This window comes from Paraburkholderia silvatlantica (assembly GCF_003096715.1).
Taxonomy (GTDB): Bacteria; Pseudomonadota; Gammaproteobacteria; order Burkholderiales; family Burkholderiaceae; genus Paraburkholderia; species Paraburkholderia silvatlantica.
In genome coordinates, this window is sequence record NZ_QEOL01000033.1 from 1 (window position 1) to 55,987 (window position 55,987).

Below are 55,987 nucleotides of genomic sequence, written 5' to 3' on the forward strand. Positions count from 1 at the left end.
GTGTCTTCGTTCTCGCTGCCCTGTCCAACTGCTGCACCGCCGACGTGCTGGCGTAACGCTGATGGCAAGCGCGCCGAATTGTTCAGGACGGACTACGAACGGTCTGTTTGCGCTGGGCAACCTCTGGATGGCGCGCAAGGCTTTAAGCAAAGCGTGAAACGCCCGGGGCATCAGGCCGTGAGTCTCGGCAAACGACGGTCATCATGCTTCAAAAGTCGGACGACCTACCTGATAGCAGGCGCTGCAGCCAATGCGCCCGACGTGAAAAAATCTCAACGAGGCCAAAATTTCGCTTCCAGGAGCACTCCCAATAAGTCGAAATTTTGCCCGTGCAAGTTAGACGAAAATCAAACAAACGATATCGAACTCGCAGATTGAAACTGGAACAGTACTGGGCGGGAGACGGCAACATCAGTCATCCGAACGGCCAACGGAACGCCGCAAACCGGAAATGAAAAAGCCCGGTCGCCGATAGTCGGCGACCGGGCCATGCAGGCCTGTCAGTGATTTCTGATTCTCTATCGGCGAAGCCGATCGAAACGCCGCGTATAAAGAATATCGGCGCCGTTGAAGGTGCCGCCGTACACCACGAGCGACCAGTAACGCGAGAGATTGATCGTGGCCTTCACCGCGTTCGACGCCGACTGCAGGCCCTGTTCGTAGCCGATCACGAGACGCTGGTTGATGGCCTTCGCGATCATCACGACCTCGGGGTCGGTCAGGCCCACCTCGCTGCGCCCGATCGAAAATTCGTCGAGGCCGATGCTCTGCGCAATGCGCTTGCCTTGCGCGCTGCCGAGCAGGGCCAGCGCCGTCGTCATCGCGCTCTGCTGGCCGAGGTTGTTGCCCTGATCGGTGCCGTGCCCGAACAGCAGCCATGAGAGCTTTTCGTTGTCGGGCACGTTGGGCTCGGAAACGAGGCGCACCGTCGGCGCCTGCACGGTGCCGGTGACCTGCACGCCCGCCTCGACCTGCTGGTTGCGCCGCATGGCGAGAATGTTGATGCCCGGATTGCCCACCGGCCCGTTGAACGTGAAGTAGCCGTTTTCGATATTGAGCCGGGTGCCGAACGCCGTGTATGTGGAGCCTTCGGTCACGCGCACGTTGCCAACCGCGCGCAGCGGTACGTCCGGCGCGCTGTTGACCGAAATCATGCCCGCAAGGCCCAGATCCGCGCCCTGGCCGCGGAAGCGGAAGTCGTGGCCGAGATCGATGTCGACGTTCGCGCGCGGCGCGAAGCGCGGCGCGGGCCTCGTCGACGCCGTTTCTTCGATGGGCGGCCGGCCGCCTACCGTCGTGCCGTCGGGGCGCACGATCACGACGTCGTCGCCGAGCGAGGGCGCGGGCAACTCGGGCATGTCGAAGAGCGCGTGATCGACGGTGAACTTGCCGTCGATCTGCATGCCGCCCAGATGCCCGCCGTTGGCGATGCTCGCGCTGCCCGAAAGCGACAGCTTGCGGTCGGGCGATGCGAACAGCTCGAGCTTGTCCGCGACGATGCTCGCGGTGAGATCGGGCTCCGCGTTGTCGAGGCGCACCTGGCCCTTCGCGCGCAGCGTACCGCTCGTCGCGCCCTGGAACTCCACCTGCTGGAAGTCGACGAGGTTATGCGAGAGCGCGATGCGGATCACGCCGTCCTTCAGCTCCACGCCCTGGTCGACCATCGTGGCCGAAATGCCGTCGCCGACCAGCGAGCCCGTGAGATCCGGCTTCCCGACTGTGCCGCCCAGCGCGAGTTGCAGCGCGAGATGGCCGTCGAGCAGGTAAGTCGGCCCGAGCATGCCGCCCGTGTTCCTGAGCGAGGGCACGTTCGCCTTGATGGAGCCGCCGATCGGCGCCTCGTCTGCGACGGTGAGGATGCCGTCGCGCGGCACGAGCGTCGTGTAGGCATCGATGTCGAGCACGCCCACGCGGCTCGCCTGGGCATGCGCCGTGAACGTGAGGCGGTTGCCGCCGCTGAAGGCCGCGCGCACGTTGAGGTCGCCCACGCCGAGCGAGGCAAAGCCACGGCCGACCTCGGTCGTGATGTCGCCCAAGCGGCGTTTGATCTGCACATAGCCGGTGGCCGTCGGGCCGACGGAGAAGTCCCAGTCGCCGTCGAAGATCAGATCGGTCCTGAGCGTGGACGGCACGCCCGTGAACTGCTGCCGGATTTGCATGATGCGCGCGAGCGACACGTTGGTGAGCGTGCCCGCCGAGCGGATGCGGCCATGGTCGAAATCGAACGATTTCAGCTCGAGTGAGGCGCCTTCTCCCGTGATACGCGTCGCGCCGAGCGTGACCTTGCCGGGGCCCGCGCTCACCGTCAGCGGCGACTGGAGCTTCACGCCGGGCACGCCACGGTTCTCGAGTTGCGTCACCGTGCCGTTCCAGCGCGCGCCTTCGCGCGTGTCCTGCAGGCCGCCGTTCGCGGCCACCGCGACGTCGATAGGCTGGCCCTGCACTTTGCCCTTCGCGCTCGCGGTGAGCGTGTGCTTCGCGCGCGTGCCGTCGAGGTGCGCGGCGAGCGTCGCGATATCGACGCCCGCCACGGCAATGTCGCTCGCGTCGGTGCTGAAGGCGAGCGCGCCGTTCGCGCCGTCGCGCGCGAGCGCCCGGCCTTCGGCATGGCCGACGCGGTTATCGCCGAACACCACGTGGTCGGCCTTGTAGTCGAGCGAGACGTCGGGGTGTGCGAAGGTGCCGGTCAGATCGCCGTTCGCCGCGAGCTGGCCCGCTATGCCAAAACCGAGCCGGTCGAGCTGCGGCGCATCCACGCGAAAGCGCAGGCGATCGCCACGCGCACCGAAGCTGCCTTGCAGATCCACGGTATTGCCCGCAATCGAGAGGTTCGCGCGGCTTGGCAGAATACGCGAGCCCGCCAGCTGGATGAGGCCCTGGCCCGTGAGCGGCAGGTCGTCGTAGACGCTCGGGCCGAGCCTGAATTCGGCCCGCGTCGTGAAGGCGGGCGCGAGCGTGCCGCTCGCGTTGAGCGTGCCGTTCACGCGCGCCTCGATGCGCCGGCCCGCGGGACGCATGGCTGGCCGCGGCTTCGCTGTGGGCTCGGCAGCCCCGCCCGGCCTGCTCTCTCTCGCGTTCTCCACGCGCTTTTGCCCGGCGGCCTGCTCGCCCGATTGCGCGGGATTGAGCGACGGGTTCAGCGCCGGATTGAGCGCCAGATTGTGTCGCGGGTTGAGGTCATTGGCGGCGCTCTGAGGCGCGGGCCGCGGCCGGGCGGCCGGCGCGGGCGGCTTCGCTGCCGCACGCGCCGGGGTTTGCGACGTGAGCGACAGCGGATCGAAATTGGTCAGCACCGCCTTGAGTTGATACGTGGAGCTGGCGTCGTGCTTGAGCGCACCCGACAGGTCGATGCGTCCCGCCCCCGAAGTCAGGCGCACGTCGTTGAGCGACAGGCGCGCGGGGTCCTGCGTGATCTTGCCCTGCACGCGCAGCGCAGCCCTGGGATCGGCGAGATCGAGCGTGACGCTCTGCACGTCGCCGTTCAGCCGCACGCCGATTGGCCCCGCGAACTGCGTGGCGCGCACGCTCGACTGGATCGCGTTGAGGTCGAGCCCGGCCACCTTCAGGTCGAAGCGCCCGTCGCGCCCGCTGATCGTGCCGCCGCCGGCGATCGTCGCGTTCTTCACGAGACGCACGGCGAGCTTCGGGATGCGCTGCGTCTTCGCATCGAGCACGACGTCGGCGTGAGCATCGATGAGCGGCAGCAGCTTTTCGTCGAGGGCGCCCGGCTTCGCGTTCACGATCGAGACCGCACCCGCCACCGTGAAGCCCGCCGCGTTGCTGCGCGCGCGAGCCGCGCCGGCCGCGCCCGCTGCTGCAGAGGCCGCCGCGGCATCGGGCTTCGCACCGCCCGCCGGCGCCGATGGCGGCGCCGGCACGGAAGCCGGCGTCACTTCCGGCACCGCGGCCGCGCCCGAAGCCACCGCCGCAAGCGCCGCCGGCACGCCCGCCGCGCCGCCCGGCACCGGCTGCAACTGCGCACGCACCGCGAGGTCGGCGAACGGCGCGCCCGGCGCGAACGCCTGCGGATTGACATGATCGAACGCGAGCGTAACGCGCTGCAGCGGCACGGAAGCGAACGGCGTGGCCTCCACATGCGCGCGGCCGGTGAGCTTCATGCCGCTCGCGTCGACGTCAGCCGTGAGCGCCTCGAGCGAGCCGGCGAGGTTGGCGCTGACCTGCACGTCTTCGCCGTTCACCTTGCCGGAGTAGCCCAGCTCGCCCGTGAGCGCGAACGGCCGCACGCCATCGAGCCACGCCCGCGCGCTCACTGCGCCAAAGGGCGTGTCGAGGCGCTCGATGGCGGCCTCGTGATGGCGGCCGTCGCTGCGTCCGTGGAACTGGAAGTGCGAGAACTCGCTGGTCGAGGTGCCTTCGTGAACCGTGAGCCTGTCAACCTGCAGGTCGCGGATCTCGAGCCCGAGCGGCAGCTGCAGGTTTTCCGGCAGCCTCAGGGGCGAGGAAGGCTCGTGCGACGGCACGATGCGCATTTCGATGTCGCCCGCGTGCAGATAATCCACGACGAAGCGCCAGGGTTTCTGGCCGAAGCCCTGCAGCTCCCATTGGCCTGCGATGCGGTCGACCTTGATCGTGGTGCCGTCGGTGCCGCGCCAGCTCACGTTGGAAAAGCGCACGCCGCTCGCGAGCGTGCCGCCTTCGAGCCTGCCCGCGAGCTTGCCGTCGAGCACCCTGAGCGCCGCGCGCCACGCGTAGGCCGTGCCGCGCTCGGTCGTCAGCACGCCATAGAGCAAGCCGGCGACGAGCCCGACAAGCAGCACCGGCACGACGATCGCCCAGGCAATCGCCTTCCAGAGCCGCGGCCCGCGGCGCCGCGGCGGCGCGCTGTTGCTGCCACCCGCGCCTCCATTGCCTCCATTGCCTCCATTGCCTCCCTTGCCGCCGGGTTCGCCGCGCGCATCGTCGCCGGGGCTGCGGGCAGCCTCCCCCGGCGGCACCGCGAACGTGGCCGGCAGCCGTGCCGCCGCAGCGAAACGGCGCGCGCTCATGCGGCCTCCTCGCCGTGCGGCGCAGGGGTCGTAGAAAAGCGGAGCAGCGAGCGCGTCGTCATCAGAAGGCGATCCCGAGTGTCAGGTAAGGCCGCACGCTGCGAGTGCGAAAACCATAGGCGAGATCGAGGTTGACCGGCCCGACGGGGCTGCGCCAGCGCGCGCCGATACCCGCGCCCGGATCGAATTCCTTTTCGCCCCAGGTATCGGTGGCGGTGCCGACGTCGAAGAACGCCGCACCGCCCCAGTCGTGACTGAACCAGTGCTGGTATTCCGCTGAGCCGGTGACGAGATACTTGGTCGGCAGGATCGAGCCCGACTGGTCGTTACCGATGCTCTGGAACGAGTAGCCGCGCACCGAGTTCGAACCGCCCGCGCGGAACAGCAGCGACGCGGGGATGCCGCTCGACGGGCCGCTCGTGAACACGCCGCCCAGTTCCGCGCGGAACACCATGATGTCGCTGCGGCCGATCGGCAGGTATTGCTGGCCGCGCATGTAGGCGCGCAGGAAGCTTTGCTCGGCGCCCACGTTCTTGAGCGCGAGGCCCGCCTCCATGCGAATGATGTTGCCCGAGCGCGGAAAGAGCGGGTCGTCGACGTTGCGGCGCGTCCAGCCCCAGGTCGGCACGAGCGCATAGGCCCGCGAGGACGGCCCGACGTTCTGCGTGAGGCGGTCGTCATAGAACATCAGCGCGTACGCGTAGTCGATGTTCTGCGAGGTGCGCGTGCGCTGCACCCCGACGCGCGCGCTATAGATGTTCGTGTCCGAAACGTCGGTGGTCGTGTAGGACGCGACGAGGCTGTTGGTCCAGGCGCGCGGGCCCGGCGGCATCGAAAGCTGGACCTGACCGAACTTCTGGATCTGGTCGAGCCGGCCCTGCACCTGGAACGGCCACGCCGCCCCGAACGTGTTCAGGTAGGTGTAGGAGCCCTGGACGTGCGCGCCGGTGTCGGTCGAATAACCCACGCCGCCGCGGAAGTTGTTGTACGGGAACTCGCTCACCTTCACGTGCACGGGCGTTTCGAGCGGCTTTTGCGTGTTCGCGTCGACGTCGATCGCCACGCTCGCGTAATACGGCGTGTTCTGCACCTGGCGCTGCAGTTCGGCCACCCGCTTCAGGTCGTAGATTTCGCCCGGCGAAAGCGGATTCACGTTGTCGATGATGTAGGCCGGATAGCGCCGCGGGCCCGAAACATCGAGCTTGCCCAGCGTGAAGGTCGGCCCGCTGTCGAACGTTACGGAAAGTTGGGCGTCGTGCCTGAGCGGATCGACCCGCGCCTCGGAAAACGCGATCTTGGCGCCGAGATAGCGGCGCGCCTGCAACGCCTTGAGCGAGGCGTTCTTGGCATCGTCCCAGCCCGACTGCGTGAAGGCGTCGCCCTCGTGCAGCGAGAACGCAAAGCGCGCGGTGTTCTCCTGCGCCGGGTCTTCCGTGAGGACCGGGCCGCGAAACACGAGCTTCACCGACGAAATCGTCGTGCGCGGCCCCGGGTCGACGCTCACCCGCACGTGCCGCCTGCCGTCGATCGTACGAACGTCGGTGCGCACGACCGGCGTGAAATAGCCCGCCGTCGAGGCGAGGTCGCGCACCTGCTGCGGCGTCGCGGTCACGAGGAACGCGAACTGGTCCTCGTTCACGTCGGCGCGCGTGGCAAAGCGCGCAATGTCGAGGTGCGTCTCGAGCAGCTTGCGCAGCTCGCGCGGGGTGGCCGCGATATCGACGTCGTAGTAGGTGCGCGGTCGCATCCACGGCAGCAGGGTGGTCAGGATGTCGGCCCGGGCGGGCGGCGCCACGGCGCAGAACCCGGCGAGGCACACGATCAGGCACGTGGCGAGCCGTGGCCGCGCCGCCCGCGAGGGGCGCCGCCGTGCGCACAATGCTTCGATCACCCATCCCGCCAAACGCCACCTCCGGCCGTCGTATAACTGGTTGCGGCCAGTTGCGCCGCTCGCGCGCAGGGCACGGGAAGCGGCAACGGGCGCAAACGCGTTATTTCACCACATCGGCGCGCGAAAACCCCAGGAGGCGGTCCAAAGCGTGCCATAACGGCGGACGCAGCCGCGCGTATGGCGCGCGCGCCGGCCCCGGGGAGGGTCGGCACGCGCTGCGCCGGGGCGGATGTTCCGCGGCGTTGGCTTGCGGTAAAATTGCCGCCGACAGAACAAGCGGCGCGGCGCAATCAGGCGCCCCGCCTTACTGGACGGACGTCAGCCATGTATCAGTCGGACATCACGCAGTTCATCAACCAGCTCAAGCAGCAAAAGCCGCAGCTCGAAGAACAGCAACGCAAGGGCCGCGCGCTCCTGTGGGACAAGCAACCGATCGACCTCGACGAGCGCGAGCGCCAGCAGGCTTCGCGCGTCAAGCAAACGTCTTACGTTTACTACCAGAACTTCTGATGGCCGAGGCCGACGGGGCCGGCGCGCCGCCAGCAGGCGAGCACGCGGCCAGTCACGCGGGCCAGGCTGCCGGGCCAACGCCCGGTGAGGCGCTGACCACGCCCGCGACCGACTCGACGCCCGACACGGTCGACGGCGTCGCGTTCGCACGCCTTTACGGCGAGCCGCTCTTCAAGCTCCCGCAGGACCTCTATATCCCGCCGGACGCGCTCGAAGTCTTCCTCGAGACCTTCGAAGGCCCGCTCGACCTGCTGCTGTACCTCATCCGCAAGCAGAACTTCAACGTCCTCGACATCCCGATGGCGGAGGTCACGACCCAGTACCTCGGCTATGTCGAGCAGCTGCGCAAGACCAACCTCGAACTCGCGGCCGAATATCTGCTGATGGCGGCCATGCTCATCGAGATCAAGTCGCGCATGCTGCTGCCGGTCAAGAAGGCCGACACCGGCGAAGAAGCCGAGGACCCGCGCGCCGAACTCGTGCGGCGCCTGCTCGAATACGAGCAGATGAAGCTCGCCGCCCAGCGCCTGGACCAGCTGCCGCAGCTCGGCCGCGACTTCCTGCGCGCCGAGGTCTATATCGAGCAGAGCATCACGCCGCGCTTTCCCGACGTGGACAGCAACGACCTGCGCGCCGCATGGGCCGACGTCATCAAGCGCGCGAAGCTCGTCCAGCATCACAAGATCTCGCGCGAGGAGCTCTCGGTGCGCGAGCACATGAGCATCATCCTGCGCCGGCTCCAAGGCGAGCGCTTCATGGAGTTCTCCGAGCTGTTCGACACCACGCGCGGCGTGCCCGTCGTAGTCGTGAACTTCATCGCCATGCTGGAGCTGTCGCGCGAATCGCTCATCGAGATCACCCAGGCCGAGCCGTTCGCGCCGATTTACGTGCGGCTCGCGTATTTGCCTGCCTGATCCTTGCCAGGCCCTGCCCGGGCCCGTCCGCCGACGGCTCGATAAAGAGGACCACATCGCACGGGAACCCTCAGCGGGCCGCACAGCGCAGCGCCAGGACAACCCCCTATCCGAGGCGGGTGCGCCGCCTTCACAAATCCACTACAATCGCCCGCGCCTGCCCGGTCTCGTCCCATATATGGGGCATCGCGCCTCTCGCGCGGACCGGGCGCGCGACGTCCGCTCGCGGCCCTTCGTCCGGGCCTCCGGCTTGCGGCCGTGCAACCCAGTCTTGCCCCGCGCAAGGCATAAAGCCTCCGATCATGAAAGTCATCAGCTCGATTCAGGAATTGCGCGACCAGTTGCGCGGCCAAAACCGCACGGCGTTCGTGCCGACCATGGGCAACCTGCACGAAGGCCATCTCTCGCTGATGCGCCTCGCGCGCCAGCACGGCGACCCGGTCGTGGCGAGCATCTTCGTCAACCGGCTGCAGTTCGGCCCGAACGAGGACTTCGACAAGTATCCGCGCACGCTCCAGGACGACATCGAGAAGCTGCAGAAGGAAAACGTCTACGTGCTGTTCGCGCCCACTGAGCGCGACATGTATCCGCAGCCGCAGGAATACCGCGTGCGCCCGCCGCACGATCTCGGCGACATTCTGGAAGGCGAATTCCGCCCTGGCTTCTTCGAGGGCGTGTGCACGGTCGTCATGAAGCTGATGTCGTGCGTGCAGCCGCGCGTGGCCGTGTTCGGCAAGAAGGACTACCAGCAGCTCATGATCGTGCGCGCCATGTGCAACCAGTTCGCGCTGCCGACCGAAGTGGTCGCCGCCGAAACGGTGCGCGACACCGACGGCCTCGCGCTCAGCTCGCGCAACCGCTACCTGAGCGAAGGCGAGCGCGCCGAAGCGCCGCAGCTGGCGGGCGTGCTACGCGCGATCCGCGAGTCGGTGCTGTCGGGCCGCCGCGACTTCCAGCAGCTCGAACTCGACGCCATGGCGACGCTCGCCGCGCGCGGCTGGAAGCCCGACTACATCGCGATCCGCAAGCGCGCGAACCTGCTGCCGCCGGCGCCGGGCGTGGCCGGCGACGCCGAGGCGCCGCTCGTCGTGCTGGCCGCCGCCAGACTCGGCGCGACGCGCCTGATCGACAACCTCGAGATCTGAGGGCCGCGGGCGGCCGCGCCGTCCCGCTTTCACCCGATCCCCCCAGATTCCGCTTACCCGCGGCGGGCCGCGCGCCCGCTCGCCTGAGGAGACCCTCCATGCAACGCCATATGCTCAAGTCGAAGATCCACCGCGCCGCGGTCACGCACTGCGAGCTGCACTACGAAGGCTCGTGCGCCATCGACGAAAATCTGCTCGAAGCGGCCAATATCGTCGAAAACGAGCGCATCGACATCTGGAACATCAACAACGGCGAACGCTTCACGACCTACGCGATCAAGGGCGAGCGCGGCAGCGGCATGATCTCGCTGAACGGCTCGGCCGCGCGCCGCGCGCAACTGGGCGACCTCGTGATCATCGCGGCCTTCGCGAACGTGGAAGAGGAAGAGCTCAAGGCCGGCTGGAAGCCGGACCTCGTGTTCGTGGACGAGAACAACCGCATCAAGGGCAGCCGCGACCACGTGCCCACGCAAAGCTGGAGCTAAAACGCGAGGCTGGCCGGCGCGGCGCATCGGGTCCGCGCCGCCGTACCTGCGCGCTTCTTTGCGGCTTGTTTGCCGCTTGTTTGCCGCTTATTTGCCGTCCACCCAGCCGATAATCGACTGCCACTGGTCGAGGTCCTTCTCCACCCGGCTCTTCGCGACGTCCCATAGCGTGAGGCCGTGCGCTGCAAGCTGCACGTAGTTCTGTGTGTCGCGCAGATACCCCAGCACCGGCAGATCGAGTCCCTCGACGAAGCGCTGCAGCTGCTCGGCCGAGCGCGTGCGCGCATCCACCCGCATGCCCACCACGCCCACCTGGATCGCCCCCTTGCGCACGGACTTTTCCCTGGCGAGGCGGTTCAGGAAGTCCTGGGTGGCGAGAATGTCGAACATCGAGGGCTGCAGCGGCACGATCACCTTGTCCGCCAGCTCGATGATCGCCGCGAGCCGGTTGCCGTGCAGGCCGGCGGGCGTGTCGATGACTGCGTGCTCGAGTCCCTTGGGCGGCTTCGCCGGGTTGTCCAGATCGACCTGCCAGCTCTCGATGGCCGGCAGCGTCGCGGGCCGCAGATCGAGCCAGGCATGCGAGGACTGCTGCCGGTCGAGGTCCGCGAGCGCCACCCACTCGCCTTGTGCGGCGAAATAGCCGGCCAGGTTGGTGGACAGCGTGCTCTTTCCCACGCCGCCCTTGGGATTCGCCACCACGATTACCGTCATGAATGCTCCCGTCAGGATGGCTGGCGCATGGCCAGCCGGATTGCCGTGATTTTTGCGCGATGCGTCGTTCGATGCGTTCTTCGATACCTGGCGAGGCGCCTTGCAGACGAGCCGGCGCCCCGAATCAACCGTCCGATAATATCGGCAAATTGCGCGCCGCCGAAGCCCCCCACGAGCGCGCACCCGCAATGTTCATATCAAATCAGGGAGACTGACCGACCATGAGCACGCTACGCCACGACATCACGATCGAATCCCTGCTCGCGAGGCAGCGCGGCCGCCTGCCCGATTGGCTGGGCTTTCGCCCGCTGGTCCTCGAGCAGGGCCTGCTGCGCGCCGAGCTCGACGTGCGCAGCGACCTGCTCGCTCCCAACGGCTTCCTGCACGCCGCCACGGTAATCGGCCTCGCCGACACGGCCTGCGGCTACGCCTGCCTCGCTCACCTGCCGCCCAATGCAAAGAACTTCACCACCATCGAGATCAAGAGCAATCATCTCGGCACCGCGCGCGAAGGCACGATCTCGGCCGTCGCGAAGGGGGTGCACCTCGGGCGCAGCACCCAGGTCTGGGACGCCACCGTGAGCGGCCCGGACGGCAAGACCATCGCCCTCTTCCGCTGCACGCAGATGGTGCTTTACTGAGTCGTTCAGCCGCGCATCCAGTTGCGCATTTAGCTGCGCATTCAGCCGATTACGCCGAACATCTTCTCCAGATCGAGGCTCGCCGCGAGCGTGTCCGCCAGCCGCTCCAGCGACGCCTCGCGCAACGCCGGATAATCCACCGCGCGCGCCTGTGCGAGCCCGGCCCAGCGCAGGAGCGCCGCGCACGCGTGCGGCGTGTCGAAGAGCCCGTGCACATAGGTCGCGAGAATCTGGCCATCCGCCGAGCGCGCGCCATCCGGGCGCATCGCCCCCTCCCGGCTGTCTTCGCCCGCCGCAGCGAGCCATACCGCGGGCGATTCGAGCGAGCGCCCGCGCGTCTCGCCCATGTGAATTTCGTAGCCCGCCACGCGCGCCGGGGCTGCGTCAGCATGCCCGTGCACGCCTTCCAGCGCGAGCGCGCCCGTCACGTTCTGCAAGGTCTTTTCGCGCGTGAGCACCGTTTCGTAGTCGAGCCAGCCGAAGCCCTCGACCTCGCCCGGTTCGCCCTCCACGCCGTGCGGATCGGCAATCGCGCGCCCGAGCATCTGCATGCCGCCGCAAATGCCGATCACGCGCCCGCCATAGCGCAGATGCCGCGCGAGTGCCGTCTCCCAGCCCTGGGCGCGCAGCCACGCGAGGTCGTCGCGCACGTTCTTCGAGCCCGGCAGGATCACGAGGTCGGCGGCGGGCGGCGCCTCGCCCGTGCGCACATAGGTGAAATCGACCTGCGCATGGGCGCGCAACGCGTCGAAGTCGGTGTGGTTGCTGATGTGCGGCAGCGCGGGCACCACCACGCGCAGCGTCTCGCCGCCGGCCTGCGCGCCGCTATGGGCCGCGCCCGGCAGCATGTCCTCGGCGTCGAGCGTGAGGCCATGCAGATACGGCACGACGCCCAGCACCGGCTTGCCCGTCTGCTGCTCGAGCCAGGCGAGGCCGGGTTCCAGCAGCGTGCGGTCGCCGCGAAAGCGGTTGATGACGAAACCTTTGACGCGCGCACGCTCGCTTTCCGAAAGACAGGCCAGCGTGCCGATCAGGTGCGCGAACACGCCGCCCCGGTCGATGTCGGCCACGAGCACGACCGGGCAGTCGACCGCCTCGGCAAAGCCCATGTTCGCGATGTCGTTGGCGCGCAGGTTGACTTCGGCGGGACTGCCCGCGCCTTCCACGAACACGGTGTCGTAGCGCGCGCACAGACGCGCATAGGACGCGAGCACGGCCTCGCGCGCGAGGGGCTTGTAGTCCTGGTACGCGCGCGCGTTCAGGTTCATGCGCGCCTTGCCGTGGATGATGACCTGCGAGCCGAGATCGCTATTGGGCTTGAGCAGCACCGGATTGAGGTCGGTGTGCGCCTCGATGCCGGCGGCGACAGCCTGCAGCGCCTGGGCGCGGCCGATCTCGCCGCCATCCACGGTCACGGCGCTGTTGAGCGCCATGTTCTGCGGCTTGAACGGCGCGACGCGCGCACCCGCGCGGCGCGCGAGACGGCACAGGCCGGCGACGAGCGTGCTCTTGCCGGCGTCGGACGTCGTGCCCTGGATCATCAGCGTGCCGGTGGGTACACGGGGCACGGCGGGTAGCGTGGCGGTCATGAAGCGGCGATGGCAGTGGGCCGGACAGGCAAGGGAAGGCGAACGCGCATTATCCCATCGCCGCGCCGCACCCGGCAGGACCCCGGCGCGAGGTTGGCCGAACGGATGACGGTGCGCCTGAGCGCAGCCGTTACAATCACGCGATGAATTCGCGCGACCTCACCTTCATCGTCGGCGGCGCGCGCTCGGGCAAGAGCGCGCACGCCGAACGCCTCGCCGCCGCGAGCGGCCTGCCGGTCACCTATATCGCCACCGCGCGCATGACGGACGACCTCGAATTCGCTGAGCGCATCGGCCACCATCGCGCGCGCCGGCCCGCGCACTGGGCGCTCGCCGAAGCGCCGCTCGATCTCGCTCCCGCACTCGAGGCAGCGGCGGCGCCCGGCCAGTGCGTGCTGATCGACTGCCTCACGCTGTGGCTCGCGAACCTGCTTTGCCCCGCCGGCTCCGACTCGCCGCTGCCCGACTGGCGCGAGCGCCTCGACGCCTTCGCCGCCGCCTGCGAGCGCGCGCAAGGCACGGTGCTCGTGGTGAGCAACGAGATCGGCATGGGCGTCGTGCCGATGGGCGCGGCCACGCGCCTCTACGTGGACGAACTTGGCCGCCTCAATCAGCGCGTCGCGGCGCTCGCCGACCGCGCCATGCTCGTCGCCGCGGGCCTGCCTCTGGTGCTCAAGGCGCCGCGCGGGACCTCATGATGCTCTCGCTGCCCGTCACCGCCGCGCTCGCCGTGGCCGGCGTCGCCGTGGACCGCTGGCTCGGCGAGCCGCGCCGCGCGCATCCGCTCGTCGCCTTCGGCCAGTACGCGAGCCGCATCGAAGCGCGCCTGAACACGGGCCGCCGCGGCCGTCCGCTCGGCCTGCTCGCATGGCTCGCCGCCGTTGCGCCGCCCGTCATCGGCGCCGCGCTGCTGTGCGCGCTGCTGCCCTGGCCGCTCGCCTGGGGGCTGCACGTCGCGCTGCTGTGGTTCGCACTCGGCGCGCGCAGTCTTGCCGAGCACATCGCGCCGATCGGCGCCGCGCTCGCCCGGCGCGACCTCGCAGCCGCGCGCGAGTTGACCGGCCGCATCGTCTCGCGCGACACAGCCCAGGCGGACGCCACCGCGCTCGCGCGCGCGGCCGTCGAATCGGCACTCGAAAACGGCAACGACGCGATCTTCGGCGCACTGTTCTGGTTCGCGATCGCGGGCGGCCCAGGCGCCCTCGCGTTCCGTCTCGCCAACACGCTCGATGCCATGTGGGGCTACCGCACGCCGCGCTTCCTGCGCTTTGGCTGGGCAGCCGCGCGCATCGACGACGTCCTCAACTGGATTCCCGCGCGCCTCACGGCCGCGAGCTACGCGCTGCTCGGCGACACGCGCATGGCGCTGCGCTGCTGGCGCGAACAGGCGCATCGCTGGGACAGCCCGAACGCGGGCCCGGTCATGGCCTCCGGCGCGGGCAGCCTGAACGTGCTGCTGGGCGGCGCGGCCGTCTATCACGGCATGCTGGAAGAGCGCCCGGCGCTCGGCACAGGCTCGCCGCCGCGCGCACAGCACGTGGATGCGGTCGTGCGGCTGGTCGAGCGCACCACCATTTTGTGGCTCGCGGCGCTGCTCGCACTGGCCTTCGTGAGCGTGGCGACCCATGTCTGAGCACACCGCCGCACTCGTCGCGCACGGGGGCAATCTGCACGAAGCCGCGCAGCGTTACGGCATCGCCTGGGACGCCTGGATCGATCTCTCCACCGGCATCAATCCGCATGGCTATCCCGTGCCGCCGGTGCCGTCCGCGGCATGGCGGCGCCTGCCCGACGACGGCGACGGCTTCGCTGCGTGCGCCGCGCGCTACTACGGCGCGCCGGACGCCCGTCACGTGTTGCCGGTGGCGGGCAGTCAGGCCGCGATCCGCGCGCTGCCGGCCTTGTTGCCACGCGCGAGTGTCGCGATTGCGCCGCTCACCTATGGCGAGTACGCGCCGGCGTTCGCGCGCGCGGGTCATGAGACCGTGCCGCTCGACTTCACGCAGGACACGCTGCCCGATACCGTCACGCATGCTGTCGTGGTGAATCCGAACAATCCGACGGCCACGCATCTTGCTGCCGAGCGTCTGCTTTTTTGGCATGCGCAACTCGCCGCGCGCGGCGGCACGCTGATCGTCGACGAAGCCTTTGCCGATGCGTTCGGCCACGAGCGATCCGCAACGCTTGCGCACGCAACCACCCGCGAAGGACTCGTCGTGCTGCGCTCGCCCGGCAAGTTCTTCGGGCTCGCGGGCGCGCGCTGCGGATTCGCGCTCGGCGCCCCCGCCCTGCTAGCCGGGTTGCGCGCGCATCTGGGTGCGTGGACCGTGAGCGGGCCGGCGCGCCACGCGGTCACCCATGCGTTCGAAGACTTCACGTGGCAAAGCGAAATGCGCGTGCGCCTCGCCGCCGAAAGCGCGCGCCTCGTCGCGCTGTTGCGCGTTCACGGCTTCACGCCGCGCGCCACCCCGCTCTTCGCGTGGATCGCGGACCCGCGCACGCCGGCGCTGCAGGATGCGCTCGCGCGCCACGCCGTGTGGACGCGCCGCTTCGACGCGCCGGCCAGCCTGCGTTTTGGCCTGCCTGCGTCCGAAGACGAATGGCAGCGCTTCGAAAACGCACTCGGGCAAGCCATGCGGGCGATCGGCTGATGCGCGCAGCCGCTATTGCATTGACGCTGCTGGCCGCGATCCTTCCGTGCGCCGCGCATGCGAGCGTCACCGCCATCGACGACGCGGGCACCACCGTCACCCTCCCCGCGCCTGCGCGGCGCGTAGTGAGCCTCGCGCCACACGTCACCGAGCTGCTCTATGCCGCGGGCGGCGGCGCGAAAGTCGTCGGCGCCGTGGCCTACAGCGACTATCCGCCCGACGCGCAAAAGGTGCCGCGCGTGGGCGACAACCGCGCGCTCGACCTCGAGCGCATCGCCGCGCTCAAGCCCGACCTCATCGTGGTCTGGCGTCACGGCAACGCACAGCAACAGCTCGATCGTCTGCGCGCGCTGCACATCCCCCTCTTTTTCAGCGAGCCGCACAGGCTCGACGACGTCGCGACCTCGCTCACGCGCCTCGGTGAGCTGCTCGGCACGCAAGACGCCGCGCAGGCCGCCGCGAATGCCTACCGCCGCGACATCGCGCAGCTGCGCGCACGCTATGCGCAGCGCGCGCCCGTGAGCGTGTTCTATGAGGTCTGGGATCAGCCGCTGATGACCCTCAACGGCTCGCACATGATCAGCGACGTGATCGCGCTCTGCGGCGGCCGCAACGTGTTCGCGGCGCTCGAGCCGCTCGTGCCGACGGTTTCCACGGAAGCCGTCCTCGCCGCCAATCCCGATGCGATCGTCGCCGCGTCACAAGGCGCCACGCCGCCGGACCGCCCGCTGCCGGGCCTCGAGCGCTGGCGCGCCTGGCCGGCGCTCGCCGCCGTCGCCCATGGCAATCTCTTCGCCATCGACGGTGACTTGCTGACGCGCCCCGCGCCGCGCATCGCCCAGGGCGCGGCACAGCTGTGCAGGGATCTCGATCTCGCCCGCTCGCGCGACGCCGCGGCGCATTGATTCGGCATCCGAATCGACTTGCTATGCGTTCCAGCGCGCGAGCAGCCACTGTGCGCCAAGGGCGTCGTAGTGCAGGCACACAATGGCGCCCATCTCCAGCGGCCAGCGCACGCAATGCGCGAGCGGCACACCGAGCGCACGTGCCGTGACGGTGCGCATCACACCCGCATGGGTGACAGCCCAAACGGTGGACTTCTCGTGCGCGTCGAGCGTGCCGAACCACCCGTTCACGCGCGCGTCGAACTGCGCAACGCTCTCGCCGCCGTGCTCGCGCGCGTGCTCGAAATTCGCGGCCCACGCGTCGATCTGCGCGCGTTCGATCGCGTCCCAGCGCTGCATCTCCCAGGCGCCGAAATCCATCTCTGCGAGGCGTGCCTCTGCTCGCGGTACCTGTCCGTGCACACCGGCAAGCGCCGCGGCAACGCTCGCGCAGCGCGTGAGCGGGCTCGTTTCGATCCGCTGCGGTTCGCGCGCGCCGAGCGCCGCGAGCCGCCCGGCGAGCCATGCGGCCTGCTGTGTGGCGTCGCCCGCGAGCGCCACGTCGCTCGCGCCGTAGCACACGCCTGCATCCACGGCCACGGCAGGATGGCGGATCAGAACGAGATCCACGCGAGCCCCACGAGGTAGATGGCGATCTCGAACACCTGCTGCGCGAAGCCGAGACAATCGCCCGTATAGCCGCCGATGCGGCGCACGAAGTAACGGCCCAGTCCATAGCGCAACACGGCGAGCACGACGAGGATCGCTGCGCCCGCGCGCCAGCCGGGCACGCCGGACCCCACCGGCCAGAACAGCCACGGCAAACCGAACACGCACGCGCACAGCCACGCGCTCACGCTCATGCGCCGCGCGACGGGCCTGGCCTTGCCCTCCTGCCGCACGTAGTCCAGCGAAACGAGATAGCTGATCGCACACGCACGGCTCGCGGCGTGACCGGCGATCATCAGCATCGCGGCGCGCGCCGGCGGCAGCGCGGCGAGCGTCTGCCACTTCAGCACGAGCGCCACCACGAGACCAATCGCGCCGAACGCGCCAATGCGCGAATCGTGCATGATGCGCAGCACGTCCTCACGGGTGTACGCGCCGCCGAATGCGTCGAGGCAGTCGGCGAGACCGTCTTCGTGAAAGGCGCCCGTCGCGAGGAGCGTGACCGCCATCGACAGCAGCACGGCTACGCTCGCCGGAAACGCGCGCAGGGCAGCGAGATAGACGAGCGCCCCGAGCGCGCCGATCAACGCGCCGACGAGCGGAAAGTAGCGCGCCGCCGCATTGAGCCACGCAGGCTCGAAGCCGACCCAGCGCGGCACCGGCACGCGCGTGAAATAGCCCAGTGCCGTGAAGAAGTAGCGCAGCTCCGCGAGCGGATTCATCGCACGGCGCTCAGGCGTGGCGATCACGGCGATTGTCGACGCCGGCCGACTCGAAGCTCGCCATGTCGTTCAGGAACGCGACCGCCGCGCGCAGCAGCGGCACCGCGAGCGCGGCGCCCGTGCCCTCGCCCAGACGCAGATCGAGCGAGAGCAGTTCGCGCGCGCCGAAGTGATCGAGCATGCGGCGGTGCCCCGCTTCGTTCGATGCGTGCGCAAACACGCAGTAGTCGCGCACGTTCGGCGCGAGCGCGTCGGCCACGAGCAGCGCCGAGGTGGCGATGAAGCCGTCCACGAGAATCGCCATGCGCGAGCGTGCGGCCTCGAGGTACGCGCCCGCCATCATCGCGATCTCGAAGCCGCCGAACGCGGCGAGCACGTCGAGCGGCTCGCGCGCGTCGGCATGATGCGCGAGCGCCGCCGCGAGCACATTGCGCTTTTTCGCGAGGCCCGCATTGTCGAGGCCCGTGCCGCGCCCCACGCATTCGTCGATCGGCACACCGCACAGGCGGCTCATCAGGCATGCGGCCGACGACGTGTTGGCAATGCCCATTTCGCCAAAGCCGATCACGTTCGTGCCGAGCGCCGCGTGGTGGCGCACGCGCTGTGCGCCCGCCGCGAGCGCGGCGAGGGCTTCGTCGCGCGTCATGGCGCGCTCGCGCGCGAAGTTGCGCGTGCCGCGCGCGACGGGCAGATCGACGAGCGTGGGCGACGGCGGCAGCGGCGTCGCCACGCCCGCGTTGACGACTTCGAGCGTGAGTCCCGCCACGCCGCTGAAGACGTTGATGGCCGCGCCCCCTGCGACGAAGTTCGCGACCATCTGCGCAGTCACGGCCTGCGGATATGGGCTCACGCCTTCGGCAGCAATGCCGTGGTCGCCCGCGAACACGATCATCACGGGACGCTCGACGCCCGGGTGCGTCGTGCCCTGGATCATGCCGAGCTGGCGCGCCAGTGTTTCGAGCCGGCCGAGACTGCCGGGCGGTTTGGTCTTCATGTCGATGAGGCGTTGCAGCGCGTCGCGCAAGGAGAGGTCGAGCGGTTCGACGGCGAGCAGTTCGGTAAGCGATGACGTCATGGTGTATTTCGTTTCGAAGTGATGCGGGCGACTGCGGCGCACTAACGCTAATGCACGCCGTTCGATCCCGGCGAATGCGGTGATGAAGAGGTCGCGCCGAGTGCAGGGACGAGCGCCTCGTGCCCGTCCTCGCGTATCAGCACGAGCGGATGACCGAATGCGGCGCTCGCGCGCTGCGGCGTGAGCACGTCGCGCACGGGGCCCGCGTGAAAGCCGCCGTGGCCGTCGAGCAGGAGCGCATGCGTGGCGAAGCGCCGCGCAAGATTGAGATCGTGGCACGAAAACAGCACCGTTCGCGCTTCGCTCTTCACCCAGCCCGAGAGCGCTTCGAGACACGCGATCTGATGATGCAGGTCCAGATGCGCGAGCGGCTCGTCGAGCAGCAGGAGCGGCGCACTTTGGCACAGCGCGGCGGCAAGCGCGACACGCTGGCGCTCGCCGCCCGAGAGCGACAGCACATCGCGCGCAGCGAAAGCTTCGAGGCCGAGCGTGGCGAGCGCGGCGAGCGCGGCCGCGCGATCGGCGGCGCCTTCCCAGCCCCAGCCGGAAAGATGCGGATAGCGATTGAGCAGCACGGTGTCGATCACGCTCGCGCTGAATGCGTCACGCTGGTCCTGCGCCATCAACGCACGGCGCTGCGCGAGGCGCACCGGCGGCCACTGTGCGAGCGCGATGCCCTCGACTTCCACGTGTCCCGCCGAGGGCTCGCTCAGGCCCGCGAGCGCGCCGATCAGCGTCGTCTTGCCCGCGCCGTTCGCGCCCGCCAGGCACCAGATTTCGCCGGCGGCAAACTTTTGCGTGAGCGATTCCACGAGCGTGCGCGCGCCCACACGCAACGTGAGCGCCTGGACCGCGAGCAGGGGCGGATACGTTTCGCTCATCGTCCGCGCCTCGCGAGGAGCATCCACAGGAATACGGGCACGCCGGCGAGCGCAGTCACGACGCCCACCGGCAACTGCGCGGGCGCCGCCACCGTACGCGCGACGAGGTCCGCGCCCATCACGGCCACGCCGCCCGCGAGCGCCGCGGCGGGCACGAGCATGCGCTGGTCGTTGCCGAACGCGAGGCGCAGCATGTGGGGCACGACGAGGCCGACAAAGCCGATGGTGCCGCCCGTCGTCACGGCAGCGGCCGCCGCGAGCGACGCGGCAAGATAAATGCCCATGCGCAGACGCAGCACCGGCACACCGAGCGCCTGCGCAGCGGCGTCGCCGCGCAGCAGCACGTTGAGCATCGGCGCGGCGGGCACGATGCATGCGAGGACCAAACCAAGCGTCGCGAGCGCGGGCCATGGCGTGCCCGCGCCATTGAGGTCGCCCGTGAGCCAGAACAGCATGCCGCGCAGGCGCGTGTCGGGCGCGAGCGTGAGCAGCAGTGTGATCAATGCGCCCCAGCCTGCCGCCGTCACCGCGCCCGTCAGGAGCAGCCGCGGCGAGCTGTCTTGCGGCTCGCCGCGCCACAACTCGCGGCGCGCGAGGCCGAGCACGAGCAGGATCGAAACGAACGCACCCGCGCATGCGCTCGCCTGCACGCCCCACCACGCCACGCCCGCGATCATCGCCACGAGTGCGAACGCGGCCGCGCCGCCCGACACGCCGAGCACGTAGGGCTCCGCAAGCGGATTGCGCAGCAGCACCTGCAGCAGCGCGCCCGCCAACGCAAGCAAACCGCCACATGCAAACCCCGCCAGCGCGCGCGGCAAGCGCAGTGTGCGCACAATTTCGGTCGCCATGTCCGGCGCGCCGTGCGCGGGAGCGAGCGCCGCCAGCGCCTGCACAAACGTCACACTTACGCTGCCGGTTGCGAGCGATGCAGCGAACACCACGAGCGCCACTACGGCGAGCGCGACCCAGATCATGCACGCGCGGCGCGCGCTCATCGAGCGGCGCGGCAGCGCGTGCATCGGCGGCACAGCATGGGACTCATCGCGGCTCATGGAACGCATCGGGAAACTCGGCGGCGGATTTCAATCAAGCTCACATAGAAAGACAGCAGGGGTATACGCAGGCCACAACAGAGCGCAGTATTTTGGTCGCCAGGAATTCTGCATGACGCGCGGCAGAAACGAAACGCCGTTCGCGAAAGCACTGGCAAAAGACCATGAATCCGTGATGTTATAACGCGCAGATCACGATCGAGACGATGCGCTACGCGCGCGGCCTTGGCAAATTATGTTCCCGCCCGGTCTATGCAGCACACGTAGCGAGGGTTTCGGGCCTGATTCGGGTAAGAAGCCGGGTTGTTACGTCTGGAAACGACACAATTATCAAAATACGCGTTGATCCGCGCTAGAATGCCTGTCTTTAGAGGACGCAGCACATGCTCAACGAACTCGAAACACTCTCACAAAACATCGGGCGGCTGATCGAGATTAATCAGCGCCAACACGAAGCACGCCTCGCACTCGAAGAGCAACTCGCGCAGCTGCGTGCGCAATGCGACGAAACACGCACCGAACTCGAACAGGTCCGCGAGGAGCGCGCCGCGCTGCAGGCAGAGCGCGACGCACTCTCGGCCAAGATCGACGATGCGCAGGTGCGTCTGAACGCGATCCTCGAAAAGCTGCCACGCGCGCGCGCAGGTAACGAGCGCGACAACCAGCTCGATCTGCTCGAGCCGTCGCAGAGCAGCGACGACGACAGCAACGCGGCCCGCCACGGAGAAAATGCATGACCACCAAGCAGATCGAAGCGACGATACTCGGCCAGACCTATCGCCTCGTCTGTTCGCCGGAAACAGAACAGGCGCTGCTCGAAGCCGTTGCGCGCGTGGACGCCGAAATGTCGAAGATCCGCAATCACAGCAACGTGCGCGGCACCGATCGCATCGCCGTCATGGCGGCGCTCTCGCTCGCCTCTGAACTGCTGCGCCTGCAAACGAGCGTGCGTCACGGGGAAGCATTCCCAGCCGAAGAAATCCGTCGTACAATGCGCCAAATGAACGAACAACTCGGCGCTGTCATTCACCAGTACGGTGTGCAATAAGCGCTGATGTATGCTGCGGGTAAGCCGCAATCTTACGCAGCAACGTGCGGTATGATGTCGTTCAAAGGCAGCGTTGATTTGTTTAGAAACGCGCGGTTCCAAACGCGCTGCCAACCAGTTTAGTCAGCTTCCCTGCCTGGTTCGCCAAGGTCATATATTCCTTGAACCAATGCCATGTGCACGGTTGCGGAAATTTGTAGCACGGGCGTGCGCGTCACACAGTCTGATGTACCCGAAGTGCTGCTAACTGCGACCAATTCTGAACCCTCGGTTCAGGATGCCGGCCTAGCGGCTATGGCGGGGACCTATTCAAACGGCATCGGACCACAGTCCGATGCCGTTTTCCATTGCAGGTTCCACTGCGTTTCCATTGTGCGGCCGGCCTTGGCGCGACTCGCGGCATGCACGCTCACTCCCCTTTCGACGTGAACTTCGACTCATGCGCTACTGGCTGATGAAGTCCGAACCCGACGAAGCAAGCATCGACGACCTCGCAAACGCGCCGCAGCGCACGCTGCCCTGGACTGGCGTACGAAACTACCAGGCGCGCAATTTCATGCGCGACACCATGCAGCAAGGCGACGGCGTGCTGTTCTATCACTCGAGCTGCCCCGAGCCCGGTATCGCGGGCATCGCGCAGGTGTCGTCCACGGCCTACCCCGACCCCACGCAGTTCGATCCGAAAAGCCCTTACTACGACGCGAAATCGACGCAAGAAAATCCGCGCTGGATGCTCGTCGACGTCGTGTTCAAGAAGAAGTGCCCGCTGATTCCTCTGGCCGCCTTGCGCGGGCACGAAGAACTCGCGGACATGCGCGTGCTCGCCAGGGGCAATCGCCTTTCGATCACGCCGGTCACGACGGCTGAGTGGAACTTCATCACGAAACATCTGATGTGATGCGGTTCGGTTCTGCCGCGATGCACGCGGCCGGGCACGCACACAGCGTCCGTGCGCGACTTCAAGCACAATCGCGCACAGTCGCGCGCCGTTACGCCGCTGTTATGGGTATGTCGCGCGCGACGCCAGTTCTGCAAGGAGCCTCAATGAACCGAAAAACCGCCGTCACGCTCGCCGCCGCATTGGCTGCCGCCCTCCCCCTCGCCACGACGCTCGCGCCGCGCGCCGCGTTCGCGCAGAGCGACGCGCGCTTCCAGCAGCCCTCGGGCGTGCTTTCGCTGTCCGCGCAGGCAAGCGCCGAAGTGCCTCAGGACGTCGTCAACATTACGCTGTTCTACGAGCAGGAAGCGAACGATCCCGCCTCGCTGACCGCGACGCTCAATCAGCGCGCCGACAGCGCGCTCCAACGCGCAAGGGGCGTCGCGGGCGTGAGCGCGCACTCGGGCCAGTTCTCGATCTTCCCTTCGACGGATCGCGATGGGCGCATCTCCGCCTGGCGCGGCCGCACGGAAGTCGTGCTCGAGTCGCATGATTTCGCGGCGGCGTCGAAGCTCGCCGGCGATCTCGCGTCGATCATGCAGGTGGGCAACGTGCAGTTCTCGCTGTCGCCCGAGGCGCAGCGCGCTGCCGAGCAAAAGCTTTCGAGCCAGGCCATCGCCTCGTTCCGCGACCAGGCGCTCTCGGCCACGCGCGCGTTCGGCTACAGCAGCTACACGATTCGCGACGTGAACGTGGGGCACTCGGGCGTCATGCCGCGCCCCATGATGATGATGAGCGCGCGCGCCGCGTCGGCTGACGCGAAGATGTCGGCACCCGTGCCGCTCGAAGGCGGCACGTCCACGGTGACGGTCAACGTCTCCGGCTCGGTGCAGATGAAGTGAGACGCGCCATAAAAGCCCGGCAGGCGCGCAAGTCAACATGCCACGGTCAAAGCCGTGGCATGTTTCATGGGCTAAAACGCGTAGTGCGTCGCGCGCATGTCAGCTCTTCGCGCCCGCTACCTGCGCGCCGCCGTTGCCACGCCTGGCACGGCGATACGCCCACGCCATCAGGCCAATACCCGCGATGATCATCGGCAGCGAGAGCCACTGCCCCATCGAAAGGCCGAGCGCCAGCAGGCCGAGGAAGTCGTCGGGTTCACGCGCGAACTCGACGGTGAAGCGCGCGAGACCATAGCCGATCAGGAACATGGCCGAAATCGCGCCGACGGGGCGCGGCTTGCGCGCGAACAGAATCAGCACGATGAACAGCGCGATGCCTTCCAGCGCGATTTCATACAGTTCCGACGGATGGCGCGGCAGCAGATGGTACTGCGCGAACACTTCGTTCAGGTGCCACTGCGCGGCCAGTTGCGGATGCGCGGCCAGCCACGCGGCGTCGTCGTTCGCGGCGCCCGGAAACAGCATGGCCCACGGCGAATCGGGCGAGGTCACGCGGCCCCACAGCTCGCCGTTGATGAAGTTCCCGAGACGGCCAAAGGCGAGCCCCGTGGGCACCATCGGCGCGACGAAGTCCGTGACCTGCAGCCAGGTGCGGCCGCGTTGCCACGCGAACAGGACCATCGCGAAGGTCACGCCGAGGAAGCCGCCGTGAAAGGACATGCCGCCCTCCCACACCTTGAAGATGTCGAGCGGATGCGCGAAATACCAGCTCGCCTTGTAGAACAGCACGTAGCCCAGGCGCCCGCCGAGTATCGTGCCGAGCACGCCGTAGAACAGCATGTCGTCGATGTCTTTTGCGGTCCAGCCCTGTGCTGCCACGTACGGCAGACGCAGGCGCAGACGGCCGATCACGATCGCCAGAATGAAGCCGACGAGATACATGAGGCCGTACCAGCGCACGGCGAGCGGCCCCAGGTGAATGGCGACGGGGTCGAAGTTCGGGTGGATGAGCATCGTGGATGAAGTCTTGTCGGCGATATCGATTGAAACCGGGTTGTAAGCACTACCGCGCCGTTCACTGAAACAGGCAAGGCGGCGGGCAAAGCGCGTTGGACGTTTGCAAAGCGGCGAGGTTCGCCGCCGGCGCGTCACGCCGCGACATTATCGCCGACGCGAGGGGGCACGAACCAGAATGCACGTTTGGCGACGCGCGGTGAGTGTAACGGTGACGGATGACATCCGCGGTCGGCCTGGATTGCGGCTAGCCCTCGCGCGCCGGCCAGCCCACCGTCGCCGCGTGCGCGCGCACGATCTCGATGAACGCCGCGAGCACTGGACTCACCTCGGCCGAGCGCCAGACGAGTCCCGTTTCGATGGCCGGCACGGAACCCGCGAGCGGCCGGTACACGACGCCCGTGCGCCGCAGATGGCGCAGCGACTGCGGCACGAGCGCCACGCCCATGCCGGCCGAGACGAGGCTCACGATCGTCTGCATCTGGATCGCTTCCTGGCCGATCAGGGGCGCAAGGCCCGCTGCGCCGTAACAATCCATGATGGTGTCGTAGAAGCCGGGGGCCAGATGGCGCGGGAAGACGACGAGCGGCGCATCGGCGAGATCGCGCAGGCTCACGGGCTCGTCGTGCCAGTCGTCGGCGGCCGGACCGCCAAGGCGCGCCGAAAGCGCCGAGGGCATGGCGACCACGAGCGGCTCGCGCGCGATCGGCTGGTAAGCGAGCTGGGCCGCGTGGCGCGGCGGCACGGGTGCGATCACGAGGCCGGCGTCGATGCGGCCCGCCACCAGCTCCTCCACCTGCACGTCGCTCGTGGCTTCGGCGAGCTGCAAGCGCACGCGCGGATAGCGCGCGCCGAAATCGCGCAGCAAAAGCGGCAGCAAACCGTAGTCGGCGGTCGAGACGAAGGCAAGCGCGAGTACGCCCGCCTCGCCGCGCGCGAGGCTCTGCGCGAGCGGTCGCAGCGCTTCCGCGCTCGCCAGAAGGCGCCGCACCTCCGGCAGCAGGTCGGCGCCCACGGCCGTCAATTCGACCGAACGGCGCGTGCGCGCGAACAGCGCCACGCCCAGCGTCTCCTCCAGCGCGCGGATGGCCTGCGAGAGCGGCGGCTGCGTCATCGACAGGCGCGCCGCCGCGCGGCCGAAATGCTGCTCCTCGGCCACGGCGACGAAATAGCGCAGCTGGCGCAGATCGGGGATAGCCGGATTCATCGGCGTCGGTCTCGCGTTGTCATCTTGCTGATATGTTTTTCGACTCAATAGACCACGAATAATATATTGGACAGCGTCCTCGCAAAATCGCATGCTTCGACAGACGTGCCGGCACTCCCCCAAACCAGAACACACACCCGGCATCCGAGACAAATCCACCGGAGGTCCCCCATGCCCTATAACCGTCGTTCGAAGCACATCACGCAAGGCGTCGCCCGTTCGCCCAACCGTTCGATGTACTACGCGCTCGGCTACGAGAAGGCCGACTTCGACAAGCCGATGATCGGCGTCGCCAACGGCCATTCGACCATCACGCCGTGCAACGCCGGCCTGCAGCGCCTGACCGACGCGGCCGTGGACGCCATCAGGCGCGCCGACGCGAACCCGCAGACCTTCGGCACGCCCACGATCTCGGACGGCATGTCGATGGGCACCGAAGGCATGAAGTACTCGCTCGTCTCGCGCGAAGTCATCGCGGACTGCATCGAGACCTGCGTGCAAGGCCAGTGGATGGACGGCGTGGTCGTGATCGGCGGCTGCGACAAGAACATGCCCGGCGGCATGATCGCGCTCGCGCGCATCAACGTGCCCGGCATTTACGTGTATGGCGGCACGATCCGCCCGGGTAACTGGAAGGGCCGGGCGCTCACCATCGTCTCGGCGTTCGAGGCCGTGGGCGAATTCACCGCGGGGCGCATGACCGAAGAGGATTTCGAAGGCGTCGAGAAAAACGCCTGTCCGTCCACGGGCTCGTGCGGCGGCATGTACACCGCGAACACGATGAGTTCGTCGTTCGAGGCGCTCGGCATGTCGCTCATGTATTCGTCGACGATGGCCAACCCCGACGCGGAGAAAGTCGACTCGGCGGCGGAATCGGCGCGCGTGCTGGTCGAGGCCGTCAAGCGGGACCTCAGGCCACGCGACATCATCACGAAGCAGTCGATCGAGAACGCCGTGGCACTCATCATGGCAACGGGCGGCTCGACCAACGCCGTGTTGCACTATCTCGCCATCGCGCATGCCGCGGAAATCGAATGGACCATCGACGACTTCGAGCGCATGCGCAAAAAGGTGCCGGTGATCTGCGACCTGAAGCCTTCGGGCCAGTACGTCGCGACCGACCTGCACGAGGCCGGCGGCATCCCGCAGGTGCTCAGGATCCTGCTCGATGCGGGCCTCCTGCATGGCGACTGCATCACCATCACGGGCAAGACCATCGCGGAAGAACTCAGGGACGTGCCGTCCACGCCGCGCGCGGATCAGAAAGTCATCTTCCCCATCAGCCAGGCGCTGTACAAGGAAGGCCATCTGGCCATCCTCAAGGGCAACCTCGCGACGCACGGCGCGGTCGCCAAGATCACCGGCCTGAAGAATCCGGTCATCACGGGCCCCGCGCGCGTGTTCGACGATGAGCAGAGCGCGATGGAAGCCATCCTCGCAGACCGGATCCAGGCGGGCGACGTCGTCGTGCTGCGCTATCTCGGCCCGAAGGGCGGCCCGGGCATGCCGGAAATGCTCGCGCCGACTTCGGCGATCATCGGCAAGGGGCTTGGGGAGTCGGTGGGGCTCATCACCGATGGCCGCTTCTCGGGGGGCACCTGGGGCATGGTGGTGGGCCACGTCGCGCCGGAAGCGTTCGACGGCGGCACCATCGCGCTCGTGCAGGAAGGCGACTCGATCACCATCGACGCTCACAGGCTCCTGCTGCAACTGAACGTGGACGACGCCGAACTCGCGCGCCGGCGCGCGGCCTGGAAGCAGCCCGCGCCGCGCTACACACGCGGGGTCATGGCGAAGTACGCAGCGCTCGCGCGCCCGGCGAACCAGGGCGCGGTGACGGGCTAAGCAGGGCTAAGCCAGGCGAGGGGCCCCCTCGAATCCTGACCTGCAGTCAGGCAAAGGGCGCACGTCCGGAACGTGCGCCCTTTGCTTTTATAATGCGACGACACAGCCGGCGCACACGCTGGCGGAGACCAGTATGAAACGGAAGTCGCAAGCGAAGAACAAGACAGCGACGCTCGCCGCCGCGCTTGCCATCGGCATTGCCGGCGCACTCGGGGCCATCCCGGCCCGCGCGCAGCATGGACCCGCCGGCCTCGCGCTCGCCCAGCAGCAGAACTGCATGAGCTGCCATTCGGTGACCCGCAATTTCATGGGTCCCGCCCTGCGCGATGTCGCCGCGAAGTACGCGGGCAAGCCCGACGCGCAGACCTATCTCACACACAAGATTCTGGAAGGCAGCACCGGCGTGTGGGGCACCGTGCCCATGCCGGCCAACACGCAGCTGAACCCCGCTCAGGCGGCCCAGCTCGCGAACTGGATCCTCACGCTCAAGTGAGGTGAACGGCGCGCTGGCGCGGGCGGCCGGTGACGGCTCGCCGCCGCACGCTCAAGTGCATCAGGCCGAAGGCGCCCGCCCCGCGCGCGCCGCCAACTCTTCGCGCACGGCGGCCTTCACCCAGTTCGTGAGTTCCGTTTCGAGCGCGAGACCGATTTCGCGCGACACCTGGCCCACGAGCCAGTTCGTATGCTCCTGCATCGCGGCGCTGCAGCGCGCCTCGATCACGGCGCGGCCTTCGCCGGTGAGCCAGGTCAGGCAGCGGCCGCGCAGGCGCTCGACGAGCGCGTCGGCGTCGTGCGCGAACAGGCCCTCCTCGCGCTCGGCCACGGCGGCCTGGACGGCAGCGGCCGTCGCGCTCTTCGCCTCCTCGACGTTGTGCGCGCGCAGCGGATTGCCGGCCACCATCACCTCGTTCAGGAGCGGAATCGCAGCCTCTTCCGAATCATTCATGCCGGACATGTTTACCTCCATCGATCGGGGCAGTCGGCCTTGCGCCGGTACGCCTCGCGCGTCCGGCCTTAGCCGCCCTGCCTGTAGTTGTTGAGCGCGTAACCGCGGTCGCGGTAGAAACGATAGCGCTCGCGGCCCGACGCGAGTTCGTCGGGCGCATCGCCAATCACTTCGAGCAGGCGCTCGAAGCGTGCGAACTGTGGCGGGACCTGGGCGCCGAGATTGAGCAGCACACGATGATGCGGCGCACGCTCGAGATCCGTTGCCAGCACGATGGGCGATTCGCCCGCGTGCGGGCTGCCGGCCATGCAGTGCGGCACGAAGTCGAGCGGCGAAAAGGTCCACAACATTTCGTCGAACGCGCGCAGGCGCGCGGGCTCGGCCAGCACCACCGCCTGCTGGCCCGCCTGATACGCCTTGCGCACGAGGCGGCACGCATACAGCAGCGAGTCGCCGACGTTCGTGTGGAAATCGATGCGCGTCATGCCCACACCACGTTACACACCGTCAGGTGGGCAGCAATCGCCATACCTGCCTTCATTGCCCGGCGCGATCGATCAGGAACTGGGCGAGCAGGGGCACCGGACGGCCCGTTGCCCCCTTGGCCGCGCCGCTCTTCCACGCGGTGCCCGCGATGTCGAGGTGCGCCCACGGGTAGTTTTCGGTGAAACGCGAGAGGAAGCACGCCGCCGTCACGCTGCCCGCCGGACGCCCGCCGATGTTGGCGAGATCGGCGAAGTTCGACTTGAGCTGGTCCTGATACTCGTCGTCGAGCGGCAGGCGCCAGGCCGGATCGTTCGCTTCGCGCGAGGCGTCGAGCAGCTCGCCTGCGAGTGCGTCGTCCTTCGAGAAGAGGCCGCTGTTGTGATGGCCGAGCGCGATGATGCAGGCGCCCGTGAGCGTGGCGATGTCGACCACCGCGGCCGGCTTGAAGCGCTCGGCGTAGGTGAGCGCGTCGCACAGGATCAGGCGGCCTTCTGCGTCGGTGTTGAGCACTTCGACCGTGAGGCCCGCCATCGTCGTGACGATGTCGCCTGGCTTCGTGGCGTTGCCCGCGGGCATGTTCTCGCAAGTCGGAATGATGCCGATCACGTTGAGCTTGAGCCCCATTTCGGCGACCGCGCGGATCGTGCCGAGCACCGAGCCCGCACCGCACATGTCGTACTTCATCTCGTCCATGCCCTCGCCCGGCTTGAGCGAAATGCCGCCGGTGTCGAACGTGATGCCCTTGCCGACCAGCACGATGGGCGCGGCCTTGGCGCTTGCGCCCTGATAGTGCAGCACGATGAACTGCGGCGGCTCGACCGAACCCTTCGTGACCGACAGAAACGAACCCATCTTGAGCGTCTCGATCTGACGCTGGCCGAGTACCTCGACCTTGAGCTTCCAGTCGCGCGCGAGCTTCTTGGCCGTGGCCGCGAGATAGGTCGGCGTGCAGACGTTGCCCGGCAGGTTGCCGAGGTCGCGCGTGAGGTCCATGCCGTTGGCGAGCGCGACAGCCTGCCTGGCAGCAAGCTTGGCGCCCTTCTCGTCGGCGGCGTCGATACTGAAGACCACGCGCTTCAAGGCCCGCTGCGAGACGTCGGGCTTGCTCTTCATCTGCGTGAAGCGATAGGTCTCGTTGCGCAGCGCGAGAATGGCGGTGCGCACGCCCCAGTCGCCCGTGCGCTCCTTCACCGGCAATTGCGCGAGCGTGAAGGTGGCCTGTGCGATTTTCGTGCCGATGATCGCGCGCCAGGCGGCCTTGACCGCGTCGCCGTAAGCCTTCTGGCCGAACGCGTCCTGCTTGCCGAGACCCACGAGCAGCACGCGCGAGGCGCCGATGCCGCTCACTTCCGGCAGGAACAGCGTGGAGCCGGCCTTGCCGTCGATGTCGCCGGCCTTGACGACGCGCGCGATCGCGCCGCCAATGGCGCTGTCGATTGCGAACGCCGGGCCCGAGAGCGTTTGCGCCTCGAACACGCCGACCACGACACAATCCGACTTGCCGCTCAGGAAGGTGCCTTCCCCGCCTTTGCTCCAGTCACAGGCTTTTATGCTAAAGTCCATCGCGCTTGTCCTCGGATAAAATCAGGGCTTAGGATGAAAGCCGCAATTATCCGCTATTTTTCCCGCGGCGGCTCCTGGGCGGTTGCGCGAGCTGCGCGCCTCCCGGCACGGGCCGCCCGCCCTGCCCATCAAGAATGATCTTCGAACGTTCCCTGCAGCGCGAACTCGCGTACACGGCCGGCGCCGTGTTCATGGTTCTGCTCACGATCATGCTGACGACGATGATGATCCGCATCGTCGGCTTCGCCGCGTCCGGTCAGATCGACCCGCGCGACGTGCTGGTTCTGATCGGACTCACCGTGATCGGCTACATGGCCGTCATGCTCATCGTCACGCTGTTCGTGTCGATCCTGTTCGTGCTTACGCGCTGGTACAGGGATTCAGAAATGGTCGTGTGGCTCTCCTCCGGGGTGAGCCTCGCGCGCCTGATCAAGCCGGTCGCGACCTTTGCCGCGCCGATCATCCTGCTCATCGTGTTCTTCGCGTTCATCGGCTGGCCGTGGTCGAATGCGCAAAGCAAGCTCATTCGCGCGCGCTTCCAGCAGCGCGATGAAGTCTCGCTGCTCGCGCCTGGCCAGTTCCGCGAATCGCCCACCACGCACCGCGTGTTCTTCATCGAGAGCATGAGCCCCGACCAGGCCCGCGTGGAGAACGTGTTCGTCACGAGCACGGAAAACGGCAAGGTGAGCGTGATCGTCTCGAAGACGGGCCACACCGAAACCATGCAGAGCGGCGAGCGCTTCGTCGTGCTCGAAAACGGCCGCCGCTACGACGGCGAGCCCGGCCATCCGGACTTTCGCATCAGCGAGTTCCAGCGTTATGGCGTGAAGATCACGAGCCAGCCGCTGGTGAACACGCCCTCGGCGAGCACCACGTCCACGCCGGGCCTGCTGCGCCACCCGACGAACGACAACCTGGGCGAACTCGCCTGGCGCGCCGGCCTGCCGCTCATCGCGATCAACCTGATGCTGCTCGGCATTCCGCTTGCCTACCAGAACCCGCGCCGCAGCCGCACGATCAATCTGGTGATGGCGGTGCTGATCTACCTCACCTATTCGAACCTGCTCAACGTCGTGCAGTCGCAGATCGAGCAAGGCAAGATGCCCTTCGGTGTCGGCCTCGTTCTGCTGCATGCCGTGGTGCTCGCGCTCGTCGTGTTCATCTTCTGGATACGCGTGCGCAACCGGCCGCTCTTCACACGTGCGATGTTCCGGCGCGCCTCTCCTGGAAACTGAGAGGGAAACTGACCGATGCGCATCTACGAAAAATACTTCGCCCGCCAGGTCTACCTGACGTTCATCTTCATCCTGTTCGCCTTCTCCGGCCTGTTCTTTTTCTTCGACCTCATCAACGAACTGAACTCGGTCGGCCACGGCAACTACAAATTCCAGTACGCGGTGCTGCGCGTGGCGCTCCAGGCGCCCTCGCGGCTCTACGAGATCATCCCGGTGGCGGCGCTCATCGCCGCGATCTACGTGTTCGCGCAAATGGCCGCGAACTCCGAGTACACGATCTTTCGCGTGTCGGGCCTCGCCACCAACCAGGCGCTGCGCTCGCTGCTCAAGATCGGCGTGCCGCTCGTGCTGCTGACCTACCTGATCGGGGAAGTGGTCGGCCCTTACACTGACCAGCTCTCCGAGCGCGTGCGTCTCGAGGCGTTGGGCTCGGCCGTGTCGAGCAACTTCCAGTCGGGCGTGTGGGTGAAGGACACGCTCACCGCGCGCGCCGACGGCGAGCAGGTCACGCGCTTCGTGAACGTCGGCGAACTGCTGCCCGACGCGACCATCACGAACGTGCGCATCTACGAATTCGATTCGCAGTTCCGGCTCTCCAACGTGCGCCTCGCGAAGAGCGGCACGTTCCAGCCGCCGGGGCACTGGCTGCTCAAGGACGTGACCGATACGCAACTGATCAGCGTGCCGCCGCCGCAGAACCAGCCGGTCGATGCGCTCAGTCCGGTCTATCGTGCCCAGCAATCGTCGGCGCCCGAATACTCGCTGCGCTCGGAGCTCACGCCGAACATCCTCTCGGTGCTGCTCGTTTCGCCCGACCGGATGTCGATGTTCAACCTGTTCCGCTACATCCAGCATCTGACCGAAAACCATCAGGACGCTCAGCGCTACCAGATCGCGTTCTGGCGCAAGCTGCTCTACCCGTTCGCCGTGTTCGTGATGCTCGTGCTCTCGCTGCCGTTCGCGTATCTGCATACGCGCGCGGGCGTGGTGGGTATGAAGGTGTTCGGCGGGATCATGCTCGGCATGAGCTTCCAGCTCGTCAACACGCTGTTCTCGCACGTGGGTACACTGAACACCTGGCCCGCGCCGCTCACGGCGGCGACACCCGGGCTCATCTATCTCGCGGTTGGGCTCATCGGGCTCAAATGGGTCGACCGGCATTGATGTCGCAGGCGTTCGGCTGCTAATTCGCACAACAGGCTCGCAAGCATGGGCATGCACGGCATGATTCTTTTCGGCCACGGCGCGCGCGACGCGCGCTGGCAAGAGCCGTTTCAGCGCCTGGCCACGAGGCTCGCCGCCGCGCGCGGCGATGCGGGGCCCGTTGGCCTCGCCTTTCTCGAACTCATGACGCCGAGCCTGCCCGACGCCATCGCCTCACAGGCCGCGGCAGGCTGCGACACGATCACGGTCGTGCCGGTGTTCTTCGGCCAGGGCGGCCACGTGCGCCGCGATTTGCCGGCGCTGATCGCGCAAAGCCAGAGCGCGCATCCGCGTGTGCGCCTGCGTTGTGCGGGGGCCGTCGGCGAGGACGACGCGGTGCTCGATGCGATCGTGCGGTACTGCATCGAAAACGACCACGACTAAAACCGCTCACGCATAAAAAAGCGGGCTCGCCTTTCAGCGAGCCCGTTTTGCTTTGCCGCCCTTTTTCGCGTGGCGCTTCAGGCCGCGGCGCGGCGGCCCCGATGGTCGTCCTGCGCTTCGTCTTCGCGTTGCGCGTGCCCTGAGCGTTTGGCGAACGCATCGCCGATCATGAGCAGGCTCGGCTGCACCGGGTCGAGCCAGTCCTGCGCCTCACCCGCTGCGAGACCGGCCAGTGTCAGCGTGAGCGTGCGCTCGCGCGCGGTACTGCAGGCTTCGACGATCGCCACGGGCGTCGCGCCCGCGCGGCCCGCCTCGATCAGCTGGCACGCGATCTCGGGCGCGCTGTCGCGGCCCATGTAGAACACGAGCGAATCGGCGTTGACCTGCTCGCGAATTGCTTCGCTGCCCGCCGCGCGCGAATACGTGGCGAGCGCAACGCTGCGCGCCACACCGCGCAGCGTGAGCGAGCGTTGCAGCGTCGCCGCGCTAGCCAGCGCCGCCGTGATGCCCGGCACGATTTCGAATTCGATGCCGGCCGCTTCGAGCGCGCGCATCTCCTCGTCGGCACGGCCGAACAGCATCGGGTCGCCGCCCTTCAGGCGCACGACCACGGCGTGCTCGCGCGCCGCGTCGACGAGTTGCTTGTTGATGAAGTGCTGCGCCGTGGAGCGCTGCCCGCAGCGCTTGCCGACCGCGATGAACTTCGCGGTCGGCGGCGCGTACTCGAGCATGGCCGGCTCGACGAGCGCGTCGTGCAGCACGACGTCGGCGCGCGCGAGCAGCCGCGCGCCGCGCACCGTGATGAGGTCCGCTGCGCCCGGTCCCGCGCCGATCAGATATACCTTGCCCATTTGCTTCGAATCCATTGGTTGCGTCCGCGCGCGGCCGCAATCTCGCGCAGCGCCTTACGCCGGGAACGCGCGGATCATGCCCGCGGCCACCGTGTGATGCGTCGCCTCGTCAATCAGCACGAATGCGCCGGTGCCAGGATTCGCATCATACAGGTCGCAGACGAGCGGCTTCTGCAGCGAAAGCGCCACGCGGCCGATATCGTTCATCGCGAGTTCGTGGCGGTCGGTGGCGTGCGAGAGCGTATGCACGTCGAGCACCTGCTTGACCGCGCCGACCTTCGCGAACACCGTGCTCGTGGTCTGCTTGAGCAGGTACTTGCGCTGCGGCGAGAGCGGCTCGTCGTCGAACCAGCAGAGGTCCGCTTCGAGCTTCTTCGCGGGTTGCACGGCATCGGCCGCAGGCACGAAGGTATCGCCGCGCGAAACGTCCACGTCCTCGGCGAGACGGATCGTGACGGTCTGGCCCGCGAACGCGCGGTCGACCTGCGCCGTGCCGCCCGTCACCGGCGCGATGATTTCGGCGACCGTTGCGCTGCGGCCGGCCGGCAGCACCGAGATGGCGTCGCCGAGCTTCACTTCGCCCGCTTCGACACGGCCCATGTAGCCGCGGAAGTCGTCGGCGCTGGAGCCGTCCTGGCGCGCGACCCACTGCACCGGGAAGCGCAGCGCTTCGCCCGTGGCCTGCGCGACCGGCAGTTGTTCGAGCACGTCGAGGAGCGGCTCGCCCGCGTACCACGGCATACGCTCGCTCGCAGCCACGATGTTGTCGCCCTTGAGCGCCGAAACCGGCACGAAACGCACGTCGTTGAGGCCGAGCTGGCGCGTGAGCGCGACATAGGCTTCGCGGATCAGATTGAACGTCGATTCGCTGTAGTCGACGAGATCCATCTTGTTGATCGCGACGATCACGTGCTGCAGGCCCAGCAGCTTGACGATGGCGCTGTGGCGCTTGGTTTGCGGCAGCAGTTGCGTCACGCCGTTCTCGACCGTCACGCGCGTGGGGTCGATCAGGATGATCGCGGCGTGCGCCGTGGAGGCGCCCGTCACCATGTTGCGCGTGTACTGCTCGTGGCCCGGCGTGTCGGCGATGATGAACTTGCGCCTGGCCGTGGCGAAGTAGCGATACGCCACGTCGATCGTGATGCCCTGCTCGCGCTCGGCTTCGAGGCCGTCGGTGAGCAGCGACAGATCGATCTCGTCGCCCACCGTGCGCTTGTTCTTCGCACGCGAAAGCGCGGAGAGCTGATCGCTCAGAACAGCCTTGCTGTCGTACAGCAGGCGGCCGATCAGTGTGCTCTTGCCGTCGTCCACGCTGCCCGCCGTGATGAAGCGCAGCACGCCGAGGTCTTCAGGTTGATGCGCGTTTTGCTCGATGCGAACCATGTCTAATCTTTCCTCTTGCGTGCTCTTTAGAAATAACCCTGCTTCTTGCGCTGTTCCATCGCGGCTTCCGACGCCTGGTCGTCCATGCGCGTCGCACCGCGTTCCGTGATCTCGGTCACGGCCGTCTCGGCGATGATCTTCTCGACGCTGTCGGCGTCGCTCGCCACCGGGCACGTGCAGCTGATGTCGCCCACGGTGCGAAAACGCACCTGCGCCATTTCGCTGACCTCGCCTTCCTTCATCGGCGTGAGCGGCGTGACCGGCACAAGCAGGCCGTTGCGGCGCACGATCTCGCGCTGGTGCGCGTAGTAGATCGACGGCAGCTCGAGCTTCTCGCGCTCGATGTATTGCCACACATCGAGTTCCGTCCAGTTCGAGATCGGGAACACGCGCAGGTGCTCGCCCTTGTGCAGGCGCGCGTTGTACAGGCTCCAGAGTTCCGGGCGCTGCGCTTTCGGGTCCCACTGGCCGAATTCGTCGCGGAACGAGAAGATGCGCTCCTTCGCGCGGGCCTTCTCTTCGTCGCGGCGCGCACCGCCGATCATCGCGGTGTAGCCGTATTCCTCGATGGTTTCCAGCAGCGTGACCGCTTGCGCGGCGTTGCGCGAATCGGTTTCGCGGCGCAGGCGCACGGTACCCTTCCTGATCGAATCTTCCACGTGACCGACTACGAGTTCCGCGCCGATTTCGGCTGCGCGGCGATCGCGGAAGTCGATCACTTCCTCGTAGTTGTGGCCCGTGTCGATGTGCACGAGCGGGAATGGCAGCGTGGTCTTGCGGTTCGCGCCGAGGCCAAACGCCTTGAGTGCGAGCGCCAGCACGACGACCGAGTCCTTGCCGCCCGAGAACAGCAGCGCCGGCTTGCTGCATTCGGCGACGAGTTCACGCAGGATGTGGATCGACTCGGCTTCGAGCCAGTCGAGATGGTCCATGCGGTTCGCCGTGACCTGGAGCGGCGCGTTCACTGCTGAGTCGAGCGTGGTGCTCATGTTCGGATCCTTCGTTGATTCGCGCCCTTTTTACGGGGCGCGCAGTACTCGGTATGCGGTAGCGCGCCGGTCTTCACGACGGCGCGACAAGCCTGAATCTTAGTTCGCCTGGCTGATTGACGACACATCGGACGACACTTCGACGACCGGAATAGCCGACACGGACGTGATGTGCAAGCCACATTCCTTCGTGTCGCGCGATTCCCACCACCAGCGGCCCGCGCGGCTGTCCTCGCCGGGACGGATGGCGCGCGTACAGGGCTCGCAGCCGATGCTCGGGTAGCCGCGCGCGTGCAGCGGGTTCACGGGCACGTCATTGGCGCGCAGGTAGGCCCAGACTTCGGCTTCGGTCCAGTCCGCGAGCGGATTGAACTTGTCGATACTGCGCGCTTCGTCGCGTTCCTCCTCGTGCAGCTCTGCGCGCGTGACCGACTGCTCGCGGCGCTGACCCGTGACCCATGCGGAAACGTTTGAGAGCGCGCGGTTCAGCGGCTCGACCTTGCGGATTTCGCAGCAGCGCTTGCGCAGATCGACGCTCTCGTAGAACGCGTTCAGGCCGTGCTGGGCGGCGTATTCGTCCACCGCATCCTGTTGCGGATGAAACTGCTCGATCTCGTAGCCGTAGCGCTCGCGCACCACGTCGATCATGCCCAGCGTTTCGGCGTGCAGGCGGCCGGTGTTCAGCGAGAAGATGCCGATTTTCACGCCGCGCGAAAGAATCGCGTGCGTGAGCAGCATGTCTTCGGCTGCGAGGCTGCTGGCCAGCTTCACGTCGGCGTGACGCGCCGCGATCGAATCGAGCAGCGCGTCGAGGCGCCCGATCTTCGCCTGCAGTTCGGCCGTGATTTCGTGCGCGACCGGGGTTGCGTCGATCGTCATGCTGCCGAACCTTGTTGCGCTTGTCGAGCCAGACGGCGGCGGAACAGCGGCGACGGCTCGTCGAATGCGCCCTGGTACTGCACCGTGAACTCCGTGAACGCCTTCAGCGCGTCGTGGATGTCCTTGTCGGCGCGCACGGCGAACGCATCGAAGCCGCAGCGCTCGTGAAAGCGCAGCTGATCGCGCAGCACGTCGCCGATCGCGCGCAGTTCGCCCTTGTAGCCATAGCGCTCGCGCAGCAGGCGGCCGATCGAGAAGCCGCGGCCGTCGCGGAACACGGGGAAGTCCACGCCGATCACCGCAAGCTTGTCGAAGTCTGCGGCAATATCGGCCGGTTCGCTGTCCGGCGCGAGCCATACGCCGAGTTCGTCCTTGCCGCGCGAAGCGAGAAGCGCGTCGCGTTGCGCCTGCCAGTAAGCGAGCGGAACCAGCACCTTGCCCGCGGGCAGCGCGGCGACCTCGGGCAATGCGCCGTCCTCGGCCGCACGCACGACTTGCCAGTTGTCTTCAACGATTTCGCGTTTTTTGATGATCAATGCCATTGCTCGAATCCCGTATCTCGTTGCGTGCTTCAGTTGCGTTCTTCAGGCGTGGGCCGGCTGGCGCGATGCGTACACGCGCTCCTTGAACGGCGCGATGCCGACGCGGTCGTACGTGTCGATGAAGCGCTCGCCGTCGATGCGCAGCTCGACGAACGTGTCGACCACCTTCTGGATCACGTCGGGCATCTCTTCCGCCGAGAACGACGGTCCGATCACGCGGCCAAGGCGCGCGCCATTGGCGCCGTTGCCCTGCTCGCCGCCGAGCGACACCTGGTACCACTCCGAGCCGTCCTTGTCGACGCCCAGAATGCCGATGTTGCCGACGTGGTGGTGACCGCACGAGTTCATGCAACCCGAGATGTTAAGCGACAGGTCGCCGAGATCGTAGACGAAATCGAGGTTGTCGAAGCGCTCCTGAATGGCCAGCGCGATGGGGATCGACTTCGCATTGGCGAGCGAGCAGAAGTCGCCGCCCGGGCACGCGATGATGTCGGTCAACAGGCCAATGTTCGCGGTCGCGAAACCCTGTGCCTTCGCCTTTTCCCACAGCGCGTACAGGTCGCGCTTCTTCACATCGGCGAGGATCAGGTTCTGCTCGTGCGAGACGCGGATCTGGCCGAACGAGTATTCGTCGGCCCAGTCGGCCACGGCGTCCATCTGCGCGTCGGTGGCGTCGCCCGGCGCGATGTCGCGCGGCTTGAGCGAGAGCGTGACCGACGCGTATCCCGGCACACGGTGCGGGCGCACGTTGCGCTCGACCCAGCGCGCGAACGCGCGGTTTTCGAGCAGATGCGTTTCGTACGACGTATCCGTGTCGGCGAGCTTGTCATATGCCGGCGGCGCGAAATACTGCGAGACGCGGTCGACTTCTTCCTGCGTGAGCGTCGAGGGGCCGTCCTTCAGGTGCTGCCATTCTTCTTCGACCTGCTCGGCGAACTTCGCGGGCGAGAGCGCCTTCACGAGGATCTTGATGCGCGCCTTGTACATGTTGTCGCGGCGGCCGTAGCGGTTGTACACGCGCAGCACGGCTTCGCAGTAGGTCAGCAGGTGCTGCCACGGCAGGTCGCGCTTGATGATGGCGCCGACGATGGGCGTGCGGCCGAGGCCGCCGCCTGCGAGGATGCTCGCGACGATTTCGCCCTTCTCGTTACGGTCGAGGTAGACGCCCAGATCGTGGATCTGCACGGCGGCGCGGTCTTCCTTCGTGCCGGAAACGGCGATCTTGAACTTGCGCGGCAGCCACGCGAATTCGGGATGGAACGTCGACCACTGGCGCAGGATTTCGGACCACGGGCGCGGATCGACGACTTCGTCGGGCGCGACGCCCGCGAACTGGTCGGCGGTGATGTTGCGGATGCAGTTGCCCGACGTCTGGATGCCGTGCATCTGCACCGAAGCCAGCTTGCGCAGGATTTCCGGCGTCTCTTCGAGCTTGATCCAGTTGTACTGGATGTTCGAGCGCGTCGAGAAGTGGCCGTAGCCGCGGTCGTGCTCGCGCGCGATCGTGGCGAGCATGCGGAGCTGGTCGCTGCGCAGGTTGCCGTACGGAATCGCGATGCGGTGCATGTAGGCGTGGCGCTGGTAATACAGGCCGTTTTGCAGGCGCAGCGGACGGAACTCTTCTTCGCTCAATTCGCCCGACAGGCGGCGGCGAACCTGGTCGCTGTATTGCGCGACGCGTTCGTCGACGATGGTCTGGTCGTACTGATCGTATTGGTACATTCGGGGACCCCAGGGTTTGGTTCAATCGCGGCGTTCCGGTTACGCCGCGCTCCGACTTCTCGACTTCGCTCTTTCCGCTCTGTCCTGCCTCCTGCAAGGCGGCCGCGCCTTCAATCGCGCCGGTCATTTGCTAATGACCAAAACAGATATCCATATTGGAAAAGTTGGAGGAATGGTAATAAACTCGCTTTATATTTCAAACGACTCAAAAATCAGGTCGATATGCAAACAGGTTATAAGGGTTATCTATGAACCTGCACCAGTTCCGCTTCGTGCGCGAGGCGGTACGCCAGAACTTCAACCTCACGGAAGCGGCCAAGGCACTGTATACGAGCCAGCCGGGCGTCTCGAAGGCGATCATCGAGCTGGAGGATGAGCTTGGGGTCGAAATCTTTACACGTCACGGCAAGCGTGTGCGCTCGCTCACCGAACCAGGCCGGATCATCCTCGCCTCGGTGGAGCGCATTCTGCAGGAGGTGGAGAGCCTCAAGCGCGTGGGCAAGGACTACGCGGCGCAGGACCAGGGCAACCTTACCATCGCCGCCACGCACACGCAGGCGCGCTACTCGCTGCCCGCCGCCATCGCCGAGTTCAAGCGGCGCTTTCCGAAGGTGCACCTGTCGATCCTGCAAGGCAGCCCCACGCAGGTCGCGGAAATGGTGCTCCATGACCAGGCCGATCTGTGCATCGCGACCGAGGCGATCTCGGGCTACAAGGAACTGGTGTCGCTGCCCTGCTTCACGTGGCATCACGTGGCGGTGATGCCGCCCGACCATCCGCTGCTCGAGCGCAAGCCGCTTTCGCTCGACGATCTGGCCCAATATCCGCTGATCACCTACGACAATGCGTTCGCCGGGCGTACCAAGATCAACGACGCGTTCCGCCTGCGCGGCCTCTCGCCCGACATCGTGCTGGAAGCCATCGACGCCGACGTGATCAAGACCTATGTCGAACTGGGCCTGGGCGTGGGGATCATGGCGGACATCGCCTTCAACGCCGAGCGCGACCGGCACTTGCGCGCCGTGCCCGTGGGGCATCTGTTCGGCAGCAACGTCACGCGCGTCGCGCTCAAACAGGGTGCTTACCTGCGCAGCTATGTCTATACGCTCGTCGAACTGCTTTCGCCGAGCCTGAACCGCAAGCTGATCGAGCAGGCGCTCAAGGGTGAGCACGAGACTTACGAGCTGTAGCGGGCCAATGCAGGATCGGCGCCGGAAGAATCAACAGACAAAATCCGCATTACAACAACATCACTTCTCGCTTTACTTTTCGCCTGGAGACTTAACGGATGAAGCCGCATTCCTTCCTGCGCCCGCTCGTCGTGGCCGCCGCCCTTGCCGCTGCCACTTTCGCACCGGCGGCCCACGCCGACATCAAGGTCGGCATCGACCTGTCGAGCACGGGACCGGCCGCCGCCATCGGCATCACGAGCAAGAACGCCATGCTGATGTGGCCCGACACGATCGCGGGACAAAAGGCCGACTACATCGTGCTAGACGACGGCTCGGACCCGGGGGCCGCCGTGCGCAACATCCACAAGCTCATCAACGAAGATCACGTGGACGTGATCGTCGGGCCGAATATCACGCCGGCGGCCCTCGCGGCGCTCGACCCGGTGGCGCAAGGCAAGACGCCGATGATCACGCTGGTCGGCTCGGGCTCGGTGGTCGAGCCGCAGCAGGGCGCGCGCGTGTGGGCCTTCAAGATGGCGCAGACCGATGCCGCGATGGCCGACGTCATGACGCGCTACATGGCCGCGCACGGTGTGAAGACGGTGGGCTTCATCGGCTTTGCCGACAGCTACGGCGACAGCTGGCTCAACGAATTCACGAAGTACGCGAAGGAGCGCAACATCCAGATCGTCGCGACCGAGCGCTACAACCGAACCGACGCGAGCGTGACGGGCCAGATCCTCAAGCTGATGTCGGCCAGACCCGACGCCATGCTGATTGCCGGCGCAGGCACGCCGACCGTGCTGCCGCAACGCACGCTGATCGAGCGCGGCTACAAGGGGCCGATCTACCAGACGCACGGCATTGCCACGCCTGAATTCATCAAGCTGGGCGGCAAGGACGTGGAAGGCACCCTGTTCCCGACCCAGCCCGTAGTAGTGGCGCGCACGCTGCCCGCCGACCAGCCGGCGCAAAAGGCGGCGCTCGCCTTCGTCGATGCCTATGAGGCGAAGTACGGCCCGGGCACGGTCACGCAATTCGCAGGCGACGCGGCTGGCGTGTACCCGCGCCTGCAGGACGCGGTTGCCCGCGCGCTCAAGACCGCGCAGCCGGGCACGGAGGCGTTCCGCGTGGCGTTGCGCAGCGAGCTGGAGCACGCGCACGAAGTGGTCGTGCCCAACGGCATGGTGAACACGAGCCCGACGGACCACGTAGGCCTCGACCAGCGCGCGAGCGTGATGGGCACGGTGCGCGGGGGCAAGTTCGTGTATCTGGGGCAGTAGCCTCTTCGCTCAATTCATCCGAATGGCCGGTCACGGCCGCACGATGCTGCGCCAGGCACCGCCCGCCGCGCTGCTCGCCAGCACGGCCTCGATAAAGCGCAGCCCTTCCACGCCGTCGTCGACCGTCGTCAGCAGCCGGCTCTCGGGTGGCGCGGGCTCGCCGGCCTCGCGCGCGAGGATCTGCACGGCAGCATCGCGATAGAGCTGCGCGAACGCCTCCAGATAGCCTTCCGGATGCCCCGGCGGCACGCGCGTGGCGTGCCGTGCGGCGGCCCCTGTCACGCGGCCGCGCGTGAGGCGCTGCGCCTCGCCGCCCTGGGGCGTGTACCACAGCACGTTTGGCTCCTCCTGATCGAACGCGAGGCTCGCCTTCGTGCCATATACGCGCAGCCGCAACGCGTTCTCCGCCCCGCTCGCCACCTGGCTTGCCCACAGCATGCCGCGCGCGCCGTTGGCGTAGCGCAGCATGGCCTGCACATGATCGTCCACGCGCCGGCCGGGCACGAAGGTATGCACTTCTGCCGCGAGGGCTTCCGGCACGAGCCCACTCACGAACGCCGCCAGCTGCCAGGCATGCGTGCCGATGTCGCCCAGACACCCCGCCGGCCCCGCGAGCGCCGGATCGGTGCGCCACATGGCCTGACGGTTCGCGCCGCTCGTCTCGACGGGAGTGGCGAGCCAGTCCTGCGCGTACTCGACCTGCACGATGCGTACTTCGCCAATCTCACCCGCCTCGACCCGTTCACGCGCATGCCGCACGAGCGGATAGCCCGAATACGTATGCGTGAGCGCGAACACGAGATTCGCGTCGCGCGCGTGTTGCGCGAGCGCTTCGCCCTCGGCGAGCGAGACCGCGAGCGGCTTGTCGCAGATCACGTGAATGCCCGCCTCCATGAACGCGTGCGCCACCGGCGCGTGCAGATGGTTCGGCGTGACGATGGCCACCGCGTCGATGCCATCCTCGCGCGCGCCTTCCACGCTCGCCATCTCGCGCCAGTGGTCATAGCTGCGCGCGAGGCCAAGTGCCTCGGCGCTCGACTGCGCGCGCGCCGCATCGGACGACAGTGCGCCGGCGACGAGTTCGAAACTATCGTCAAGCCGCGCCGCGATGCGGTGCACGGCGCCGATAAACGCGCCCTCGCCGCCGCCGACCATCCCGAGCCTGAGTCTTCGTGTCATTGCGTGTCTCCTGCGAGAGTCGCGTTCAGAGGCCCAGCACGCCCTTCACCTGCGCCGCATCGACGCCGCTGCCCGCGAAGTCGTCGAACGCGTGCCCGGCCACGCGGATGAGGTGCCGCCTGATGAAATCGGCGCCTTCGCGCGCGCCGTCGTGCGGATGCTTGAGCGCGCACTCCCATTCGAGCACCGCCCAGCCCGGATAGTCGTACTGCGTGAGCTTCGAGAAGATCGCGCCGAAGTCGATCTGCCCGTCGCCGAGTGACCGGAAGCGCCCGGCGCGCTCGACCCATCCGCTGTAGCCTCCGTACACGCCTTGCTTGCCCGTGGGGCGGAATTCCGCATCCTTCACATGAAAGGCCTTGATACGCGCGTGATAGATGTCGATGAACGCCAGGTAATCGAGCTGCTGCAGCACGAAGTGGCTCGGGTCGTAGAGGATGTTCGCGCGGGGATGATCGCCCACCGCCGCAAGAAAGCGCTCGAACGTCACGCCGTCGTGCAGGTCCTCGCCCGGATGCAGTTCGTAGCAGACGTCCACGCCCGCCGCATCGAACGCGTCGAGAATCGGCCGCCAGCGGCGCGCGAGTTCGTCGAAGGCGGTTTCGACGAGACCCGCCGGACGCTGCGGCCACGGATAGACATACGGCCAGGCGAGCGCGCCCGAAAACGTCACGTGTGCGCCAAGCCCCAGATTCTTCGAGGCGCGCGCAGCCAGCATCAACTGCTCGATGGCCCATGCCGTGCGCGCTTCGCGGTCTCCCCGCACCTGCGGCGGCGCGAAGCCGTCGAACAGCGTGTCGTAGGCGGGATGCACGGCCACGAGTTGCCCTTGCAGATGCGTGGACAGCTCGGTGATCGTCACGCCCGCGTCGTCGGCCTGCTGGCGCAGGTCGTCGCAGTACGCCACGCTCGAGGCGGCCTGCGCGAGATCGACGAGGCGCGCATCCGCGGGCACCTGGATGCCCTTGTAGCCGAGCTGGGCCGCCCAACCGGCCATGTGCGCGAAGCTGTCGAACGGCGCGTCGTCGCCGAGAAACTGCGCGAGGAAAATCGCTGGGCCCTTGATCGTCTTCATCGCAAGACCTGTCCTCAGAAAGGCGAATCGGGGAAGTAGAACTGCTTCGCATTCTCTTTGGTGATGAGCACCGAAGGAATGATCGTGGTGGGCGGCAGCGACTTGCCCTGCAAGCGGGCTTCGGCCGTGAGCTTGATCGCGTCGTAGATGAACTTCGGCGAATACGACACATCGGCCTTGATGAGTGGATCGCCGTCCATCACGCGCTTGACCATCTCCTTCGAACCTGCGCCGCCGAACACGATCCTGATGTCGTTGCGCTTCGCCTGATCGATCGCCTTGAGCACCCCCACGGCCATGTCGTCGTCGGCAGCCCAGACGGCGTCGATGTGCTTGAAGCGCGTGAGGTAGTCCTGCATCGTGCGGAACGCGTCGTCGCGGTTCCAGTTCGCGTACTTGGCGTCGAGGATCCTGATGCCCGGATAGTTCTTCATCACCGACGTGAACGCAGTCCAGCGCTCGTTGTCGAGCGTCGTCGGAATGCCGCGCAGCGCGACGATGTCGCCCTTGCCGCCCAGCTGCTTCGCGAGGTATTCAGCGGGAATCCTGCCGAACGCCGTGTTGTCGCCCGCAACGTAGGCATCCTGCGCGCTCGTGTCGGTCAGGCCGCGATCGACCACCGTCACGTACACGCCCTGCTTCTTCACCTGCGCAACCGGCTGCGTAAGCGACGCCGATTCATACGGGAAGATCACGAGCGCGTTGATCTTGTTGACCGTCACGAGGTCCTGCAGCTGGTTCGCCTGATCGGGCGCGTTCGCCGCCGTCTTGACGATGACCTTGAGGTCCGGGTGCGCCTTTTCGAGATCCTTCTTCGCCTCGTTCGCCCACCAGACAATGCCACCGGTGAACCCATGGTCGGCCGTGGGAATCGCCACGCCCAGCGTGACCTTGTCGTCGGCGCGCGCCGCGCCCGCACCGAAGGTCGCCGCTACGCCAAGCGCGAGCGCGCCCGCACACATCGTTCGAATCATCTTCTTCATGATGCCGTCTCCTTTTCGTCCTTTGCGTCCTTTTCGTCCTTGCCGTGCGCTCCCGCGCCCCTTCCTTCGTTGCGTTTTCGCTGCCTCCTTCGACTTTCCCGCCGCCCTGCCAGCTCTGCTTCGACATCGCTACCGTCTGCCGCGCTGCAGGAAGGCCACCGCAATGATCGCCACGCCCTGCACCGCCGCATTCAGATACACGCTGATGATGCTCGTGAGATTGAGAATATTGGCGATGACCGAGAGCAGCACCGCGCCGACCACGGTGCCCGCCACGCGCCCTTCGCCGCCCTTGAGCGCCGTGCCGCCCACCACCACGGCGGCGATCGCCTCCAGTTCCCACAACAGGCCCGTCGTCGGTGTGGCCGAGCCGAGGCGCGGCACATAGAGCACCGTCGCTACGCCCACGCACACGCCCAGCAGCACGTAGGTTGCGCACTTCACGCGATCGACGCGGATCGCCGCATAGCGCGCGACCTGCTCGTTCGAGCCGATCGCCTGGACGTGGCGCCCGAACGCCGTGCGGTTGAGAATGAGCGCGCCGCCCGCCGCCGTGAGCGCGAATACCCACACGGGCACCGGAATGCCAAAGAGGCTCGCGTAATAGACCGGCCCGTAGAGATCGACGAGATTGTTCTGCAGCGTGAGCGCGCCGCCGTCGGCCAGCCACGTGAGCACCGAGCGGAAGATGCCGAGCGTGCCGAGCGTCACGATGAAAGGCTCGATGCGCCCGCGCGTGATCAGCAAGCCATGCGCGAGCCCGAAGACCGCGCCGAGCACGAGCGCGATCGCCATGCCGATCGCGACGATCGCCAAAGGCGCAACCGCATGTTCGCCCGCGGCCAGCGTATTCATGACCCAGATCATCACGCCCGCGATCAGCGCGGCCATCGAGCCGACCGACAGATCGATGCCGCCCGAAATGATCACGAACGTCATGCCCACGGAAATGATGCCGATGAACGAGGTGCGCGTGAGCACGTTGAGCAGGTTGCCGGCGGTGGCGAAATCGCGGTTGAGCAGCGTGCCGAGCACGCACAGCAGGATCAGGCCGATGAGCGGACCGACGCCCGCGAGGCGGTGCACGAATCGCGCCGCGGCCGAGCGCGCGCCACGGCCCTCGGACGCTGCGTCAGTGGGTGCCGGTTGCATGGGCGATCAGCTCCTCTTCGTTCAGATGTTCGTGCCCGAGCGTGGCGACGAGCCGGCCCCCGCGCATCACGGCTACGCGATGCGCGAGGCCGATCAGCTCGACCAGTTCGGACGAGATCACGACGACCGCGCGCCCCGAGGCCGCGAGCCGCTGGATCAGGAAATAGATGTCGCGCTTCGCGCCCACGTCCACGCCGCGAGTGGGCTCGTCGAGCACGATCACGCGCGGGTCGGGCTGCAGGAACTTGGCGAGCGCGAGCTTCTGCTGGTTGCCGCCCGAGAGCATGCGTGCGCGGCTGTCGAGGTCGCCCGTGCGGATGCCGAATTCGCGCACCGCCTTCTCCAGCGCGCGGCGGCCCGCCTTGAGGTCGAGCAGCGGGTGACCGTAGCGCTCGAGCGTCATGAGCGTGAGGTTGTCCTGCAGCGTGAGGTTCATGTGCAGGCCGCGGCCTTTTCTGTCTTCGCTCAGGTACGTGAGGCCGTGGCGCATCGCGTCGCGCGGATGGCGCAGCGTCACGGCGCGGCCATCGATCTCGATCTCGCCCGCGTGCTTGTGGCGCAAGCCCACGATCGCCTCGAACGCCTCGGTGCGCCCCGCGCCCACGAGTCCCGCGAAGCCGAGAATCTCGCCTGCGCGCACCTCGAAGCCCAGACCCTCGACCCAGCCCGGCACGGCGAGATGCGTCACGCGCAGCGCGACGGGGGCAGTTTCGGGCGCCGCGCCTTTCTCCGGAAACATGTCGGAGACGTCGCGGCCCACCATGAGGTTCGCCATCTGCTGGCGCGCGAGCCCCGCCGTCGCGCTCGCGGCCACGAAGCGGCCGTCGCGCATCACGACCACGTCGTCGGTGATGCTTTCCACCTCGTCGAGCTTGTGCGAGATGTAGACGAGCGTCGTGCCGGATGCGCGCAGTTTCGTCATGAGCGCGAAAAGGCGCGCGGTTTCGGCGGGCGTGAGCGTGGCCGTGGGCTCGTCCATGATGAGCAGGCGCGCGTGTCGCGAGAGCGCCTTGGCGATCTCCACGAGCTGTTTTTCCGCGACGATGAGCTCGCGCACCTTCACGTCCGGGTCGCGCGCGAGGCCGACCTGCGCGAGCAGTTCGCGCGCTTCGCGGCGCATGGCGGCGTCGTCGACGAGCCAGCCTTTGCGCTTCTCGTGGCCGAGGAAGATGTTCTGCGCGATCGTCAGGTGCTCGGCCAGGTTGAACTCCTGGTGGATCAGCACGATGCCGGCGGCTTCGGCCTCGCGCGAGCCGTCGAAGCGGCGCACCACGCCGTCCACCAGCATCTCGCCCGCGCTCGCGTTTTCGTAGCCCGCGAGAATCTTCATGAGCGTGGACTTGCCTGCGCCGTTCTCGCCCAGGAGGCCGTGAATGCGCCCCGGCGCGAGCTCGAAGCTCACGCCGTGCAGCACGCGCACGGGACCGAAGTCCTTGCGGATGTCGTTGAACTTCACGGCGACGCTCATGCGCGTGCGCTCCTCCAGTGGCCTTGTCGGCGGGTTTTGGCGGGCGGCCTTTTTTCGCCGCCCGCCTCAACACCGCTGGTCTCCCCTGCTATGTGTTCGCTTACCTTCGCTGCCTTCACCCGCTCTCGCGCACCACCAGCCTGTGCGGCAGCAGCACGCCCGGCACGCTCGCGCGCGGGTCCGCGAAACACCGCAGCAACAGGCGCGCGGCGGTCTCGCCCAGTTCCCGCATGGGCTGCGCGATCGTCGTGAGCGGCGGGTCGATCTGCGCGGCGAGCGCGATATCGTCGAAGCCGACCACGGCGACGTCGTGCGGCACGCGCCGTCCCGCGCCGCGCAGGCCGTTGATCACGCCCACCGCGAGCGTGTCCGACACCGCGAAGATCGCGTCGGGCGCCTCGCCCGCCGGCAACTGCATGAGCGCCGCGGCGGCCTGCGCGCCCGCCTCGTAGTCGAGGCAGTTCACGTTCACGCGCCAGGCGTCGCGCATGGCGATGCCCGCTTCGCCGAGCGCGTCGCACCAGCCGTCGCGGCGCTGCTGTGCGTAGAGGTAGTGCTCGTCGGAGTTGATGAGCGCGACACGTCGCCGCCCCCGCGCAATCAGATGCCGCACGGCCTCGTGCGCGGCCCGGTAGTTGTCGATGCCCACATACGGCACGCCCACGTCCGGATCGAACTCGCAGCACGCGACCCACGGCAGCGCCGTCGATTCGGCGGCCAGCGCATGTTGCACGGTTGCCGGGTCAAGGCAGATCGCGCCGTCCGCGCGATGGCGGCGCAGCAGGTCGAAGTAGCTGCGCTCGCGGCCGGCGTCGGCGCCCGTGTCGCACAGCAGCAGGAAAAAACCGTGCGCTCGCGCGACGCTGTCGATGCCGCGCACGATCTCCGCATAGAACGGGTTGCCGAAGTCGGGCACCATCGTCAGGAGCAGACGGCTTTCGGCGGTGCGCAGGTTGCGCGCGAGTTCGTTCACGCGGTAGCCGCTCATCTCGATCTCGGCGAGCACGCGCTCGCGCGTCGCGGCGCGCACGTTCGCATGGCCGTTGAGCACGCGCGACACCGTGGCGACCGAGACGCCCGCGCGCTGCGCCACCGCCGCGATCGAGCCGCCGCGCGCGGCGATGCCGGCGCTGGCGTCTTCGTGCTGCGGCTGCGGTGATCGGGACGAACGGAGGGACATGGGCGAAGTCAGGCGCAACCAAACGCGAGCGGAAATGTAATCGATTACATTTTTGGTACGAGAACCGCAAAACAGCAAGGCGCACGAAGCCAGGACAAACACCGATCCGTCCGTGCTCTCCGCCCGCCGCCGGGCTGCCGGCGGCGCGGCCAGGCCAGAAGCCGGTTTGCTACAATTCTGCGATTGCCCGGCGCCCTTTTGCCGGGCTTCGACACGAACCGACACGAACCGATCCCGACCACAACGCCGAGTCAACATGAACATCGAACAAGCGCGTTTCAACATGATCGAACAGCAGATTCGCCCCTGGGAAGTGCTCGACCAGGACGTGCTGAACCTGCTGTCGATCGTCAAGCGTGAGCATTTCGTCCCCGAGGCCTATGCCGCCCTCGCGTTCGCCGACCTCGAAGTGCCGCTGCCGAACGGCCAGCACATGATGGCGCCGCGCGTCGAAGCGCGCGTGCTGCAGGAGCTCGCGGTGAAGAAGCATGAGAGCGTGCTGGAAATCGGCGCGGGCTCCGGCTACATGGCGGCGCTGCTCGCGCACCGCGCGCAGAAGGTGCTGACCGTGGAGATCGACACGGAACTCGCCGAATTCGCGCGCGCGAACTTCGTCAGGAACGGTGTGCTCAACGCCGAAGTCGCGCTCGGCGACGGCGCGCGCGGCTGGGCCGCGAATGCGCCGTACGACGTGATCTGCGTCTCGGGCGGCCTGCCGGTCGTGCCGCAGGAACTGCTCGAGCAGCTCAAGGTGGGCGGACGTCTGGCCGCTTTCGTGGGCGGCGCGCCCGTCATGGAAGCGCAGATCATCACGCGCATCGACGAGAAGCAGTTCCGCATCGCCGGCGTGTTCGAGACGTATGTCGAACCGCTGCAGAACGCCGTGCATCCGCCGCGCTTCAAGTTCTGAGCGCGGCCAACCTGTCGCATCGCCGGGTGCCTTTGACGGTGGCCGGCCTTTTCGGCCTTTTACCCGATTGAGTGTTCCATGCAGAATCTGACCGCCCCCGCCCTCGCCGAATGGCTTGCCGACACCTCGCGCGAGACTCCCGTGCTGCTCGACGTGCGCGAGCCGTGGGAAATCGAAACGGCAAAGATCGCCGGCAGCCTGTCGATCCCCATGCGCGAGATCCCCGCGCGCAGCGAGGAGCTGGACGACGAGGCGCAGATCGTCTGCATTTGCCACCATGGCGCACGCAGCGCCCAGGTGGCGATGTTCCTCGAGTCGCGCGGCTACACGAAGGTATTCAACCTGCAAGGCGGCATCGATGCCTGGTCGCGTCAGGTCGACTCCAGGGTGCCGACGTACTAGGCAGGCGCCCGCCAGCTTAAGAAAATGCGCAGAAGGGCGCGGCTTGGGCCGCGCCCTTTGTCATTTCCGGGCGCATCTCTTCGTCCGGCTTCCTGCTGCACGAGCGCGGCGCTCATGCACAACGATGCAGCGCGCCCTGCCGCACCGATTGCTCCACCTCATGCATGTGCGCACTGAGACGATGCAGCGCGCCCGAACATGCATCCCGTTGCACCACAATCGCTCGCCCTTTGCACGGCCAACGATGCGCCCCGCATCGACGCGCGCCCTGTGGGACAAGCCTCGCGCATTCCCTTTGCGCTGGCACAACGCTTGCAGAAGGGTATGCGCAAGACTGGCCACACACAAACCGGGCGGCGCGCAGGACGACCACGCGCCATGGCCCACGACTCACTCACGGACAAGAGGCACAAAAATGAAACGTCGCAGTCTGCTGAAACTCGGGACGATGTCGGGCGCACTCGCGGCTGCGGGGCGCATTCCGCTCGCGCACGCGGACACCGGCAGCGGGCCGATCAAGGTCGGCATCCTCCATTCGCTCTCAGGCACGATGGCCATTTCGGAGACCTCACTGAAAGACACCGCGTTGATGACGATTGCCGACATCAACAAGAACGGCGGCGTGATGGGGCGTCAGATCCAGCCCGTGGTGGTCGATCCAGCCTCGAACTGGCCGCTGTTCGCCGAAAAGGCGCGCCAGCTTCTCACGCAGGACAAGGTGGCGTGCGTGTTCGGCTGCTGGACCTCGGTGTCGCGCAAGTCGGTGCTCCCGGTGTTCGAGGAGCTCAACGGCCTGCTCTACTACCCGGTGCAATATGAAGGGGAAGAGATGTCGCGCAACGTCTTCTACACGGGTGCGGCGCCCAACCAGCAGGCCATTCCCGCGGTGGAATACCTGATGAGCGCCGAAGGCGGCGGCGCGAAGCGCTTCTTCCTGCTCGGCACCGACTATGTGTATCCGCGCACGACCAACAAGATCCTGCGCGCCTTCCTGCACTCGAAGGGCGTGAAGGACAGCGATATTCAGGAGGTCTACACGCCGTTCGGCCATAGCGACTATCAGACCATCGTCGCGAACATCAAGACGTTCTCGCAAGGCGGCAAGACCACGGTCGTCTCGACCATCAACGGCGACTCGAACGTGCCGTTCTACAAGGAGCTGGGCAACCAGGGCATCAAGGCGACCGACGTGCCCGTGGTCGCGTTCTCGGTGGGCGAGGAAGAGCTGCGCGGCATCGACACGAAGCCGCTCGTGGGACACCTCGCGGCGTGGAATTACTTCATGTCGGTGAAAGGCCCGAACAACACGAAGTTCAAGGAACAGTTCGAAGCCTGGGTGCAGGCGAACAACCTGCCCGGCGGAGCCAAACGCGTGACCAACGACCCGATGGAAGCGACTTTCGTCGGCATCCACATGTGGAAGCAGGCCGTGGAAAAGGCGAAGAGCACCGACGTCGACAAGGTGCGCGTGGCCATGATCGGTCAGACCGTGGCGGCGCCCTCGGGCTTCACGCTCACGATGGACGGCAACCACCACCTGCACAAGCCGGTGATGATCGGCGAGATCCGCGGCGACGGCCAGTTCAACGTCGTCTGGAAGACGAAGACCGCGATTCGCGCGCAGCCGTGGAGCCCGTACATCGCCGGCAACGAAGGCAAGCCCGACGTGGTCACGTCGACCACGCTGCCCGCCTTCCTGCGCCGCTCGCGCGTGGCCTGACGTTGTCTTCGTGAGCGCCGCGCCGCAAGGTGGCGCGCGCTCGCGCGCCCTGTCTACGGGCCGCGGCGTAACGGGCAGGCCGTTGCCGCGGTCCGCACCCAAAGAACCCATCATGGCTCTCTCACTCCCGAGGTACGCGCGCGCGGGCTTGCGCCACGCGCTCGCCGCGGCGGCGCTCTTCACAATGCTATCCACGACCGCGCACGCACTCGATGCGGCCGACGTCGCGCCGCTTGCCGGCGACGACTTCGATGCGAAATCCGCGGCCATCGACAAGCTCATCGCCACGCACGACGCCGCTTCGCTTGCGCTCCTGAAAGCGCTCGCCGACGACAACGTCACGGCAACCGATGCCGGCGAAGTGCTCGTGCAGGATGGCGCGGATGGACAAAGCGCACGCGACGCAGCAACGGGCAAACCCGTCGCCGCAAACGTCGCAGCGAGCGCGCAGCCCATCACGCTGAACAACCTCCTGCGCTCGAAGGTGGCGGGCGCCGTCTCGGGCCTGCAACTCGCCTCGCCCAACCTGGAAACGCGGCGCGCGGCCATTACCGAATTGCTGAAAAATCCCGACCCGGCCATGAAGCCGATGATCGACGCCGCGCGCGCGAAGGAAACCGACCCGGCGCTCAGGCGCCGTCTCGACACGCTCTGGGCGATGACCGCGCTGCACAACCCGAACCCGGCCACGCGCCTCGAAGCGGCGAAGCTCGTCGCGGCGCGCCACGACCTCGACATGTACGAACTGCTGCGTCCGCTCGTTGCGAAAAATGCGGGCGGCGCGTACAGCGAGCCCGATGCCGACGTGCGCGCCGCAGCACAACAAGGCATCGACGCGCTCGACGCCATCCAGCGCCGCAGCGAGATCGCCGGCACGCTGTTCGCGGGCCTGTCTCTTGGCAGCGTGCTGCTGCTCGCGGCGCTCGGCCTCGCCATCACCTATGGGCTCATCGGCGTCATCAACATGGCGCACGGCGAGTTCCTCATGATCGGTGCGTACGCAACCTATGTCGTGCAAACGCTCGTGCAGCGCTACGCGCCCGGCGCGTTCGACTGGTATCCGCTCTTCGCGATTCCCGCTTCGTTCGTCGCCGCTGCGCTCGTGGGCGCGGTGATCGAGCGGCTCGTGATCCGCCACCTCTACGGCCGCCCGCTCGAGACGCTGCTCACCACGTTCGGCATCAGCCTCATCCTCATTCAGGCCACGCGCATGATTTTCGGCGCGCAGAACGTGCAGGTCGAAAACCCTTCGTGGATGAGCGGCGGCGTGAGCGTCATGCCCAGCCTCATCCTGCCGTACAACCGCCTCGCGATCCTCGCGTTCTCGCTGATCGTGGTGGGCGTTGCGTGGACCGTGCTCACGAAGACGCGTCTTGGCCTGTTCGTGCGCGCCGTCACGCAAAACCGCCGCATGGCCGCCTGCGTGGGCGTGCGCACCGCGCGCGTGGATGCATGGGCCTTCGCGTTCGGCGCGGGCGTCGCGGGCCTCGGCGGCTGTGCGCTCTCGCAGATCGGCAACGTGGGCCCCGATCTCGGCCAGAGCTACATCATCGACTCGTTCATGGCCGTGGTGCTGGGCGGAGTCGGGCAGATCGCGGGCACCGTGATCGGCGGCTTCGGTCTCGGGCTCGTCTCCAAGGCGATCGAGCCGTTCTGGGGCGCCGTGCTCGCGAAGATCGCCGTGCTCGTGCTGATCGTGCTCTTCATCCAGAAGCGTCCGCAGGGGCTGTTCGCCCTCAAGGGCCGCAGCGCGGAGGCATGACATGACGAGCGTCACTTCCCCTTCCACGCGTCACTCGCCAGGCCCCTCGCGCGCTCCGGGCGACGGCGCCGAAACGTTCGCGCTCGGCTTGCCCGCGCGGCCGGCCCTGCTCTCGCCGCGCGCCTGGCTCGCGCTCATCGTGCTGATCCTCGTGACCGGCGTGGGCGTGCCGCTTTGCGCGCTGGTGCTGCCGCAATCGAGCGCGCTGCATCTTTCCGCCTATGCGATGACGCTCGTCGGCAAGCTCATGTGCTACGCGATCGCCGCGCTCGCGCTCGATCTCGTGTGGGGCTATTGCGGCATCCTGAGCCTCGGTCACGGTCTCTTCTTCGCGCTGGGCGGCTACGCCATCGGCATGTACCTCATGCGCGAGATCGGTCACGACGGCAAGTACGGCAGCGACCTGCCCGACTTCATGGTGTTTCTCGACTGGCATGCGCTGCCGTGGTACTGGCAAGGCACGGAGCACCTCGGGTATGCGCTCCTGCTCGTCGTGCTCGTGCCCGCCGTGGTCGCCTGGGTATTCGGCTTCTTCACGTTCCGCTCGCGCGTGAAAGGCGTGTATCTCTCGATCATCACGCAGGCCATGACGTTCGCCGCGATGCTGCTTTTCTACCGCAACGAAACCGGCTTCGGCGGCAACAACGGCTTCACCGACTTCAAGCGCATCGCGGGCATGCCGATCACGCATCCGGGCACGCGCACCGTGCTGTTCCTGCTCACGTTCGCCGTGCTCGTGCTCGCGTTTCTCGGCGCGCGGGCCATCGTCACCTCGAAGCTCGGGCGCGTCGTGACCGCCGTGCGCGACGGCGAAACGCGCCTCATGTTTCTCGGCTACAGCCCGCTTGGCTACAAGCTCTTCGTGTGGACGGTATCGGCCATGCTGTGCGGCGTCGCGGGCGCGCTCTACGTGCCGCAGGTCGGCATCATCAACCCGAGCGAGATGTCGCCGGGCAACTCGATCGAAATGGCGATCTGGGTGGCCGTGGGCGGACGCGGTACGCTCATCGGGCCGATCATCGGCGCGTTTGCCGTGAATGGCGCAAAGAGCTTCTTCACCGCGCATTTCGCCGAGTACTGGCTGTTCTTCCTCGGCCTGATGTTCGTGCTCGTGCCGCTTCTGCTGCCCAACGGCATCATGGGACTCATCGAACTCATCCGGAACCGGATCACCAGCGGGTTCCCCACGCGGAGCGAACGCCCATGAACGGACATAGCGTAATCAGCGACCCGCTCAACCACAACCCCTTCGACGATGCCCTCAGGCAGGACGAGATGGCCCTCTCCGGCGTGGCGGATCTCGGGCACGTGGTCGAACCCGGCGCGATCGATACCTCGCACGGCACGATCCTCTATCTGGAAGACGTGACCGTGAGCTTCGACGGCTTTCGCGCACTCAACAAGCTTTCGCTCGTGATCGACGTGGGCGAGCTGCGCTGCGTGATCGGCCCGAACGGCGCGGGCAAGACCACGATGATGGATGTCATCACTGGCAAGACCGCGCCCGATTCGGGCAAGGTGTTCCTCGGCCAGACGCTCGACCTCACGCGCATGAACGAGCCGGCCATTGCGCGCGCGGGCATTGGCCGCAAGTTCCAGAAGCCCACGGTGTTCGAGCAGCATCCAGTGTGGGAGAACCTCGAACTCGCGATGAAGGCCGACAAGGGCTGGTTTGCCACGCTGCGGGCGCGCCTCGCGCGCGAGGCGCAGGGGAAGATCGAGGAGACGCTCGAGGTGATTCGCCTCGAGAGCGACGCGCGACGCCTCGCCGGCGAGCTATCGCACGGGCAGAA

At 67.2% G+C, this 55,987-nt stretch carries 53 protein-coding genes and 1 other RNA gene (1 of these 54 cut by a window edge); 28 read left to right on the plus strand and 26 right to left on the minus strand.

Annotated features, from left to right (window positions below; translation table 11 throughout):
* Window positions 1–378, plus strand: a 378-nt coding sequence (locus tag C7411_RS37900) for a hypothetical protein (RefSeq protein ID WP_207786580.1), incomplete at its 5' end; no start/stop codon positions are given.
* Window positions 379–518: 140 nt separating this feature from the next.
* On the opposite strand, the gene C7411_RS32390 is transcribed toward C7411_RS37900, so the two are convergent.
* Together C7411_RS32390 and C7411_RS32395 are read right to left on the minus strand one after the other, a co-directional pair.
* Window positions 519–5,006, minus strand: coding sequence for a translocation/assembly module TamB domain-containing protein (locus tag C7411_RS32390; protein ID WP_110388209.1), 4,488 nt, complete (start codon window positions 5,004–5,006; stop codon window positions 519–521).
* Window positions 5,007–5,067: 61 nt separating this feature from the next.
* Entirely contained in the window at window positions 5,068–6,753 is a 1,686-nt protein-coding gene (locus C7411_RS32395) for an autotransporter assembly complex protein TamA (protein ID WP_110388271.1), read from the minus strand.
* 468 nt (window positions 6,754–7,221) lie between these two features.
* On the opposite strand from C7411_RS32395, the gene C7411_RS32400 reads away from it, so the two are divergent.
* The 4 genes from C7411_RS32400 (at window position 7,222) to panD (ending at window position 9,951) form a co-directional block, all read left to right on the plus strand.
* Complete coding sequence (locus tag C7411_RS32400) at window positions 7,222–7,407, plus strand: DUF3460 family protein (protein WP_069265440.1); 186 nt, start codon at window positions 7,222–7,224, stop codon at window positions 7,405–7,407.
* On the plus strand, window positions 7,407–8,321 hold the full coding sequence (locus tag C7411_RS32405) for a segregation and condensation protein A (protein ID WP_165822937.1): 915 nt from the start codon (window positions 7,407–7,409) through the stop codon (window positions 8,319–8,321). The genes C7411_RS32400 and C7411_RS32405 overlap by 1 nt, the downstream gene beginning before the upstream one ends.
* 302 nt (window positions 8,322–8,623) lie before the next feature.
* Complete coding sequence (gene panC, locus C7411_RS32410; protein ID WP_110388210.1) at window positions 8,624–9,466, plus strand: pantoate--beta-alanine ligase; 843 nt, start codon at window positions 8,624–8,626, stop codon at window positions 9,464–9,466.
* 98 nt (window positions 9,467–9,564) lie between these two features.
* Window positions 9,565–9,951: an aspartate 1-decarboxylase gene (gene panD / locus C7411_RS32415; RefSeq protein WP_110388211.1), complete on the plus strand. Its 387-nt coding sequence runs from the start codon at window positions 9,565–9,567 to the stop codon at window positions 9,949–9,951.
* Window positions 9,952–10,038: 87 nt separating this feature from the next.
* Here panD and C7411_RS32420 read toward each other — a convergent pair whose 3' ends face one another.
* Window positions 10,039–10,665, minus strand: a complete 627-nt coding sequence (locus C7411_RS32420; protein ID WP_042268783.1) for a ParA family protein — start codon at window positions 10,663–10,665, stop codon at window positions 10,039–10,041.
* Between the two features lie 221 nt (window positions 10,666–10,886).
* Between C7411_RS32420 and C7411_RS32425 the strand changes: the two genes are divergently transcribed.
* Window positions 10,887–11,306: a PaaI family thioesterase gene (locus tag C7411_RS32425; protein WP_110388212.1), complete on the plus strand. Its 420-nt coding sequence runs from the start codon at window positions 10,887–10,889 to the stop codon at window positions 11,304–11,306.
* Window positions 11,307–11,347: 41 nt separating this feature from the next.
* Here C7411_RS32425 and C7411_RS32430 read toward each other — a convergent pair whose 3' ends face one another.
* Window positions 11,348–12,895, minus strand: a complete 1,548-nt coding sequence (locus C7411_RS32430; protein ID WP_243413421.1) for a cobyric acid synthase — start codon at window positions 12,893–12,895, stop codon at window positions 11,348–11,350.
* A gap of 143 nt (window positions 12,896–13,038) precedes the next feature.
* Here C7411_RS32430 and cobU point away from each other — a divergent pair, with 143 nt between their 5' ends.
* Genes cobU through C7411_RS32450 form a run of 4 tightly spaced genes read left to right on the plus strand, consistent with a single transcriptional unit; the run spans window position 13,039 to window position 16,451 of the window.
* Window positions 13,039–13,593 carry a bifunctional adenosylcobinamide kinase/adenosylcobinamide-phosphate guanylyltransferase gene (gene cobU, locus C7411_RS32435; RefSeq protein ID WP_110388214.1) on the plus strand — a complete coding sequence of 185 codons (555 nt, stop codon included), beginning with the start codon at window positions 13,039–13,041 and terminating at the stop codon, window positions 13,591–13,593.
* Complete coding sequence (gene cbiB / locus C7411_RS32440) at window positions 13,593–14,528, plus strand: adenosylcobinamide-phosphate synthase CbiB (RefSeq protein WP_110388273.1); 936 nt, start codon at window positions 13,593–13,595, stop codon at window positions 14,526–14,528. Before cobU ends, cbiB begins: the two co-directional genes overlap by 1 nt.
* Window positions 14,521–15,546, plus strand: a complete 1,026-nt coding sequence (gene cobD / locus C7411_RS32445) for a threonine-phosphate decarboxylase CobD (protein ID WP_110388215.1) — start codon at window positions 14,521–14,523, stop codon at window positions 15,544–15,546. Before cbiB ends, cobD begins: the two co-directional genes overlap by 8 nt.
* Window positions 15,546–16,451, plus strand: a complete 906-nt coding sequence (locus C7411_RS32450; RefSeq protein ID WP_110388216.1) for a cobalamin-binding protein — start codon at window positions 15,546–15,548, stop codon at window positions 16,449–16,451. The genes cobD and C7411_RS32450 overlap by 1 nt, the downstream gene beginning before the upstream one ends.
* A gap of 21 nt (window positions 16,452–16,472) precedes the next feature.
* Here C7411_RS32450 and cobC read toward each other — a convergent pair whose 3' ends face one another.
* From cobC to C7411_RS32475, 5 genes are read right to left on the minus strand one after another with little or no spacing between them, the layout of a single operon-like run.
* On the minus strand, window positions 16,473–17,060 hold the full coding sequence (gene cobC / locus C7411_RS32455) for an alpha-ribazole phosphatase (protein WP_110388217.1): 588 nt from the start codon (window positions 17,058–17,060) through the stop codon (window positions 16,473–16,475).
* Window positions 17,045–17,821 (minus strand): adenosylcobinamide-GDP ribazoletransferase, encoded by a 777-nt coding sequence (locus tag C7411_RS32460; RefSeq protein WP_110388274.1) that lies wholly within the window; start codon window positions 17,819–17,821, stop codon window positions 17,045–17,047. The genes cobC and C7411_RS32460 overlap by 16 nt, the downstream gene beginning before the upstream one ends.
* A gap of 10 nt (window positions 17,822–17,831) precedes the next feature.
* The gene (cobT, locus tag C7411_RS32465) at window positions 17,832–18,896 is read right to left on the minus strand and encodes a nicotinate-nucleotide--dimethylbenzimidazole phosphoribosyltransferase (protein ID WP_110388218.1); all 1,065 of its coding nucleotides are present in this window, start codon (window positions 18,894–18,896) and stop codon (window positions 17,832–17,834) included.
* Window positions 18,897–18,943: 47 nt separating this feature from the next.
* Entirely contained in the window at window positions 18,944–19,777 is an 834-nt protein-coding gene (locus C7411_RS32470) for an ABC transporter ATP-binding protein (protein ID WP_110388219.1), read from the minus strand.
* A complete protein-coding gene (locus tag C7411_RS32475) occupies window positions 19,774–20,832 on the minus strand; it encodes a FecCD family ABC transporter permease (protein ID WP_110388220.1) in 1,059 nt (352 codons plus the stop codon). Before C7411_RS32475 ends, C7411_RS32470 begins: the two co-directional genes overlap by 4 nt.
* 383 nt (window positions 20,833–21,215) lie before the next feature.
* On the opposite strand from C7411_RS32475, the gene C7411_RS32480 reads away from it, so the two are divergent.
* From C7411_RS32480 to C7411_RS32500, 5 genes are all read left to right on the plus strand, one after another.
* Window positions 21,216–21,569, plus strand: a complete 354-nt coding sequence (locus C7411_RS32480) for an ATPase (RefSeq protein ID WP_110388221.1) — start codon at window positions 21,216–21,218, stop codon at window positions 21,567–21,569.
* Window positions 21,566–21,880, plus strand: a complete 315-nt coding sequence (locus tag C7411_RS32485; protein ID WP_042268772.1) for a cell division protein ZapA — start codon at window positions 21,566–21,568, stop codon at window positions 21,878–21,880. Before C7411_RS32480 ends, C7411_RS32485 begins: the two co-directional genes overlap by 4 nt.
* Window positions 21,881–22,006: 126 nt before the next feature.
* Window positions 22,007–22,188, plus strand: a non-coding RNA gene (gene ssrS, locus C7411_RS32490) — 6S RNA.
* Window positions 22,189–22,319: 131 nt separating this feature from the next.
* Window positions 22,320–22,778: an EVE domain-containing protein gene (locus C7411_RS32495; RefSeq protein WP_110388222.1), complete on the plus strand. Its 459-nt coding sequence runs from the start codon at window positions 22,320–22,322 to the stop codon at window positions 22,776–22,778.
* A gap of 146 nt (window positions 22,779–22,924) precedes the next feature.
* Window positions 22,925–23,659 (plus strand): SIMPL domain-containing protein, encoded by a 735-nt coding sequence (locus C7411_RS32500; protein WP_110388223.1) that lies wholly within the window; start codon window positions 22,925–22,927, stop codon window positions 23,657–23,659.
* Between the two features lie 99 nt (window positions 23,660–23,758).
* Here C7411_RS32500 and lgt read toward each other — a convergent pair whose 3' ends face one another.
* Together lgt and C7411_RS32510 are read right to left on the minus strand one after the other, a co-directional pair.
* The gene (lgt, locus tag C7411_RS32505) at window positions 23,759–24,673 is read right to left on the minus strand and encodes a prolipoprotein diacylglyceryl transferase (RefSeq protein WP_110388224.1); all 915 of its coding nucleotides are present in this window, start codon (window positions 24,671–24,673) and stop codon (window positions 23,759–23,761) included.
* Between the two features lie 247 nt (window positions 24,674–24,920).
* Window positions 24,921–25,880, minus strand: coding sequence for a LysR family transcriptional regulator (locus C7411_RS32510; protein WP_110388225.1), 960 nt, complete (start codon window positions 25,878–25,880; stop codon window positions 24,921–24,923).
* A gap of 171 nt (window positions 25,881–26,051) precedes the next feature.
* On the opposite strand from C7411_RS32510, the gene ilvD reads away from it, so the two are divergent.
* Window positions 26,052–27,725: a dihydroxy-acid dehydratase gene (ilvD, locus tag C7411_RS32515; protein WP_110388226.1), complete on the plus strand. Its 1,674-nt coding sequence runs from the start codon at window positions 26,052–26,054 to the stop codon at window positions 27,723–27,725.
* Between the two features lie 133 nt (window positions 27,726–27,858).
* Entirely contained in the window at window positions 27,859–28,218 is a 360-nt protein-coding gene (locus C7411_RS32520) for a c-type cytochrome (RefSeq protein ID WP_110388227.1), read from the plus strand.
* Between the two features lie 60 nt (window positions 28,219–28,278).
* Here C7411_RS32520 and C7411_RS32525 read toward each other — a convergent pair whose 3' ends face one another.
* From C7411_RS32525 to C7411_RS32535, 3 genes are read right to left on the minus strand one after another with little or no spacing between them, the layout of a single operon-like run.
* The gene (locus C7411_RS32525; RefSeq protein WP_243413422.1) at window positions 28,279–28,680 is read right to left on the minus strand and encodes a DUF2486 family protein; all 402 of its coding nucleotides are present in this window, start codon (window positions 28,678–28,680) and stop codon (window positions 28,279–28,281) included.
* 59 nt (window positions 28,681–28,739) lie between these two features.
* Window positions 28,740–29,156: a DNA polymerase III subunit chi gene (locus tag C7411_RS32530; RefSeq protein ID WP_110388275.1), complete on the minus strand. Its 417-nt coding sequence runs from the start codon at window positions 29,154–29,156 to the stop codon at window positions 28,740–28,742.
* A gap of 52 nt (window positions 29,157–29,208) precedes the next feature.
* Window positions 29,209–30,720, minus strand: a complete 1,512-nt coding sequence (locus tag C7411_RS32535; protein ID WP_110388229.1) for a leucyl aminopeptidase — start codon at window positions 30,718–30,720, stop codon at window positions 29,209–29,211.
* Between the two features lie 134 nt (window positions 30,721–30,854).
* Between C7411_RS32535 and lptF the strand changes: the two genes are divergently transcribed.
* From lptF to C7411_RS32550, 3 genes are read left to right on the plus strand one after another with little or no spacing between them, the layout of a single operon-like run.
* Window positions 30,855–31,955 carry an LPS export ABC transporter permease LptF gene (gene lptF / locus C7411_RS32540; protein WP_110388230.1) on the plus strand — a complete coding sequence of 367 codons (1,101 nt, stop codon included), beginning with the start codon at window positions 30,855–30,857 and terminating at the stop codon, window positions 31,953–31,955.
* A 15-nt stretch (window positions 31,956–31,970) separates the two neighbouring features.
* Window positions 31,971–33,119: an LPS export ABC transporter permease LptG gene (lptG, locus tag C7411_RS32545; protein ID WP_110388231.1), complete on the plus strand. Its 1,149-nt coding sequence runs from the start codon at window positions 31,971–31,973 to the stop codon at window positions 33,117–33,119.
* 45 nt (window positions 33,120–33,164) lie between these two features.
* Window positions 33,165–33,542, plus strand: coding sequence for a sirohydrochlorin chelatase (locus C7411_RS32550; protein WP_110388232.1), 378 nt, complete (start codon window positions 33,165–33,167; stop codon window positions 33,540–33,542).
* Window positions 33,543–33,619: 77 nt separating this feature from the next.
* Here C7411_RS32550 and cobA read toward each other — a convergent pair whose 3' ends face one another.
* The 6 genes from cobA to C7411_RS32580 all read right to left on the minus strand — a co-directional run bounded on the left by cobA (window position 33,620) and on the right by C7411_RS32580 (window position 39,908).
* The gene (gene cobA / locus C7411_RS32555) at window positions 33,620–34,393 is read right to left on the minus strand and encodes a uroporphyrinogen-III C-methyltransferase (RefSeq protein WP_110388276.1); all 774 of its coding nucleotides are present in this window, start codon (window positions 34,391–34,393) and stop codon (window positions 33,620–33,622) included.
* A 54-nt stretch (window positions 34,394–34,447) separates the two neighbouring features.
* The gene (locus C7411_RS32560; protein ID WP_110388233.1) at window positions 34,448–35,776 is read right to left on the minus strand and encodes a sulfate adenylyltransferase subunit 1; all 1,329 of its coding nucleotides are present in this window, start codon (window positions 35,774–35,776) and stop codon (window positions 34,448–34,450) included.
* Window positions 35,777–35,802: 26 nt separating this feature from the next.
* On the minus strand, window positions 35,803–36,765 hold the full coding sequence (gene cysD / locus C7411_RS32565) for a sulfate adenylyltransferase subunit CysD (protein WP_110388234.1): 963 nt from the start codon (window positions 36,763–36,765) through the stop codon (window positions 35,803–35,805).
* A gap of 99 nt (window positions 36,766–36,864) precedes the next feature.
* The gene (locus tag C7411_RS32570; RefSeq protein ID WP_110388235.1) at window positions 36,865–37,644 is read right to left on the minus strand and encodes a phosphoadenylyl-sulfate reductase; all 780 of its coding nucleotides are present in this window, start codon (window positions 37,642–37,644) and stop codon (window positions 36,865–36,867) included.
* A complete protein-coding gene (locus tag C7411_RS32575) occupies window positions 37,641–38,186 on the minus strand; it encodes a DUF934 domain-containing protein (RefSeq protein ID WP_110388236.1) in 546 nt (181 codons plus the stop codon). Before C7411_RS32575 ends, C7411_RS32570 begins: the two co-directional genes overlap by 4 nt.
* Before the next feature lie 42 nt (window positions 38,187–38,228).
* Complete coding sequence (locus C7411_RS32580) at window positions 38,229–39,908, minus strand: nitrite/sulfite reductase (protein ID WP_110388237.1); 1,680 nt, start codon at window positions 39,906–39,908, stop codon at window positions 38,229–38,231.
* 248 nt (window positions 39,909–40,156) lie between these two features.
* Between C7411_RS32580 and C7411_RS32585 the strand changes: the two genes are divergently transcribed.
* Together C7411_RS32585 and C7411_RS32590 are read left to right on the plus strand one after the other, a co-directional pair.
* The gene (locus C7411_RS32585; protein WP_042268755.1) at window positions 40,157–41,098 is read left to right on the plus strand and encodes a CysB family HTH-type transcriptional regulator; all 942 of its coding nucleotides are present in this window, start codon (window positions 40,157–40,159) and stop codon (window positions 41,096–41,098) included.
* A gap of 98 nt (window positions 41,099–41,196) precedes the next feature.
* Window positions 41,197–42,363: an ABC transporter substrate-binding protein gene (locus C7411_RS32590; protein ID WP_110388238.1), complete on the plus strand. Its 1,167-nt coding sequence runs from the start codon at window positions 41,197–41,199 to the stop codon at window positions 42,361–42,363.
* A 30-nt stretch (window positions 42,364–42,393) separates the two neighbouring features.
* On the opposite strand, the gene C7411_RS32595 is transcribed toward C7411_RS32590, so the two are convergent.
* From C7411_RS32595 to C7411_RS32620, 6 genes are all read right to left on the minus strand, one after another.
* Window positions 42,394–43,542, minus strand: a complete 1,149-nt coding sequence (locus C7411_RS32595) for a Gfo/Idh/MocA family protein (RefSeq protein ID WP_243413423.1) — start codon at window positions 43,540–43,542, stop codon at window positions 42,394–42,396.
* A 25-nt stretch (window positions 43,543–43,567) separates the two neighbouring features.
* Window positions 43,568–44,617 (minus strand): sugar phosphate isomerase/epimerase family protein, encoded by a 1,050-nt coding sequence (locus tag C7411_RS32600; RefSeq protein WP_110388240.1) that lies wholly within the window; start codon window positions 44,615–44,617, stop codon window positions 43,568–43,570.
* 14 nt (window positions 44,618–44,631) lie between these two features.
* Complete coding sequence (locus C7411_RS32605) at window positions 44,632–45,600, minus strand: substrate-binding domain-containing protein (RefSeq protein WP_110388241.1); 969 nt, start codon at window positions 45,598–45,600, stop codon at window positions 44,632–44,634.
* A gap of 129 nt (window positions 45,601–45,729) precedes the next feature.
* Window positions 45,730–46,752 (minus strand): ABC transporter permease, encoded by a 1,023-nt coding sequence (locus tag C7411_RS32610; RefSeq protein ID WP_110388242.1) that lies wholly within the window; start codon window positions 46,750–46,752, stop codon window positions 45,730–45,732.
* Window positions 46,733–48,220 (minus strand): sugar ABC transporter ATP-binding protein, encoded by a 1,488-nt coding sequence (locus C7411_RS32615; RefSeq protein WP_110388243.1) that lies wholly within the window; start codon window positions 48,218–48,220, stop codon window positions 46,733–46,735. The genes C7411_RS32610 and C7411_RS32615 overlap by 20 nt, the downstream gene beginning before the upstream one ends.
* 115 nt (window positions 48,221–48,335) lie before the next feature.
* Window positions 48,336–49,400, minus strand: coding sequence for a LacI family DNA-binding transcriptional regulator (locus C7411_RS32620; RefSeq protein ID WP_110388244.1), 1,065 nt, complete (start codon window positions 49,398–49,400; stop codon window positions 48,336–48,338).
* 256 nt (window positions 49,401–49,656) lie between these two features.
* Between C7411_RS32620 and C7411_RS32625 the strand changes: the two genes are divergently transcribed.
* The 6 genes from C7411_RS32625 to urtD all read left to right on the plus strand — a co-directional run.
* Complete coding sequence (locus tag C7411_RS32625; RefSeq protein WP_110388245.1) at window positions 49,657–50,310, plus strand: protein-L-isoaspartate O-methyltransferase family protein; 654 nt, start codon at window positions 49,657–49,659, stop codon at window positions 50,308–50,310.
* Between the two features lie 78 nt (window positions 50,311–50,388).
* On the plus strand, window positions 50,389–50,712 hold the full coding sequence (locus tag C7411_RS32630) for a rhodanese-like domain-containing protein (protein WP_110388246.1): 324 nt from the start codon (window positions 50,389–50,391) through the stop codon (window positions 50,710–50,712).
* A 415-nt stretch (window positions 50,713–51,127) separates the two neighbouring features.
* Entirely contained in the window at window positions 51,128–52,432 is a 1,305-nt protein-coding gene (gene urtA / locus C7411_RS32635) for an urea ABC transporter substrate-binding protein (RefSeq protein WP_110388247.1), read from the plus strand.
* A 184-nt stretch (window positions 52,433–52,616) separates the two neighbouring features.
* A complete protein-coding gene (gene urtB, locus C7411_RS32640; RefSeq protein ID WP_373682736.1) occupies window positions 52,617–54,194 on the plus strand; it encodes an urea ABC transporter permease subunit UrtB in 1,578 nt (525 codons plus the stop codon).
* Window position 54,195: 1 nt separating this feature from the next.
* Window positions 54,196–55,401, plus strand: coding sequence for an urea ABC transporter permease subunit UrtC (gene urtC / locus C7411_RS32645; RefSeq protein ID WP_110388249.1), 1,206 nt, complete (start codon window positions 54,196–54,198; stop codon window positions 55,399–55,401).
* Between the two features lie 68 nt (window positions 55,402–55,469).
* Window positions 55,470–55,987: the 5' portion of an urea ABC transporter ATP-binding protein UrtD gene (urtD, locus tag C7411_RS32650; protein ID WP_243413426.1), read on the plus strand. Its footprint extends 292 nt past the window's final position; the window shows 518 of its 810 coding nt (coding positions 1–518); its start codon is at window positions 55,470–55,472; its stop codon lies beyond the right edge, outside the window.

Coding starts and splice junctions, on each gene's coding strand:
- urtC (WP_110388249.1), top strand. CDS start 54,196: ATGACGAGCGTCACTTCCCCTTCCACGCGTCACTCGCCAGGCCCCTCG.
- urtB (WP_373682736.1), top strand. CDS start 52,617: ATGCTATCCACGACCGCGCACGCACTCGATGCGGCCGACGTCGCGCCG.
- C7411_RS32430 (WP_243413421.1), bottom strand. CDS start 12,895: ATGACCGCCACGCTACCCGCCGTGCCCCGTGTACCCACCGGCACGCTG.
- C7411_RS32590 (WP_110388238.1), top strand. CDS start 41,197: ATGAAGCCGCATTCCTTCCTGCGCCCGCTCGTCGTGGCCGCCGCCCTT.
- C7411_RS32585 (WP_042268755.1), top strand. CDS start 40,157: ATGAACCTGCACCAGTTCCGCTTCGTGCGCGAGGCGGTACGCCAGAAC.
- ilvD (WP_110388226.1), top strand. CDS start 26,052: ATGCCCTATAACCGTCGTTCGAAGCACATCACGCAAGGCGTCGCCCGT.
- C7411_RS32460 (WP_110388274.1), bottom strand. CDS start 17,821: ATGAATCCGCTCGCGGAGCTGCGCTACTTCTTCACGGCACTGGGCTAT.
- C7411_RS32400 (WP_069265440.1), top strand. CDS start 7,222: ATGTATCAGTCGGACATCACGCAGTTCATCAACCAGCTCAAGCAGCAA.
- cysD (WP_110388234.1), bottom strand. CDS start 36,765: ATGAGCACCACGCTCGACTCAGCAGTGAACGCGCCGCTCCAGGTCACG.
- urtA (WP_110388247.1), top strand. CDS start 51,128: ATGAAACGTCGCAGTCTGCTGAAACTCGGGACGATGTCGGGCGCACTC.
- panC (WP_110388210.1), top strand. CDS start 8,624: ATGAAAGTCATCAGCTCGATTCAGGAATTGCGCGACCAGTTGCGCGGC.
- C7411_RS32570 (WP_110388235.1), bottom strand. CDS start 37,644: ATGACGATCGACGCAACCCCGGTCGCGCACGAAATCACGGCCGAACTG.
- C7411_RS32600 (WP_110388240.1), bottom strand. CDS start 44,617: ATGAAGACGATCAAGGGCCCAGCGATTTTCCTCGCGCAGTTTCTCGGC.
- C7411_RS32420 (WP_042268783.1), bottom strand. CDS start 10,665: ATGACGGTAATCGTGGTGGCGAATCCCAAGGGCGGCGTGGGAAAGAGC.
- C7411_RS32510 (WP_110388225.1), bottom strand. CDS start 25,880: ATGAATCCGGCTATCCCCGATCTGCGCCAGCTGCGCTATTTCGTCGCC.
- C7411_RS32575 (WP_110388236.1), bottom strand. CDS start 38,186: ATGGCATTGATCATCAAAAAACGCGAAATCGTTGAAGACAACTGGCAA.
- C7411_RS32550 (WP_110388232.1), top strand. CDS start 33,165: ATGGGCATGCACGGCATGATTCTTTTCGGCCACGGCGCGCGCGACGCG.
- C7411_RS32625 (WP_110388245.1), top strand. CDS start 49,657: ATGAACATCGAACAAGCGCGTTTCAACATGATCGAACAGCAGATTCGC.
- C7411_RS32535 (WP_110388229.1), bottom strand. CDS start 30,720: ATGGACTTTAGCATAAAAGCCTGTGACTGGAGCAAAGGCGGGGAAGGC.
- C7411_RS32580 (WP_110388237.1), bottom strand. CDS start 39,908: ATGTACCAATACGATCAGTACGACCAGACCATCGTCGACGAACGCGTC.
- cobT (WP_110388218.1), bottom strand. CDS start 18,896: ATGACGTCATCGCTTACCGAACTGCTCGCCGTCGAACCGCTCGACCTC.
- lptF (WP_110388230.1), top strand. CDS start 30,855: ATGATCTTCGAACGTTCCCTGCAGCGCGAACTCGCGTACACGGCCGGC.
- lptG (WP_110388231.1), top strand. CDS start 31,971: ATGCGCATCTACGAAAAATACTTCGCCCGCCAGGTCTACCTGACGTTC.
- C7411_RS32425 (WP_110388212.1), top strand. CDS start 10,887: ATGAGCACGCTACGCCACGACATCACGATCGAATCCCTGCTCGCGAGG.
- C7411_RS32520 (WP_110388227.1), top strand. CDS start 27,859: ATGAAACGGAAGTCGCAAGCGAAGAACAAGACAGCGACGCTCGCCGCC.
- C7411_RS32620 (WP_110388244.1), bottom strand. CDS start 49,400: ATGTCCCTCCGTTCGTCCCGATCACCGCAGCCGCAGCACGAAGACGCC.
- C7411_RS32470 (WP_110388219.1), bottom strand. CDS start 19,777: ATGAGCGAAACGTATCCGCCCCTGCTCGCGGTCCAGGCGCTCACGTTG.
- cobU (WP_110388214.1), top strand. CDS start 13,039: ATGAATTCGCGCGACCTCACCTTCATCGTCGGCGGCGCGCGCTCGGGC.
- C7411_RS32630 (WP_110388246.1), top strand. CDS start 50,389: ATGCAGAATCTGACCGCCCCCGCCCTCGCCGAATGGCTTGCCGACACC.
- C7411_RS32495 (WP_110388222.1), top strand. CDS start 22,320: ATGCGCTACTGGCTGATGAAGTCCGAACCCGACGAAGCAAGCATCGAC.
- C7411_RS32615 (WP_110388243.1), bottom strand. CDS start 48,220: ATGAGCGTCGCCGTGAAGTTCAACGACATCCGCAAGGACTTCGGTCCC.
- cbiB (WP_110388273.1), top strand. CDS start 13,593: ATGCTCTCGCTGCCCGTCACCGCCGCGCTCGCCGTGGCCGGCGTCGCC.
- C7411_RS32405 (WP_165822937.1), top strand. CDS start 7,407: ATGGCCGAGGCCGACGGGGCCGGCGCGCCGCCAGCAGGCGAGCACGCG.
- C7411_RS32560 (WP_110388233.1), bottom strand. CDS start 35,776: ATGGTTCGCATCGAGCAAAACGCGCATCAACCTGAAGACCTCGGCGTG.
- C7411_RS32485 (WP_042268772.1), top strand. CDS start 21,566: ATGACCACCAAGCAGATCGAAGCGACGATACTCGGCCAGACCTATCGC.
- C7411_RS32595 (WP_243413423.1), bottom strand. CDS start 43,542: ATGACACGAAGACTCAGGCTCGGGATGGTCGGCGGCGGCGAGGGCGCG.
- C7411_RS32480 (WP_110388221.1), top strand. CDS start 21,216: ATGCTCAACGAACTCGAAACACTCTCACAAAACATCGGGCGGCTGATC.
- C7411_RS32500 (WP_110388223.1), top strand. CDS start 22,925: ATGAACCGAAAAACCGCCGTCACGCTCGCCGCCGCATTGGCTGCCGCC.
- lgt (WP_110388224.1), bottom strand. CDS start 24,673: ATGCTCATCCACCCGAACTTCGACCCCGTCGCCATTCACCTGGGGCCG.
- C7411_RS32395 (WP_110388271.1), bottom strand. CDS start 6,753: ATGCGACCGCGCACCTACTACGACGTCGATATCGCGGCCACCCCGCGC.
- cobA (WP_110388276.1), bottom strand. CDS start 34,393: ATGGGCAAGGTATATCTGATCGGCGCGGGACCGGGCGCAGCGGACCTC.
- C7411_RS32610 (WP_110388242.1), bottom strand. CDS start 46,752: ATGCAACCGGCACCCACTGACGCAGCGTCCGAGGGCCGTGGCGCGCGC.
- C7411_RS32605 (WP_110388241.1), bottom strand. CDS start 45,600: ATGAAGAAGATGATTCGAACGATGTGTGCGGGCGCGCTCGCGCTTGGC.
- cobD (WP_110388215.1), top strand. CDS start 14,521: ATGTCTGAGCACACCGCCGCACTCGTCGCGCACGGGGGCAATCTGCAC.
- C7411_RS32525 (WP_243413422.1), bottom strand. CDS start 28,680: ATGTCCGGCATGAATGATTCGGAAGAGGCTGCGATTCCGCTCCTGAAC.
- C7411_RS32475 (WP_110388220.1), bottom strand. CDS start 20,832: ATGAGCCGCGATGAGTCCCATGCTGTGCCGCCGATGCACGCGCTGCCG.
- C7411_RS32390 (WP_110388209.1), bottom strand. CDS start 5,006: ATGAGCGCGCGCCGTTTCGCTGCGGCGGCACGGCTGCCGGCCACGTTC.
- panD (WP_110388211.1), top strand. CDS start 9,565: ATGCAACGCCATATGCTCAAGTCGAAGATCCACCGCGCCGCGGTCACG.
- C7411_RS32530 (WP_110388275.1), bottom strand. CDS start 29,156: ATGACGCGCATCGATTTCCACACGAACGTCGGCGACTCGCTGCTGTAT.
- C7411_RS32450 (WP_110388216.1), top strand. CDS start 15,546: ATGCGCGCAGCCGCTATTGCATTGACGCTGCTGGCCGCGATCCTTCCG.